The 55973-nt window shown below is 67.3% G+C and carries 49 protein-coding genes and 2 pseudogenes; 20 read left to right on the forward strand and 31 right to left on the reverse strand.

What is annotated here, in order from left to right:
• Window positions 1–80: 80 nt before the first annotated feature.
• From HMPREF2886_RS25590 to ptsP, 3 genes are read right to left on the reverse strand one after another with little or no spacing between them, the layout of a single operon-like run.
• Window positions 81–1838 (reverse strand): PTS fructose-like transporter subunit IIB, encoded by a 1758-nt coding sequence (locus HMPREF2886_RS25590; protein ID WP_070748625.1) that lies wholly within the window; start codon window positions 1836–1838, stop codon window positions 81–83.
• Between the two features lies 1 nt (window position 1839).
• Window positions 1840–2784: a 1-phosphofructokinase gene (gene pfkB, locus HMPREF2886_RS25595; RefSeq protein ID WP_033970107.1), complete on the reverse strand. Its 945-nt coding sequence runs from the start codon at window positions 2782–2784 to the stop codon at window positions 1840–1842.
• Entirely contained in the window at window positions 2784–5654 is a 2871-nt protein-coding gene (gene ptsP / locus HMPREF2886_RS25600; RefSeq protein WP_070748627.1) for a phosphoenolpyruvate--protein phosphotransferase, read from the reverse strand. Before ptsP ends, pfkB begins: the two co-directional genes overlap by 1 nt.
• Before the next feature lie 327 nt (window positions 5655–5981).
• Between ptsP and cra the strand changes: the two genes are divergently transcribed.
• Together cra and HMPREF2886_RS25610 are read left to right on the forward strand one after the other, a co-directional pair.
• Window positions 5982–6971: a catabolite repressor/activator gene (gene cra / locus HMPREF2886_RS25605; protein WP_033970103.1), complete on the forward strand. Its 990-nt coding sequence runs from the start codon at window positions 5982–5984 to the stop codon at window positions 6969–6971.
• Between the two features lie 10 nt (window positions 6972–6981).
• Complete coding sequence (locus tag HMPREF2886_RS25610) at window positions 6982–7761, forward strand: TatD family hydrolase (RefSeq protein ID WP_033970102.1); 780 nt, start codon at window positions 6982–6984, stop codon at window positions 7759–7761.
• Here the strand turns inward: HMPREF2886_RS25610 and HMPREF2886_RS25615 are convergent, their stop codons facing one another.
• Together HMPREF2886_RS25615 and HMPREF2886_RS25620 are read right to left on the reverse strand one after the other, a co-directional pair.
• On the reverse strand, window positions 7762–8064 hold the full coding sequence (locus HMPREF2886_RS25615; RefSeq protein ID WP_003092131.1) for a barstar family protein: 303 nt from the start codon (window positions 8062–8064) through the stop codon (window positions 7762–7764).
• Window positions 8049–8969: a LysR family transcriptional regulator gene (locus tag HMPREF2886_RS25620; protein ID WP_033970100.1), complete on the reverse strand. Its 921-nt coding sequence runs from the start codon at window positions 8967–8969 to the stop codon at window positions 8049–8051. The genes HMPREF2886_RS25615 and HMPREF2886_RS25620 overlap by 16 nt, the downstream gene beginning before the upstream one ends.
• Window positions 8970–9064: 95 nt before the next feature.
• Between HMPREF2886_RS25620 and HMPREF2886_RS25625 the strand changes: the two genes are divergently transcribed.
• Both HMPREF2886_RS25625 and HMPREF2886_RS25630 read left to right on the forward strand, forming a co-directional pair.
• Entirely contained in the window at window positions 9065–9358 is a 294-nt protein-coding gene (locus HMPREF2886_RS25625) for a putative quinol monooxygenase (RefSeq protein ID WP_003122161.1), read from the forward strand.
• A gap of 21 nt (window positions 9359–9379) precedes the next feature.
• A complete protein-coding gene (locus tag HMPREF2886_RS25630) occupies window positions 9380–10393 on the forward strand; it encodes a zinc-binding alcohol dehydrogenase family protein (protein ID WP_033975615.1) in 1014 nt (337 codons plus the stop codon).
• Window positions 10394–10762: 369 nt separating this feature from the next.
• On the opposite strand, the gene HMPREF2886_RS25635 is transcribed toward HMPREF2886_RS25630, so the two are convergent.
• The 6 genes from HMPREF2886_RS25635 to mmsA all read right to left on the reverse strand — a co-directional run bounded on the left by HMPREF2886_RS25635 (window position 10763) and on the right by mmsA (window position 18240).
• Window positions 10763–11848: a DUF3396 domain-containing protein gene (locus HMPREF2886_RS25635; protein WP_033970094.1), complete on the reverse strand. Its 1086-nt coding sequence runs from the start codon at window positions 11846–11848 to the stop codon at window positions 10763–10765.
• A 15-nt stretch (window positions 11849–11863) separates the two neighbouring features.
• The gene (locus HMPREF2886_RS25640) at window positions 11864–12571 is read right to left on the reverse strand and encodes a VRR-NUC domain-containing protein (protein WP_033970092.1); all 708 of its coding nucleotides are present in this window, start codon (window positions 12569–12571) and stop codon (window positions 11864–11866) included.
• Complete coding sequence (locus HMPREF2886_RS25645; protein WP_033970090.1) at window positions 12568–13086, reverse strand: PAAR domain-containing protein; 519 nt, start codon at window positions 13084–13086, stop codon at window positions 12568–12570. The genes HMPREF2886_RS25640 and HMPREF2886_RS25645 overlap by 4 nt, the downstream gene beginning before the upstream one ends.
• Window positions 13087–13845: 759 nt before the next feature.
• Complete coding sequence (locus HMPREF2886_RS25650; protein ID WP_033970089.1) at window positions 13846–15732, reverse strand: propionyl-CoA synthetase; 1887 nt, start codon at window positions 15730–15732, stop codon at window positions 13846–13848.
• A 102-nt stretch (window positions 15733–15834) separates the two neighbouring features.
• The gene (mmsB, locus tag HMPREF2886_RS25655) at window positions 15835–16731 is read right to left on the reverse strand and encodes a 3-hydroxyisobutyrate dehydrogenase (protein ID WP_003143309.1); all 897 of its coding nucleotides are present in this window, start codon (window positions 16729–16731) and stop codon (window positions 15835–15837) included.
• A 15-nt stretch (window positions 16732–16746) separates the two neighbouring features.
• Window positions 16747–18240: a CoA-acylating methylmalonate-semialdehyde dehydrogenase gene (gene mmsA, locus HMPREF2886_RS25660; protein ID WP_003104350.1), complete on the reverse strand. Its 1494-nt coding sequence runs from the start codon at window positions 18238–18240 to the stop codon at window positions 16747–16749.
• Window positions 18241–18371: 131 nt separating this feature from the next.
• Between mmsA and mmsR the strand changes: the two genes are divergently transcribed.
• Both mmsR and HMPREF2886_RS25670 read left to right on the forward strand, forming a co-directional pair.
• Window positions 18372–19295, forward strand: coding sequence for an MmsAB operon transcriptional regulator MmsR (mmsR, locus tag HMPREF2886_RS25665; protein WP_003122160.1), 924 nt, complete (start codon window positions 18372–18374; stop codon window positions 19293–19295).
• A 126-nt stretch (window positions 19296–19421) separates the two neighbouring features.
• Window positions 19422–19598, forward strand: a complete 177-nt coding sequence (locus tag HMPREF2886_RS25670; protein WP_003104346.1) for a hypothetical protein — start codon at window positions 19422–19424, stop codon at window positions 19596–19598.
• Between the two features lie 7 nt (window positions 19599–19605).
• On the opposite strand, the gene HMPREF2886_RS25675 is transcribed toward HMPREF2886_RS25670, so the two are convergent.
• Window positions 19606–20784 carry a multidrug effflux MFS transporter gene (locus HMPREF2886_RS25675; RefSeq protein ID WP_070748629.1) on the reverse strand — a complete coding sequence of 393 codons (1179 nt, stop codon included), beginning with the start codon at window positions 20782–20784 and terminating at the stop codon, window positions 19606–19608.
• A 364-nt stretch (window positions 20785–21148) separates the two neighbouring features.
• Between HMPREF2886_RS25675 and nalD the strand changes: the two genes are divergently transcribed.
• Window positions 21149–21787 (forward strand): efflux system transcriptional repressor NalD, encoded by a 639-nt coding sequence (gene nalD, locus HMPREF2886_RS25680; RefSeq protein ID WP_003092152.1) that lies wholly within the window; start codon window positions 21149–21151, stop codon window positions 21785–21787.
• Here the strand turns inward: nalD and HMPREF2886_RS25685 are convergent.
• Window positions 21766–21963, reverse strand: coding sequence for a heavy-metal-associated domain-containing protein (locus HMPREF2886_RS25685; RefSeq protein ID WP_003092153.1), 198 nt, complete (start codon window positions 21961–21963; stop codon window positions 21766–21768). The genes nalD and HMPREF2886_RS25685 overlap by 22 nt on opposite strands.
• Before the next feature lie 182 nt (window positions 21964–22145).
• On the opposite strand from HMPREF2886_RS25685, the gene HMPREF2886_RS25690 reads away from it, so the two are divergent.
• Both HMPREF2886_RS25690 and HMPREF2886_RS25695 read left to right on the forward strand, forming a co-directional pair.
• Entirely contained in the window at window positions 22146–22676 is a 531-nt protein-coding gene (locus HMPREF2886_RS25690; protein WP_070748631.1) for a cytochrome b, read from the forward strand.
• 97 nt (window positions 22677–22773) lie between these two features.
• The gene (locus tag HMPREF2886_RS25695; protein WP_003092157.1) at window positions 22774–23196 is read left to right on the forward strand and encodes a hypothetical protein; all 423 of its coding nucleotides are present in this window, start codon (window positions 22774–22776) and stop codon (window positions 23194–23196) included.
• Window positions 23197–23532: 336 nt separating this feature from the next.
• Here the strand turns inward: HMPREF2886_RS25695 and HMPREF2886_RS25700 are convergent, their stop codons facing one another.
• Window positions 23533–24759, reverse strand: coding sequence for an MFS transporter (locus HMPREF2886_RS25700; RefSeq protein ID WP_070748633.1), 1227 nt, complete (start codon window positions 24757–24759; stop codon window positions 23533–23535).
• Window positions 24760–25710: 951 nt separating this feature from the next.
• Here HMPREF2886_RS25700 and HMPREF2886_RS25705 point away from each other — a divergent pair.
• Together HMPREF2886_RS25705 and HMPREF2886_RS25710 are read left to right on the forward strand one after the other, a co-directional pair.
• The gene (locus tag HMPREF2886_RS25705; protein ID WP_039027311.1) at window positions 25711–26037 is read left to right on the forward strand and encodes a hypothetical protein; all 327 of its coding nucleotides are present in this window, start codon (window positions 25711–25713) and stop codon (window positions 26035–26037) included.
• 114 nt (window positions 26038–26151) lie between these two features.
• On the forward strand, window positions 26152–27696 hold the full coding sequence (locus HMPREF2886_RS25710) for a Fic family protein (protein WP_058179151.1): 1545 nt from the start codon (window positions 26152–26154) through the stop codon (window positions 27694–27696).
• A gap of 35 nt (window positions 27697–27731) precedes the next feature.
• Here the strand turns inward: HMPREF2886_RS25710 and HMPREF2886_RS33825 are convergent.
• The 5 genes and pseudogenes from HMPREF2886_RS33825 to ybaK form a co-directional block, all read right to left on the reverse strand.
• Window positions 27732–28446 (reverse strand): annotated as a pseudogene (locus tag HMPREF2886_RS33825) (integrating conjugative element protein); the annotation flags it as partial.
• 13 nt (window positions 28447–28459) lie between these two features.
• A pseudogene (locus HMPREF2886_RS25720) lies at window positions 28460–28963 on the reverse strand (TIGR03756 family integrating conjugative element protein); the annotation flags it as partial.
• Between the two features lie 365 nt (window positions 28964–29328).
• Window positions 29329–30114, reverse strand: coding sequence for a PhzF family phenazine biosynthesis protein (locus HMPREF2886_RS25725; protein ID WP_057388232.1), 786 nt, complete (start codon window positions 30112–30114; stop codon window positions 29329–29331).
• Window positions 30115–30308: 194 nt separating this feature from the next.
• The gene (gene glpK, locus HMPREF2886_RS25730; protein WP_033970082.1) at window positions 30309–31793 is read right to left on the reverse strand and encodes a glycerol kinase GlpK; all 1485 of its coding nucleotides are present in this window, start codon (window positions 31791–31793) and stop codon (window positions 30309–30311) included.
• A 63-nt stretch (window positions 31794–31856) separates the two neighbouring features.
• Window positions 31857–32327, reverse strand: a complete 471-nt coding sequence (ybaK, locus tag HMPREF2886_RS25735; RefSeq protein WP_003092163.1) for a Cys-tRNA(Pro) deacylase — start codon at window positions 32325–32327, stop codon at window positions 31857–31859.
• Window positions 32328–32591: 264 nt separating this feature from the next.
• On the opposite strand from ybaK, the gene glpF reads away from it, so the two are divergent.
• The 5 genes from glpF (at window position 32592) to HMPREF2886_RS25760 (ending at window position 38228) form a co-directional block, all read left to right on the forward strand.
• Entirely contained in the window at window positions 32592–33431 is an 840-nt protein-coding gene (glpF, locus tag HMPREF2886_RS25740) for a glycerol uptake facilitator protein GlpF (RefSeq protein ID WP_070748635.1), read from the forward strand.
• A gap of 39 nt (window positions 33432–33470) precedes the next feature.
• A complete protein-coding gene (gene glpK / locus HMPREF2886_RS25745; RefSeq protein ID WP_003092168.1) occupies window positions 33471–34988 on the forward strand; it encodes a glycerol kinase GlpK in 1518 nt (505 codons plus the stop codon).
• A 205-nt stretch (window positions 34989–35193) separates the two neighbouring features.
• Window positions 35194–35949, forward strand: a complete 756-nt coding sequence (locus HMPREF2886_RS25750) for a DeoR/GlpR family transcriptional regulator (protein ID WP_003092173.1) — start codon at window positions 35194–35196, stop codon at window positions 35947–35949.
• Between the two features lie 278 nt (window positions 35950–36227).
• Window positions 36228–37766, forward strand: a complete 1539-nt coding sequence (gene glpD / locus HMPREF2886_RS25755) for a glycerol-3-phosphate dehydrogenase (RefSeq protein ID WP_033970079.1) — start codon at window positions 36228–36230, stop codon at window positions 37764–37766.
• A gap of 132 nt (window positions 37767–37898) precedes the next feature.
• Window positions 37899–38228 (forward strand): GlpM family protein, encoded by a 330-nt coding sequence (locus tag HMPREF2886_RS25760; protein ID WP_003119370.1) that lies wholly within the window; start codon window positions 37899–37901, stop codon window positions 38226–38228.
• Window positions 38229–38244: 16 nt separating this feature from the next.
• Here the strand turns inward: HMPREF2886_RS25760 and HMPREF2886_RS25765 are convergent, their stop codons facing one another.
• Window positions 38245–39231 (reverse strand): alpha/beta fold hydrolase, encoded by a 987-nt coding sequence (locus HMPREF2886_RS25765; protein WP_033970078.1) that lies wholly within the window; start codon window positions 39229–39231, stop codon window positions 38245–38247.
• Window positions 39232–39529: 298 nt separating this feature from the next.
• Between HMPREF2886_RS25765 and metR the strand changes: the two genes are divergently transcribed.
• Window positions 39530–40450 carry a transcriptional regulator MetR gene (gene metR, locus HMPREF2886_RS25770; protein ID WP_003092181.1) on the forward strand — a complete coding sequence of 307 codons (921 nt, stop codon included), beginning with the start codon at window positions 39530–39532 and terminating at the stop codon, window positions 40448–40450.
• 5 nt (window positions 40451–40455) lie between these two features.
• Here metR and HMPREF2886_RS25775 read toward each other — a convergent pair whose 3' ends face one another.
• From HMPREF2886_RS25775 to HMPREF2886_RS25800, 6 genes are read right to left on the reverse strand one after another with little or no spacing between them, the layout of a single operon-like run.
• Window positions 40456–41706, reverse strand: coding sequence for an OprD family porin (locus HMPREF2886_RS25775; RefSeq protein ID WP_070748637.1), 1251 nt, complete (start codon window positions 41704–41706; stop codon window positions 40456–40458).
• 52 nt (window positions 41707–41758) lie between these two features.
• Window positions 41759–42964, reverse strand: coding sequence for a 3-oxoadipyl-CoA thiolase (locus HMPREF2886_RS25780; protein ID WP_070748639.1), 1206 nt, complete (start codon window positions 42962–42964; stop codon window positions 41759–41761).
• A 22-nt stretch (window positions 42965–42986) separates the two neighbouring features.
• Window positions 42987–44519: a 3-hydroxyacyl-CoA dehydrogenase gene (locus tag HMPREF2886_RS25785; protein ID WP_057388739.1), complete on the reverse strand. Its 1533-nt coding sequence runs from the start codon at window positions 44517–44519 to the stop codon at window positions 42987–42989.
• Complete coding sequence (locus HMPREF2886_RS25790) at window positions 44516–45313, reverse strand: enoyl-CoA hydratase (RefSeq protein ID WP_083318616.1); 798 nt, start codon at window positions 45311–45313, stop codon at window positions 44516–44518. Before HMPREF2886_RS25790 ends, HMPREF2886_RS25785 begins: the two co-directional genes overlap by 4 nt.
• 59 nt (window positions 45314–45372) lie before the next feature.
• The gene (locus tag HMPREF2886_RS25795; protein ID WP_070748643.1) at window positions 45373–46560 is read right to left on the reverse strand and encodes a CaiB/BaiF CoA transferase family protein; all 1188 of its coding nucleotides are present in this window, start codon (window positions 46558–46560) and stop codon (window positions 45373–45375) included.
• A gap of 38 nt (window positions 46561–46598) precedes the next feature.
• On the reverse strand, window positions 46599–48326 hold the full coding sequence (locus HMPREF2886_RS25800; protein WP_070748645.1) for an acyl-CoA dehydrogenase family protein: 1728 nt from the start codon (window positions 48324–48326) through the stop codon (window positions 46599–46601).
• A gap of 113 nt (window positions 48327–48439) precedes the next feature.
• Between HMPREF2886_RS25800 and HMPREF2886_RS25805 the strand changes: the two genes are divergently transcribed.
• Complete coding sequence (locus tag HMPREF2886_RS25805) at window positions 48440–49327, forward strand: LysR family transcriptional regulator (protein WP_033975640.1); 888 nt, start codon at window positions 48440–48442, stop codon at window positions 49325–49327.
• A gap of 218 nt (window positions 49328–49545) precedes the next feature.
• Window positions 49546–50955 (forward strand): MFS transporter, encoded by a 1410-nt coding sequence (locus HMPREF2886_RS25810; RefSeq protein WP_033975642.1) that lies wholly within the window; start codon window positions 49546–49548, stop codon window positions 50953–50955.
• Here HMPREF2886_RS25810 and HMPREF2886_RS25815 read toward each other — a convergent pair.
• The 3 genes from HMPREF2886_RS25815 to HMPREF2886_RS25825 all read right to left on the reverse strand — a co-directional run bounded on the left by HMPREF2886_RS25815 (window position 50952) and on the right by HMPREF2886_RS25825 (window position 54452).
• Window positions 50952–52025 (reverse strand): bifunctional transcriptional activator/DNA repair enzyme AdaA, encoded by a 1074-nt coding sequence (locus HMPREF2886_RS25815; protein ID WP_033975643.1) that lies wholly within the window; start codon window positions 52023–52025, stop codon window positions 50952–50954. The two genes, HMPREF2886_RS25810 and HMPREF2886_RS25815, sit on opposite strands and share 4 nt — an antisense overlap.
• Before the next feature lie 89 nt (window positions 52026–52114).
• On the reverse strand, window positions 52115–53437 hold the full coding sequence (locus HMPREF2886_RS25820) for an APC family permease (protein WP_033975644.1): 1323 nt from the start codon (window positions 53435–53437) through the stop codon (window positions 52115–52117).
• 199 nt (window positions 53438–53636) lie between these two features.
• The gene (locus HMPREF2886_RS25825) at window positions 53637–54452 is read right to left on the reverse strand and encodes a carbon-nitrogen hydrolase family protein (protein ID WP_070748647.1); all 816 of its coding nucleotides are present in this window, start codon (window positions 54450–54452) and stop codon (window positions 53637–53639) included.
• 128 nt (window positions 54453–54580) lie between these two features.
• On the opposite strand from HMPREF2886_RS25825, the gene HMPREF2886_RS25830 reads away from it, so the two are divergent.
• On the forward strand, window positions 54581–55366 hold the full coding sequence (locus HMPREF2886_RS25830) for a helix-turn-helix transcriptional regulator (protein ID WP_003092207.1): 786 nt from the start codon (window positions 54581–54583) through the stop codon (window positions 55364–55366).
• A 27-nt stretch (window positions 55367–55393) separates the two neighbouring features.
• Here the strand turns inward: HMPREF2886_RS25830 and ykgO are convergent, their stop codons facing one another.
• Window positions 55394–55546 (reverse strand): type B 50S ribosomal protein L36, encoded by a 153-nt coding sequence (gene ykgO, locus HMPREF2886_RS25835; RefSeq protein WP_003092209.1) that lies wholly within the window; start codon window positions 55544–55546, stop codon window positions 55394–55396.
• On the reverse strand, window positions 55546–55809 hold the full coding sequence (locus tag HMPREF2886_RS25840; protein ID WP_070748649.1) for a type B 50S ribosomal protein L31: 264 nt from the start codon (window positions 55807–55809) through the stop codon (window positions 55546–55548). The genes ykgO and HMPREF2886_RS25840 overlap by 1 nt, the downstream gene beginning before the upstream one ends.
• Window positions 55810–55973 lie beyond the last annotated feature (164 nt).

Consider the following 55973-nt stretch of genomic DNA (forward strand, 5'->3'; position numbering starts at 1 on the left):
GGCGGATAACGCCTGCGGCGTTATTCGCCCTACCCCTGCCACGTCGCTCAGGTGGCGTAGGGCGCATGACCGCCTCGCGGTTATCCGTCAGCCGCCGGTTCCCGCGAGGACGAGGTCCCCAGCGCCAGTCCCGGCTCGGCGCCGCGCTTGAGCACGGCGTAGAGCAGCCCGGTAAGCAGGCTGCCGGCGACGATCGCCAGCAGGTACGCCAGGGCGTGGTTGATCGCGTTGGGCACCAGCATCACGAACAGCCCGCCGTGAGGCGCCTGCAACTTGCAGCCGAAATACATCGACAGGGCGCCGGTCAGCGCGCCGCCGGCGATGCTCGCCGGGATCACCCGCAGCGGGTCCTTGGCGGCGAACGGGATGGCGCCTTCGGAGATAAAGCACAGCCCCAGCACCGAGGCTGCCTTGCCGGCCTGCCGCTCGCTCTCGGCGAACTTGCGCCGCGCCAGCAGGGTCGCCAGGCCCATGCCGATCGGCGGCACCATGCCCGCCGCCATCACCGCCGCCATCGGCGCGTAGCTGTGCGACGAGAGCAGGCCGACGGAAAAGGCGTAGGCGGCCTTGTTGACCGGTCCGCCGAGGTCGACGCACATCATCCCGCCGAGCAGCAGGCCGAGCAGGATAGCGTTGGAGGTGCCCATGCCGTCGAGGAACCCGGTCAGTGCCGCGAGCATCCCGGCCACCGGCTTGCCGACCACGTAGAGCATCAGCAGGCCGGTGAGCAGGCTGGCCAGCAGCGGGATGACCAGGATCGGCTTCAGCGCTTCCAGGCTCGCCGGCAGCCTCAGCCCGTGGCTGATGGCCCGCGCCGCATAGCCGGCGATGAAGCCGGCGACTATCCCGCCGATGAACCCGGCGCCGAGGGTCCCGGCGAGCAGACCGCCGAGCATGCCCGGCGCCAGGCCCGGGCGGTCGGCGATGGAATAGGCGATGTAGCCGGCGAGCATCGGCACCATCAGGACGAACGCCGTGTCGCCGACCGTCCTCAGCACCGCCGCCAGGCTGCCCGGCTGCTTGTAGGCGTCGATGCCGAAGGCCAGCGACAGGGCGATCAGCAGGCCGCCCGCGACCACCATCGGCAACATGAACGACACCCCGGTCAGCAGGTGCTTGTACACCCCGCGCTTCTCGTCCCCGGCGACCACCGCGCTGGCTACGCCCGCGCTCTCGACCCTACCTTCCGCCAGCGCCCGCTCGAGCGTCGCGCGGGCCTGCTTGAGTGCCACGCCGGTGCCGCAACGGTAGATCTTCTTGCCGGCGAAACGGGCCGTGTCCACGTCGATGTCGGCGGCCAGCAGGACCACGTCGGCGGCGGCGATGTCCGCCGGGTCGAGCGGGTTGCGCGCGCCGACCGAGCCCTGCGTCTCGACCTGCAACGCGAAGCCCAGTTGCCCCGCCGCGAGCTGCAACGCCTCGGCGGCCATGAAGGTGTGCGCCACGCCGGTCGGACAGGCGGTCACCGCGACGATCCGCGGTGCCGCTCCGGCCTCCGGCGCAACCAGGCCGGCCTCGTCCCCGGCGACCTCCACGCTCGCCAGGGCGGCGGCCCGCTGGAGGAAGGCGCGCGGATCGGCCAGCACCTCGGCGGGACGCGCGCGATACACCGGCTTGCCGACGAAACGCGCCGCCGCCAGCGGCTCGACGCCGACCAGCAGGACCCAGTCGGCTTCGGCGATCTGTTCGGCGCTCAGTTCGCCCTCGGGCCTCGACCCGCCATTCGCCTCGACGCAGGTTTCCCAGCCCAGGCGCTCGGCGGCGCCCCGCAGCAGGCGCGCGGCGAGCACGCTGGTAACCTGTCCGCCAGGGCAGGCGGTGACGATCGCTAGTTTCATCTCAGGCCTCCTCGACCAATGGCTGCACCACGACACCCGCTTCGATCCGCGCCAGGCGCTGCGGATCGCCGATGCCGAACTCGAACTGGGTCACCGCCAGGCTGGCGATGGCGGTGGCCTGACGCAGCACCCGCTCGGCCGGCCAGCCGCTGGCCAGGCCGTGCAGCATGCCGGCCAGCAGGGAATCGCCGGCGCCCACCGTGCTGGCCACTTCCACCGCCGGCGGCCGCGCCTGCCAGGCGCCCTCGGCGGCGAACCAGTTGACCCCCGCGGCACCCTGGGAAATCACCACCTGGCCTACCCCGTCATGGCGCAGGCGTTCGGCTGCCTGGCGCTGTGCGACCAGGTCATCCATCGGCGCCGAGCAGAGGTCGGCCAGCTCCTCGACGTTCGGCTTGATCATCCACGGCCCAGCCTTCACACCTTCGCGCAGAGCCGCGCCGCTGCTGTCGAAGGCGACCTTCAGGCCGAGCCGCCGCAAGCGCCGCAGCAGCTCGCCCAGCCATTCCGGCTCGACCCCGCGCGGCAGGCTGCCGGCGACCACCGCCAGCTCGTGCTCCCCGGCAAGCCGGTCGAGGCGTTCGAGCAACGCCGCCTGGGCTCGCTCGTCGGCCTCCGGGCCCGGCCCGTTGAGGTCGCTGACGCGCCCGCCGCGCTCGGCCAGCTTGATGTTGCTGCGGGTTTCGCCCGGCACCCGGACGAACGCATCGGCGAAGCCACGGCGCTGGAACATGGCGGTGAACGGCGGCTGGTTGTCTTCGCCGAGGAAGCCGCTGACCGTCAACCGATGTCCGAGGTCGGCGAGCACCTGGGCGACGTTCAGGCCCTTGCCGGCGGCCTGGGTCAGCACCGCCTCGCTGCGGTTAACCGCCCCCAGTTCCAGTTGGCGCAGGCGCACGGTGAGGTCCAGCGCAGGGTTCAGGGTAATCGTCAGGATCCGCGCCATTACTGCACCTCCGCTTCCACCAGGGCCCGGACCTCGGCGGCGCTCGCCAGGCCCAGGGCTTTGCGGGCCAGGCCGCGCGCGGCGACCAGCTCCAGTTCGCGCACGCCGGCCTTGACCAGGGCGATGCTGCGCGCCGAGACGCTCAGCTCGTCCACGCCCAGGCCGACCAGCAGCGGCAACGCCAGCGGGTCGGCCGCCAGTTCGCCGCAGACGCCGACCCACTTGCCCTCGGCGTGGGCGGCGCGGACGGTCATGTCGATCAGTTGCAGCACCGCCGGATGCAGGCCGTCGGCCTGGGCCGAAAGACTCGGGTGACCGCGATCGATGGCCAGGGTGTACTGGGTCAGGTCGTTGGTGCCGACGCTGAAGAAATCCACCTCGCGGGCCAGCACCGGCGCGAGCAACGCCGCCGAAGGCACCTCGACCATGATCCCCAGTTGCAGGTCGGCCAGCGGGATTTCCTCGCGCAGGCGCAGCGCCAGGTCACGCGCCTGGCGCCATTCGTCGAGGCTGCCGACCATCGGGAACATCACCCGCAGCGGTCGCTCCCCGGCGGCGCGGAACAGCGCGCGCAACTGGGTCTCGAGGATCTGCGGTCGCTGCAGGGTCAGGCGGATACCGCGCAGGCCCAGATAGGGATTCTCTTCGTGGGGGATCGGCCAGTACGGCAGCGGCTTGTCCCCGCCGACATCCAGGGTCCGCGCCACCAGCGGACGTCCGTCGAGGGCGTCGAGCACCCGGCGGTATTCCGCTTCCTGGGTCGCCAGGTCCGGCGCGCGGGCGTTGTTCATGAAGACGAACTCGGTGCGCAGCAGGCCGACGCCCTCGGCGCCCAGCTCCACCGCGCGCGCGGCGCCGGCGGTGTCGCCCAGGTTGGCGCAGACTTCCACCGCGTGGCCGTCGCGGGTCCGCGCAGGCTCCAGGCGCTGCGCGTCGGCGCGGGCCTGGCGCTGCTGGCGGGCGTCGCGCTGGGCGGCAGCCTGCTGCAACTGTTCGGCGCTCGGCGCCACCTGCAGCCAGCCGTGCTCGCCATCCAGCAGCAGCGCCGTGCCCGGCTCCAGGCCGAGCACCGCCGCGCCGGCGCCGACCAATGCCGGAATGCCGAGGGCGCGGGCGATGATCGCGCTGTGCGAGGTGGCGCCGCCGCGCGCCGTGAGGATGCCGGCGACCCGCAGGGCGTCGAGGCGGGCGACATCGGAGGGGCCGACCTCGTCCATCACCAGGATGTACGGCTGCTCCGGCTCGCGCGGCGCCTCTACCCCGCAGAGCCTGGCCAGCACCCGCCGGCCGAGGTCGCGGAGGTCGGCGGCGCGCTCGGCGAGCAGCGCGTCGTGCAGCGCCTCCTGCTGCGCCGCGCTGTCTTCCACCACCCGACTCCAGGCCGCTTCGGCGCTTTCGCCGCGATTCAGGCGCAATTGCACCTGCTCGGCCAGTTCCGGATCGTCGAGCATCTCGCGGTGGGTGACGAAAATCTCGCGGATCGCCTTCACCGTGCTGCGTTCGACCAGGCCGACGATCTCCTCGTCCACCGCCCGCTTGGCCCGCAGCAGGCGCTCGCGTTCATGGACCGGCGACTCGCCGCGCGGCTGGAATTCGAAGCGCTGCGCCACCTGGACATGCGCCGGACCAATGGCGATGCCCGGCGACGCGGCGATCGCCTGCAGGCGCTCGCCGGCGCGCAGCGGCGCCGGCCGGGCATCCTCTTCCGCCTCGCCGACGGCATCGGGCAAGGCCTCCTCCGCCAGCGCTTCGACCTCCTCGCCGAGCCCCTCGCGCACCGCGGCCAGCAAGGCTGGCAGCGCGGCCTCGGCGATCGCCGGCTCGGCGCTGAACTCCAGCGTCTGACCGCGTCGCGCGCCGAGGGCGAGCAGCTTGCTCAGGCTCTTCGCCGAGACGGGGGCCGCGTCGCTGTCGGCCAGGCGTACCCGGATCTCGCCGGCGAAGCCCTTGGCCAGCTGCACCAGCGCCTGCGCCGGGCGGGCATGCAGGCCATGCGGGTTGGCCAGGACCACGCGCGCGCTGGGCCAGTCCGGCGGCAGTTCGCCGCCGAGCGCCGCGAGTACGCTGCGGCTGCTGGTGGCACGCACCAGTTCGGCGCCACGCCCTTCCAGCAACAGCTCGCACAGGCGTTCGAGCAGCGCCTGGTGCGCTTCGCCCAGGCTGGCCAGGCAGAACAGCCCGGTGACCGGTTGCCCCTGGTGCTGCAACGGTTGCGCCGGAGTGACGAAGGCCAGCCCGGGGCGCTTCACCCATTGTTCGCTGTGCAGCCAGCACAGCCCGTCGCCCAGCGGCAACGGTTCGGTCTGCTGGAGCACGGCGGCGAAGCCGTTCTCCACGCAGCCGGCCTTCTTCAACAGGCGCGCGCCGAGCCAGGCCAGTTCGTCGAGGTCCTCGGCGTTCTGGCCGAGGCCGACCAGTTGCGCGTCCAGCGCCAGTTCCTGCGGCGCGCCCTGCAACAGGCGGAGGACTTCCTCGGCGCTGGCGGCCGCGCTCAGCGCTGGTCCCAGGTCGGCCTCGCCGAGGGCGCGGGTGAGCAGTTGCAGGAGCTGCAGGTGTTCGTCGGACTTCGCCGCGATGCCGATGGCCAGGTAGACCTGCTGGCCATCGCCCCAGTCCACTCCCTCGGGGAATTGCAGCAGGCGCACGCCGGTGCTGAAGACCAGCTTGCGGGTATCCGGGGTCCCGTGGGGTATGGCGATGCCCTGGCCGAGGTAGGTGGAGCCTTGTGCCTCGCGCGCCTTCAGGCCCTCGGCGTAGCCGGGCGCGGCCAGGCCGTCGGCGACCAGCGTCGCGCCGAGCAGGCGCAGGGCCTCGGCCTTGTCCGCGGCGCGCTGGCCCATGCGGATCTGCCGGGTATCGAGTTCGAGCATGGAAACCTCCTCAGGAGCGAACGGCTCCCCGTCTCACGTCCGGATCGTCCCGCCGCGCCGAGGCGCGGGCGCGGGATGTGCCGGCGGTAGCGGAAAGCGGCTCGCGGGAGCCTTCCGTACAGCCTGGGGCGGTGATCCGCTTGTTGTCATTGACCTGCCATAGCGTAGGCGGCGCCGCGTTCGGGCTGCGCGAGGCAGCCTGGGGCAGAGGGCGCCGGCTTCGCCGGAATCTTTTGCTGAATCGATTCACTTAATTAAATTGGCACGTTACCCGATAATGATTGATCCTTGAAGCCCAACTTGTCGTCGCCTCCAGTAGAGATCGGTTTGAAACTCAGTGATATCGCCCGCCTGGCCGGGGTCTCGGTGACCACCGCCAGCTACGTCATCAATGGCAAGGCCGCCCAGCGGCGCATCAGCGCCGCCACCGTCGAGCGCGTGCTTGCCGTGGTCGAGGAACACGGCTACCAGCCGGACCAGCAGGCCGCCGGCCTGCGCCGCGGGCAGACCCGCACCCTCGGCTTCATTCTCCCGGACCTGGAAAACCCCAGCTACGCCCGCCTCGCCAAGCAACTCGAACAAGGCGCCCGGGCGCGCGGCTACCAGTTGCTGATCGCCTGCTCCGACGACGAGCCGGAGACCGAGCGCCAGGTGGTCAACCTGTTCCGCGCGCGCCGCTGCGACGCGCTGATCGTCGCCAGTTGCCTGCCGGCCGGGGATGATACCCATGCCCGGCTGGTCGCCGAAGGCCTGCCGGTGGTGGCCATCGACCGCCAGCTCGACCCGCAGCGCTTCGCCTCGGTGATCAGCGACGACCAGGACGCCGCGCGCCGCCTCACCGAAACCCTGTTGCAACCGGCGCCGCGCCATATCGCCCTGCTCGGCGCGCGGGCGGACCTGATCATCAGCCACGACCGCGCCGCCGGCTTCCGCCAGGCGCTGAAGGACTTCCGCGGCGAGGTCATCGTCGAGCATGCCGAGGTGTTCAGCCGCGAGTGCGGACGCCGCCTGATGGAGCAATTGCTCGAGCGCCTGGGCTACCTGCCCGACGCCCTGGTGACCACCGCCTATGTGCTCCTCGAAGGCGTCTTCGACGTGTTCCAGGCGCGCGCCGACGGTTGGCCCGAGGGCTTGCGGGTGGCGACCTTCGGCGACACCCAGTTGCTCGACTTCGTGCCGCTGAAGGTCAACTCGATCTACCAGCAGCACGCGCTGATCGCCGCCAACGCCCTCGAACTGGCGCTCCGCGCGGTCGAGGAGAACGACTACCGGCCGGGCCTGCACGCCATCCCCCGGCAACTCAAGCTGCGCGACTGAGCCGGCCGCCATGCGCCTGGTCGACACCCACAACCACCTCGACTTCCCGGACTTCGACGCCGACCGCGCCGCGCTGCTGCAACGCAGCCGCGCGCTGGGGGTCGAGCGCCAGGTGGTGCTCGGCGTCTACCGCGAGAACTGGCAACGGGTCTGGGACCTGGCGCAGGCCGAGGATGGCCTGTACGCGGCGCTCGGCCTGCACCCCGTCTACCTGGCGCGGCACCGCCCGCAGCACCTGGACGACCTGCGCCAGTGGCTGCAACGCCTGCGCGGCGAGACGAAGCTCTGCGCGGTCGGCGAGATCGGCCTGGACTACTACCTGGAACACCTCGACCGCGACGCCCAGCAGGCGCTGTTCGAGGCCCAACTGCGGCTGGCCGCGGAGTTCCGCCTGCCGGCGCTGATCCACGTGCGCCGCGCCCACGCGGCGACCATCGCCACCCTCAAGCGCATCCGCCTGGAGCGCCACGGCATCATCCATGCCTTCGCCGGCAGCCGCGAGGAAGCCCGCGAGTACCTCAAGCTCGGCTTCCGCCTCGGCCTCGGCGGCGCGCCGACCTGGCCGCAGGCCAACCGCCTGCGCAAGGTGGCGGCGGAGCTGCCGGCCGACGCCATCGTGCTGGAAACCGATGCGCCGGACATGGCGCCATCGATGCATCCCGGCCAGCGCAACAGTCCGGAGCACCTGCCGGACATCTGCCGCGCCCTCGCCGAACTGCGCGGGGTCGACGCCGAGGAACTGGCGGCGAGCAGCAGCCGCAACGCCGCCGAGCTGTTCGGCTGGGACTGATCAAGCGTCGCGCAGGACTTCCGGCGCCAGTTGCGGGTACGTCTCGCGCAACGCCTCCAGGCAGGCCGACAGCTGCGCCGCTTCCTCCGGCAGGCGCCGGGCGAAGTCGCTCCAGCCTTGCAGACGCAATCGCCGGGGCATCGGCACCAGGCCGCTGATGGCGTCCCAGAAGGCATCCCAGTTGCATCCGTACCACTGCGGCAACGCCAGGGCCTCGCGCAGGCGTTCGTGCAAGCGCGCGGCGCTGTCCACGTCCGCCAGCTCGATGGCCAGGCTCGCCGCCCGGTTCAGTTCCTCGTCCATGGAGCCTCCGCCAGCAATGCGTCGCAACGCTCGCGCACGAACGCGCGCAAGAGGGTCACCGGGCGGGTCAACTGGGCGCGGTGGGTACACAAGAGGTTCATCGGCGTCGCCTCGCCCTGCCACTCCGGCAGCAGCAGGCGCAGGCGCCCGGCGCGCACGTCCTCGGCCACGTCCAGCCAGGACTTGTAGACCAGTCCCTTGCCGGCCAGGGCCCAGCGCCGCACCACATCGGCGTCGTCGCAGACCCGGTCGCCGGCGACCGTCAGGGTCAGGCTGCGGCGGCCCCGCTGGAACGCCCAGCGGTCGTGCACCCGGCCGCCGAGTTGGTAGAGCAGGCAATTGTGCTCGCGCAGGTCGTCCGGCTGGCGCGGCTCGCCGTGCTCCGCCAGGTAGCCCGGCGCGGCGCAGAGCACTCGCCGATTGTCCGGCGCCAGCGGCAGGGCGACCAGACTGGAGTCGGCCGGTGCGCCGTAGCGGATCGCCACGTCCACCGGCTGCCGGTAGAGATCCGTCACCCGGTCGCCGAGCAGCAGGCGCAGGTTCAGTTGCGGATAGCGCGCCTGGAACTCGTCGAGCCAGGGCAGCAGCAGGTTGCGGCCGAAGTCGGAGGGCGCGGAAAGCTGCAGCACCCCGGCGATCTGGTCCTTGCCGCCCTGCAGCAACCGGCGCCCCTCCTCCAGGCTGCGCAACGAGGCGCGGGCATGCAGGAGGAACGCGTCGCCCTCGGGAGTCAGGCGCAGGCTGCGGGTGGAACGGGCGAACAGGCGTACCTCCAGCTCGCTTTCCAGGCGCTTCAGCGCCGCGCTGGCCACCGCCGGGGAAATCTCCAACTGGCGCGCGGCGGCGGACAACGAGCCGCTGTCGCTGGTGTGGACGAACACCTGGAGGTCGTCGTAACGCAGCATTTTCAAGATTCCTTTGAAAGAGTCTTCCCTGATAGCCTGTTTTTCAGCGATTTGAAATAGCCCATCCTGACTCCACCTCATCGAAGGACTCCACCATGAGCACACCCCTCACCCTGATCGCCACCATCGCCGCCGCCCCCGGCCACGCCGAGGCCCTGGAGCGCGAATTGCGCGCCCTGGTCGCCCCGTCGCGCGCCGAGGCCGGCTGCCTGCAATACGACCTGCACCAGGACCGCCACGACTCCCACCTGTTCTACATGATCGAGCAGTGGCGCGACGACGCCGCCCTGGAGCGCCACCAGAACACCGAGCACTTCCTGCGCTTCAGCCGCGGCAACGAAGCCCTGCTGCAGAACGTGAAGATCGACCAACTCTATCGCCTCGCCTGAGGCCCGTTTCCCGGAGCCCCCATGAAAGCTGTCGGTTACTACCAGTCCCTGCCCATCGACCATCCCGATGCCCTGCTCGATCTCGAACTACCCGAGCCCACGCCGGGCCCGCGCGACCTGCTGGTGGAGGTCCGCGCCATCTCGGTCAACCCGGTGGATACCAAGGTCCGCCAGCGCGCCCAGCCGGAAGCCGGCAAGGCCAAGGTGCTGGGCTGGGACGCGGCGGGCGTGGTGCGCGCGGTCGGCAGCGAGGTCAGCCTGTTCCGTCCTGGCGATCGGGTCTGGTACGCCGGGGACATCACCCGCCCCGGTAGCAACAGCGAGCTGCATCGGGTCGACGAGCGCATTGCCGGGCACCTGCCGAAAAGCCTCGACTTCGCCCAGGCCGCGGCCCTGCCGCTGACCACCATCACTGGCTGGGAACTGCTCTTCGAGCGCTTGCAGATCGCCGAAGGCAAGGCCGACCAGGGCCAGAGCCTGCTGGTGGTCGGTGCCGCCGGCGGGGTCGGTTCGATCCTCGTGCAACTGGCGCGGCAATTGACCGGGCTGACCGTGATCGGCACCGCCTCGCGCGCCGAGACCCAGGCCTGGGTCCGCGACCTCGGCGCGCATCATGTGATCGACCACGGCAAGCCGCTGGCCGAGGAGCTGAAGCGGATCGGTCTCGACGAGGTCAGCCACGTCGCCAGCCTGACCCACACCGACCAGCACCTCGAACAGATCGTCGCCGCGCTGCGCCCGCAAGGCCGCCTGGCGCTGATCGACGACCCGGCGGCGCTGGACATCGGCAAGCTGAAGCAGAAGAGCCTGTCGCTGCACTGGGAGTTCATGTACACCCGCTCGATGTTCCAGACCGACGACATGGTCGAGCAGCACCGCTTGCTGGAACGGGTCGCCGGGCTGATCGACGAAGGCGTGCTGAAGACCACCGTGGGCGAGCACTTCGGCCGCATCGACGCGGCCAACCTGCGCCGCGCCCATGCGCTGCTGGAGAGCGGCAAGGCCAAGGGCAAGATCGTTCTCGAAGGGTTCTGAGCGGGCAAGGGCTCGGAGCGTGGCGGATAACGCTTTCAGCGTTATCCGCCCGGAATGAAGAGCGGCTCCCGCCGGGGGCTCAGGAAAACATCAGAAGTAGCCGACGCACCGGACCGCTTCCTCTCCCTTCGGGGAGGGGCGCCTGGTCAGAGGGTTGGGGAGAGGGCCACCAGTCCCATCGGCAGATAACCGTAAGACGGTTATTCATATATGGACGCCTCCCGGTTCGCCAGCGTTTGGTGGCGGATTTCGCCATTTCTTAGCTGCCTACACAGGTGCTTGGCCAATTCCTCGATCAGATCGAATTCAGGGCTCATGAAGTTTTCTTCGAATCGACTCCAGGGACGGCAGCCTATCCAGGCGACTGTTCTACAGGCGTTCCGGCAGGGTATTCGTCGCGTCCAGATATGCTTCGTCGCTGAGCAGCCTGGCCCGCCAGGCGGGGATGTCGCTCTCATCCACATCCAGGCGCTTGAGCCACTGGTCGGCGGACCAGCCGACCAGGCGCAGTTCGCCGTCGTGCGAACCACCGTGCAGCGAACCGACGGTTTCGTAGCGGATGCCCTTGAGCACTTGGTTGAGCAATACGTAGGTGGCCGGTCTCGGGTCCTCACCGTCGCCCCCTGACGGATAGGCGCCGGCCTGGATCACCACGCCGGCGCCGTAGTCGTAGAAGGCGAAATGGCTGGATGGCAGTTGGCTGCGCAGGGCATCCAGGCCGCCGACCAGCTCCAGACGCTGCTGATCGAGTACGGTCAGCCAACTGACGGTCTTGATCCTGGTCGGTTTGAACGTCGGGCGATGAGCAAGCAGTCCAGCGGTACCAACATCCAGCCCAGGCATACGTGCTGCCATAAAGGCTTCGGTAGGCTGGTTGTCATCCCTGTTCGTCACGGACAGATTGAAGGCATGTCCGGCATAGCCTTGCTCGGGAACCAATCGACGTGCGAAGTCGAGAAGTAGGTGTAGGAAACTCAATGGGTTCTGCTCCTGATACAGCAGCGGCACGGAGAACTCCAGAACGCTTAGGTCGTCTCCCATCTTTGCTTCCCAAGCCGCCTGGCCAAAAATCTCGAAGTACCAAGCGCCGGCGTCGTTAGACTGCCTGCCACTGGTGTAGTAAAAGCTCAGAGGGTAATCCTCATCCATGCTGGCCAGCATTTCGCGCAGTGGCTTTGCATCACTGTATGCAGTCAGCGGCTTTCCTTCTGCTGGCTCCTCGCGCCATAGCCAAGTCAGGTACGGCTCGGCCAAGTGCTTGAACTCGTCGAAACACTGACACAACGCCTCGCGCACCAGAGGGGTATGGGCCTCCTTGAAATAGAGCGTGCCGCGCAGGCAGAGCACGGCGCCGATATAGTCCTCGGGGCCGCCTTTCATCAGCAGGTTGCCGGGCATCTCCAGCAGGTGTGGCTGCTTGGCCAACTCTTCGGCCAAGTTGAATTCCTTCTCCATGAAATTTCCTCCAGATCAATAGGCTGGGACTGGGATGGACGGTCGCGGAGATCGACCACGTGTCACGATAAACATCACCGCCCCTGCGATAGTTGCAGCCCATCCGAGCTGTTCTACCGGTACCTTGGATTGCTGGTTTTCCTGGCTACAGTCGCATTCGGTGGATTTCATTTCGACGATTTTACGCTCATCGCCAGCGATCTTTTCGTACGCTTTTACCTGCTTACTATCCGGTGGGTCAGGCGGAAACTTCATCTCCACCACCTGCTTGATATTGTCCTGGGTCGGCGGTTTGATCGGGTCTTTGACAATCACCACGTCAGGCCGACGAATCATGCCTCGACCCGGCTTAAATGGCGGATGCTCCGGGTCTTCATCCCAGTATTTGCTGATCCAGCCCGGTATCCAGCCATGCGCGCTGCTGCCGGTCTGGCTGTCGAGGATCGGCTGCGGCGGGCTCTTGGTCATGTCGTAACTGACTTCGGGCTTGTACGGGCTGCGCCCCCGGAGAATCTCGTCCAGTTCGCCGAGGCGCTGGGCCACGCAGGCCTGCTTGAGGTTCCTGCCATCCTGGCTGACGTTGGGCGTGCTGCTGCAATGGCAGATCGCCGAGCACAGCACTTGCTTGTCCTGCGGATCGAGCTTGGGCTCCAGGATGCCGACGGGGTTGGTCTTGCCTTCGGGGCTCATGCCGCCCTGAGCGAGGCTGGGCTGATCGCTCATGCTTCACCTCCCTGCACCAGATCGATCTGGATCGACTCCGATGCCTCGTGGTTGATCCACGAGGTCAGGCCTTCGGCATCTGTGGTATCGAGCGCGCTCCAACCGCCACTCGACCAGACCTTCACCCTGCGCCCGGCAACGGGCTTGCCGGTTTCCTGGTCAATGAGCTGGAAGCGTCCGGAGAATGGGGCGGTGTCGCGGTTCGAAGGGACGACGGGAGAGAACGGGGCGGGGCTGAAGACGTCACCGATGAGCACTGTCCCCGAGCCGCCGATGATCACGTTGCCGTGGGCACCCACACTGCCCAGGGTGGCGGCGGGCTGGCCGTTGATGAAGACCGTCGATGAAACGGCCGAGGCGATCGGGCTTCCGCATGCCGAGGCGTCGCCTTGTCGTGCGGCGGGCAGGCCATCGAAAATGACATCGGGAGAGCCTTGAACGATGGGGCTGGTGCCGTGACCCGGCAGAGGGCAGGCCGTGGGATCGGTGGCGCGGGCGGCGGGTTTTCCACTCATGTGCGAATCCTTGCATTCGTTCATGCGCGATAGATCGCGCGTGAAAGTAATGGAGATGAAAGGCGCAACTTCCTGTGCACTTCGACTACCGCTGTCGTAGATACGAGGCCGCACGATTCTTTAACTTTTATTGATGATGGGGCGAGCGGAGTAGCCGCTCCTTGCCGCTGCCGGGGGCAAAATCATCGGCACGCTGGGGCGCAATCCATGGCGTCGGCGAGGCGGAACCTCCAGCGTGGGGACTCTGGAACCCCACCACTACTGGGATACGCAGCCGGCTTTCCTGGCCGCTTATACGGCAGTGAACAATGGGGGTTCTCTTACAGGCTGTATTTAACTTTTCTTAGCTGTCTGCACGGCAGTGAACTAGCCCCGAAAACCTATATTTGAAGGAAAAAGAAATACGGGGTTTTCCCTGGCGGAAACCCTCTTTTTCGAAGATTTATAAGTTGCTGATTGGCAAGGACGTCCCCCAACCCTCTGACTAGGCGTCCCTCCAAGGTAGCCCGGTGTGCAGGCTATCTCCGGTGTTCTCCTGACTTTTCGGAGGACGCAGCCCTACAGACGCAGCGTTCCGGCATGCGGACGGCGATGCCGTGAGGGCACCCCAGCCGCAAAGCGGCTGGGGCCGGAAGCGGGGGCGAGACTTTTGCTCCCTTTTGGACGCTTGCAAAAGCGACTCGCCCGGCTAGGCGCAACCAGAAGCCGGAGCAGCCACGAAAAGCCGCTCGGCCGCCAGGCTCGATGCTCGCGCTGCCCCTACCCCACCTTGCGTACCCTCAACGCCGCCTCGATCTCATCGAGAATCGCCGGATCGTCGATGGTCGATGGCGCCGCGTAGTCCTCGCCATCGGCGATCTTGCGCAGCACCGCGCGGAGGATCTTCCCGGAGCGGGTCTTCGGCAGCCGCTTGACCACCGCCACCCGCTGGAAGCAGGCCAGCGCGCCGATCTGTTCGCGGACCAGCGCCACCAGCTCGCGCTGCAGTTGCTCGGCGGCGATCCCGGCATCGTCCTTGAGCACCACCAGGCCCAGCGGCACGTGGCCCTTGAGTTCGTCCCGCACGCCGATCACCGCGCACTCGGCGACCGCCTGGTGCTGCGCCACGCGCTCCTCCATCTCGCCGGTGGACAGGCGATGCCCGGAAACGTTTATCACGTCGTCGGTGCGCCCCATGATGTAGACGAAGCCGTCCTCGTCGAGATAGCCGCCGTCGCCGGTGTGGTAGTAGCCGGGATAGTTGCCCAGGTAGGCCTGCAGGTAGCGCGGGTGGTCGCCCCAGAGGGTCTGCGCGCAGCCCGGCGGCAACGGCAGGGCGATGACGATCGCGCCCTGGCGGTTCGCTCCCAGCGGCCGGCCTTCGTCGTCCAGCACCTGCACGTGGTAGCCGGGCACCGCACGGTTGGTCGAGCCGGCCCGCAGGTCGTGGCCGGCGATCCCGGTGCAGGGCGCGGTCACCGGCCAGCCGGTCTCGGTCTGCCACCAATGGTCGTGGACCGGCCGCCCGGTGTGCTCCTCCAGCCAGTGCTGGGTGCTGCTGTCGAGCTTCTCGCCGGCCAGGAACAGGTGGCGCAGCGAACCCAGGTCGTAGCGCTTCACCCGTTCGCCATGCGGGTCTTCCTTGCGGATCGCCCGGATCGCCGTCGGCGCGCAGAACAGGCTGTTCACCTTGTGCTCTTCGATCACCCGCCAGTAGGCGCCGGCATCCGGCGTGCGCACCGGCTTGCCTTCGTAGAACACCGTGGTACAGCCGCACATCAGCGGACCGTAGACGATCAGCGAGTGGCCGACCACCCAGCCGACGTCGGAGATCCCCCACCAGACGTCGCCGGCCCGCATGCCGTAGATAGTGCGGACCGCGTAGCGTACCGCCACCGCGTGGCCGCCGTTGTCGCGGACGATGCCCTTGGGCTTACCGGTGGTGCCCGAGGTGTACATGATGTACAGCGGATCGCCGCTGGCCACCGGCACCGGATCGGCCGGCCCGGCGGCGGCGAGGCAGTCCTGCCAGTCCAGGTCGCGGCCCGGGTGCAGGCGCGCGCGCGCCTGCGGGCGTTGCCAGACCATGACGTGGGCAGGCTGGTGGATCGCCAGTTCGAGGGCCTTGTCCACCAGCGGCTTGTATTCGATCACCCGGTCGAACTCCAGCCCGCAGGAAGCGGTGAGCACCAGCTTCGGCGTGGCGTCGTCGATGCGCAGGGCCAGCTCGTAGGGAGCGAATCCGCCGAACACCACCGAGTGCACCGCGCCCAGGCGCGCGCAGGCGAGCATGGCCATGGCCGCCTGCGGCACCATCGGCATGTAGATGATCACCCGGTCGCCCTTGCCGACCCCGAGGGCGCGCAGGGCGCCGGCCAGGCACGCCACTTCGTCGCGCAGCCGCAGGTAGCTGTAGCGGTCCTGGGTGCCGGTCACCGGCGAGTCGTAGATCAGCGCGGTCTGTTCGCCGCGCCCCTCCTCGATCTGCCGGTCGAGGGCCAGGTAGGCGCTGTTCAGGCGGCCGTCGGCGAACCAGCGGTGGGTGCCGTCGGGCAGGCTTTCGAGGATGTTCGCGGGCGCCTGGTACCAGGCCAGGGAGCGGGCCTGTTCGGCCCAGAACGCGGCCGGCTCGGCGATCGAGCGGGCGTGCTGCTGCAGGTACGTCATGTTCCAGCCCTCTGATTGTTCTTATTAGGGATGAAGCAGTGAGTGAGCCTTGGAGTATGGGCGGGCACCGGGCACCCGCCATCAACCTTTGGTCGTAGGGTGTCAGTCCTTGCCGCGGTAGAGCTTCTGGATGCTGGAGAAATCCAGCCCCTCGTGCTCGGCATCGGCCTGGGCGTGCAGGCTGAACAGGTTTCGCGCCAGCGCGCCGAGCGGCGTCGAGGCCTGCACCGCCTGGGCGTTGGCCAGCGCCAGGCCGAGGTCCTTGTTCATCAGGCGCACCTGGAAACCACCGGCATAGCCGTTGCTCGCCGGCGCCTGCGGCATCACCCCGGGCCAGGGGTTGTAGAGGTTCAGCGCCCAGTTGCCGCCGGAACTCTGCTTCATCACCTCGGACAGCACCGCCGGGTCGAGGCCGTTCTTCACTCCCAGCGCCAGGGCCTCGGCGGTGCCGGCCATGAGGATGCCGAGGAGCATGTTGTTGCAGATCTTCGCCACCTGGCCGGCGCCGTGGTCGCCGGCGTGGAAGATGTTCCGGCCCATGTTCTCGAGGATCGGCCGGGCCCGCGCGAAGCCTTCGGCGGGGCCGCCGACGATGAAGCTCAGGGTGCCGGCGCGGGCGCCGCCGACGCCGCCGGAAACCGGCGCATCGAGCAGGGTCAGGCCCTTCGCAGCGGCGGCCTCGGCGACCTTGCGCGCGGTCTCCGGGGCGATGGTCGAGCAGTCGATCAGCAGAGGCTTGCCGGCGACCCGCGCGAGCAGGCCGTCGTCGCCGAGATACAGGCTTTCCACGTGTTGCCCGGCCGGCAGCATGCTGATCACCACTTCGGCGCCTTCGCAGCACTGCAAGGCGCTATCGGCGCCCTGCGCGCCCTGCTCGACCAGGCCCAGCACGGCCTTTGGCTGCAAGTCGAAGACATTCACCCGGTGGCCGGCCTTGAGCAGGTTGGCGGCCATCGGCCCGCCCATGTTGCCCAGGCCGAGAAATGCGATGTCGGTCATCGGTCCGTCTCCCTTTCAGCGCATCTGGATCGAGAAGTTGGTCCCGGCCACGCTGTCGCTGTCGAACCAGCGCGCGGTCACGGTCTTGGTCTCGGTGTAGAAGCGCACGCCCTGCTTGCCGTAGGCGTGCAGGTCGCCGTAGAACGAGCCCTTCCAACCGGTGAAGGAGAAGAACGGCAGCGGTACCGGAATCGGGATGTTGATGCCGACCTGGCCGACCTCGATGTGGTGCTGGAAGGTCCGCGCCGCAGCGCCGGAACTGGTGAAGATCGAGGTGCCGTTGCCGTAGGGGCTTTCGTTGATCAGGCGGATCGCCTGCTCCAGGCTGTCGACCTCGGCCAGGCAGAGCACCGGGCCGAACACCTCTTCGCGGTAGATCGCCATGTCCGGACGCACCCCGGCGAACAGCGTCGGACCGACCCAGTTGCCGTCCGGGTATCCCTCGACCTTGTAGCCGCGGCCATCCAGCAGCAGTTGCGCGCCCTCCTCCACGCCCTGGCCGATCAGGCGCTCGATGCGCGCCTTGGCCTGCGGGTTGATCACCGGGCCGTAGCTGGCGCCGCTGTCGTCCCATGGGCCGGGGCGGACCTTGGCCAGCGCGTCGCGGATTTCCGGAATCCACTCGCGTGCGGCCCCCACCAGCACCGCCACCGAGATCGCCATGCAGCGCTGCCCGGCCGCGCCCACCGAGGCACCGACCAGGTTGCTGATGACCTGCGCCTTGTCCGCGTCGGGCATGATCACCATGTGGTTCTTCGCCCCGGCGAAGCTCTGCACGCGCTTATTGTGCGCGGTGCCGGTGTGGTAGACGTACTGGCCGACGGCGACCGAGCCGACGAAGGACACCGCCTTCACCTGCGGGTGCTTGAGCAACTGGTCGACCTGTTCCTTGCCGCCATGCACCACCTGCAGCACGCCCTTCGGCGCACCGGCCTCGAGGAACAGCTCGGCGAGCCGCACGCTGGTCAGCGGCACCTGCTCGGAAGGCTTGAGGATGAAGGCGTTGCCGCAGGCGATGGCCAGCGGGAACATCCACAGCGGGATCATCGCCGGGAAGTTGAACGGGGTGATACCGACGCACACGCCCAGCGGCTGGGTGATGCTGTAGGTGTCGATGTTGCGGGCGACGTTCTCCACCGTCTCGCCCATCAGCAGCGAGGGCACGTTGCAGGCGTGCTCGACCACCTCGATACCGCGCCAGACGTCACCCTTGGCGTCCTCGAAAGTCTTGCCCAGCTCGCTGGAAACGATCTTCGCCAGTTCGTCGTGGTGTTCCTTGAGCAGCGCCTGGTAACGCAACATCACCCGCGCGCGCTCGGAAACCGGGGTTTCCTTCCAGCTGGCGAAGGTTTCGCGGGCACTGGCCACCGCCTGCTCGACCTGCTCCGCGCTGGCGCAGGCGATCTCCGCCAGGGTGCTGTTGTCGAGGGGATTGCTGACCGGGATGCGCTGGGCGCCGAGACCTTCGACGAAGGCTCCCGCGATGAGGTGGCGGACTGGGACTGACATGAACCCTCCTGCACCGGCCAGGCCGGCTTTTATTGTTGTGGCGGACTGGTACGAGGTCGATTCGGACCCCGCTTTGGCCAAGAAGCTATCACTGGGCGGAAGGTCGCGAGATCGACTAAATTGTGTTGTTCATGGACTATATTGCGGAGCCGGCTACCGACATGTCGCACACCTCCGACTGGCCCCTGCCGGCCGACAGCCTGCGCTTGCCGATCCCGGCGGCGTTGCTGGAGAAACTGGCGGTCCACCCGCTCAGCCGCGACCTCTATCCCACCTCCCTGGGCCATTACCGGCGCGCCCGCGACCACCGCATGAGCCGCGAGCGCCACGACGAGCACCTGCTGATCTATTGCAGCGAAGGCCAGGGCCTGTTGCGCGTGCGCGAGGGCGAGGCCTGGCGCGAATACCGGGTCGGCAGCGGCGACCTGCTCTGGCTGCCGCCGGGCATGGCCCACGACTACGCCGCCGACGACCGCCAACCCTGGACCATCTTTTGGACCCACCTGCGCGGCGACAGCGCCACCTGGCTGCAACACAGCGCCGGCTACCGCGACACCCCGCTGCGCCATTGGGGCCTGCAACACGCCCTGCTCGGCGGCTTCGAGCAATTGCTGGAAGTACGCCATAGCGGCTACCGCTTCCAGCACTTCCTGCTCGCCGCCAGCCGGCTGCGCAGCCTGCTCTGCCAGCTACCGCTGCTGCGCCCGCTGCGCGAGGGCAGCCTGGACCTCGACGGGCTGCACGCCTACATGCGCGAACACCTGCATGCGCGCCTCGAACTGGAACGCCTGGCGGCCTTCTGCAACCTGTCGAAGTTCCATTTCGTTAGTCGCTACAAGGCGATCACCGGCCGTACGCCGATCCAGCACTTCCTGCACCTGAAGATCGAGTACGCCTGCCAGTTGCTGGACAGCAGCGACCAGAGCGTGGCCCGGGTCGGCCAGGCGGTCGGCTACGACGACAGCTACTACTTCTCGCGCCTGTTCAGCAAGGTCATGGGTTTGTCGCCGAGCGCCTACCGGCAGCGGGTGAGGCAGGGCGAGGGAGGAGCCTGAAACGCTCTGCGGCGGGGCTGTAAACGAAGCGGCGACCAGTTGTCGGCAAACTGATCCCGGTCAGTGTTTTCCGGGCCGACAGGACTAGACTGAAGCTCCCTTTCCAGCCCCGATGGATGAATCGCCATGAACATCCTCGTCCGCCCGTCGCAAACCCCGAAAGGCCAATGCTGGCAAGTCTGCCTCGACCAGCAGGCCGTCAACTTCCGTAGCGAAAGCGAGGCCCGGCGTTTCGTCGACCGCCTCGAGGCGCGCCTGCGCGCGCCCCATGTGCTGCCCGAACTGAAACAGCGAACGGCCTGATCCGCGCTCAGGCGGCCTGGCGCTCCAGGCGCCCGCTCTGCCAGGCGAGCAGGGTCGCGAGCGCGCCGCAGACGGCGATCACCAGGGTCATGGGGATCGCCGTGCCATCGTGGAGCACGCCGACCAGCGCCGAAGCGCCCGCCGCCACGCTGAACTGCAGGCTGCCCATCAGCGCCGAGGCGCTGCCGGCGTGCTGTCCCTGTCCGGCCATGGCGCAGGCGGAAGCGTTGGGAATGATGCAGCCGAGGCTGGCCACGCATCCGAACAGCGGAACCAGCAGCGGCCACAGCGTGGCCGGTTGCAGCGAAGCGATGCCCAGCAGGGCCAGGCCGCACGCCAGGTAGCCCCAGATGATCCGCCGCAGCCAGAACGCCGGCCCGCGATAGCGCAGCAGTCGCGCGTTGACCTGTGCCATGACGATGAAGCCCGCGGCATTGCTGCCGAACAGCCAGCCGTAGTGCTCGGCGGGAATCCCGTAGAGCTGGATGAACACGTAGGGCGAACCGGCGATGTAGGCGAACATCCCGGCCATCGCCACCCCGCCGGAAAGACCATAGGCGAGGAACAGGCGGTCGGCGAACAGCCGCCGGTACTGCCCCAGCGCGCCGGACAGCGGCGGTCGCTCGCCGTCGGCCGGGATGGTTTCCGGCAGCCACAACGCCACGCCGAGGCCGGCCAGGGCGGCGAACAGGGTCAGGCAGACGAAGATCGATTGCCAGCCCTGCCAGTCCAGCAGCAGGCCGCCAGCCACGGGGGCGAGGATCGGCGCCAGGCCCATCACCAGCATCAACTGGGAAAACGCCTTGGCGGCGCCGATCGGATCGCACAGGTCGCGCACCACTGCCCGCGAGATGACCATCCCGGCGCAGCCGCCGAGGGCCTGGACGAAGCGCGCGGCGATCAGCCACTCCAGGCTCGGCGCCAGGGCGCAGGCGGCCGAGGCCAGGGTGAAGATACTCACCCCCACCAGCAGCGGCAGGCGCCGGCCATAGCGGTCGGCCACCGGGCCGTAGAGCAGTTGGCCGATGGACAGCCCGGCGAAGTAGGCGGCCAGGCTCAGCTGGACGTGCTCGACGTCGGTGGCGAAGGCCTTGGCCAGGGTCGGGAAGCTCGGCAGGTAGAAGTCGATGGCCAGTGGCCCGAAGGCGCTCAGGGCTCCCAGTATCAGCAGGATGCGCAGGTTCATGGATCGCTCGGCACGGGGCGCGTCGGTGGCAGGCAAGGCACTTCCCTGCGCGGCTCCCGGCAAGCGGGACGACGACGCCTATCATTGAATCGTCTGTGAGGGCGGGCGGCTCCAGGCCTGAAGGCCGGTACTGGCGGGAAGATGCTACGGACAGCCGGGGAGTCGCCGAAAAGCAGCGCGCAGCATAACACCGAAGACGCCCGCCGATCATGGCCGGCGACCATGGATCCGCGGAAGCCACGGCTCATGAATGAGCCGCATTAGACAAAGGTGGTGTCGAAATACTTCGAGTCCGCCCGAGCGCGGCTAAAATCGGTACACTCCCCGCCCCGTTGCCGAGACCGATTCGACTACCCAGCACAGCATGCGACGCACAAAGGAAGATTCTGAAAAAACCCGCACGGCCATCCTCCTGGCCGCCGAGGAACTGTTCCTGGAAAAGGGCGTGTCCCACACCAGCCTGGAACAGATCGCCAGGGCCGCCGGGGTGACCCGTGGCGCCGTCTACTGGCACTTCCAGAACAAGGCCCACCTGTTCAACGAGATGCTCAACCAGGTACGCCTGCCGCCGGAGCAACTCACCGAGCGCCTTTCCGGCTGCGATGGCAGCGACCCGCTGCGCTCGCTCTACGACCTCTGCCTGGAAGCCGTGCAATCGCTGCTGACGCAGGAGAAGAAGCGCCGCATCCTGACCATCCTGATGCAACGTTGCGAATTCACCGAGGAACTGCGCGAGGCGCAGGAACGCAACAACGCCTTCGTGCAGATGTTCATCGAACTCTGCGAGCAGTTGTTCGCCCGCGACGAATGCCGTGTGCGGCTGCATCCGGGCATGACCCCGAGGATCGCCTCGCGCGCCTTGCACGCGCTGATCCTGGGCCTGTTCAACGACTGGTTGCGCGATCCGCGCCTGTTCGATCCGGATACGGACGCGGAACACCTGCTGGAGCCGATGTTCCGTGGCCTGGTGCGCGACTGGGGTCAGGCCAGCTCGGCGCCGTAGCCCTCCTCGCGGATCGCCTCGAGTACCTGGGTGCTGTCGAGCCGGCTGGCGACCCGGACTTCGCCGGCGCCCAGATCCACCTGGACGTCCGCCGCCGAGTCCTTCGCCTGCACCGCATGGGTGATCGCCCGTACGCAGTGGCCGCAGGTCATGCCCTGAACCTTGAAGACTTGCATGGTATTGCCTCCTGTTGGTCATCGATGGGGCGATTTTCGACCTTGACATGGTGTCAAGGTCAATCCTCGAAATATCCGGTAACCGACAAAGCGTCAAGAACGGGTAAAGGCGGAGTAAAGAGGCTTAAACCCTACAAAGCACATGGTTAACATGTTCACCTTGTTCTTCACGAGGTAGAACCATGTCCATCCGCCGCTATTCCCCGTCACAGATCGCCCTGCACTGGCTCAGCGCCGTCGCGGTCCTGCTGATCATCGCCCTGCCCTACGGCGCCGACTTCTTCGCCGGCCTGCTCGGCGGCAAGGGCAACGTCTTCACCCTGCACAAGTCGCTGGGCGTGGCGGTACTCCTGCTAACCCTGACACGCCTGGTGCTGCGCCGCGTCCAGGGTGTCCCGGATACCCTGGAGGGGAACCCGGACTGGCAGCGCGCGGCCGCCAAGGCCGGGCATTTCCTGCTGTACGCGGTGCTGATCGTCATGCCGCTCTCCGGCATGCTCGCCGGCAAGCGTCCGCTGGACCTGTTCTGGCTGGTACAGGTCGGCCCGTTCGACCTGCCGGAAGCCTTCAAGGCGTTCGCCGGCGGCACCCACGTCACCGTCCAGTACCTGCTTTTCGCGCTGATCCTCGGCCACGCCGCCGCGGCCATCTGGCACCACCGCGTGCAGAAGGACGACGTACTGCGCGCCATGCTGCCGCAACGCGGCGCCTGACCCCAGCGACGGACGGGCGCGGACGCCCGTCCCGACTTGTCCCGGGCCCCGGCTTCAGCCAAGCTTTTCCCTACGCCCCCCGCCGCCGAGGCCCGCCATGTTCCCCATCCTTCGCCCGCTGCTCCATACCGCTGCCCTGGCCTGCGCCCTCCCGGCGCTCGCCGCGGACCCGCAACCGGCCAGCGGTGGCTGGGCGCAACCCGACCCGGCGCCGATCGGCTATGCGGTGCTGAACGTTTCCCGCGAGCGGGTCGAGTCCGGCACTGCCTGCGATGTCGGCCTGTATGTCCACGACGAACTGGTCGGCAACCTGCAACCGGGCGCCAGCCTGGCCCTGAACCTGCAACCCGGTGCGGTGGACGTGCGTCTTGCGCCGAACGGTCCTGGCGACGCCTGCCGGAACGGCATGACCATCCTCGCCGGACAGACCCTGACCCTGCGCGCCGGGGAGATCCGCAACCTGCGCATTGCCCTAGGTGCGGGCGGGCTCTACCTGGCACCGGTGGCGGATGGGTACTGAGGGGTAGCGACTTGCCGTGGGGCATTCGCCTTGATTCAGGGCACGAAGGTGGCGTTTCGGCACCGGGAGCGAGGGAACTTGCCTGGAGGGCCATGAATGTGTGCATCAGCCCCCAACTCCCTTCGCCGCCTGCACGGCAATAAGGGGGAAGCTGTTGCTTGGCGCTTGAGCGGGCTTCATGTTCGCTGGTCAAGATGCTTTTCGTGCCGGGCTCTATCCCATTTCCACGGACGGTTTGAAAAGGGCCGAAAACTTCAAATCTTGCCGGGCGACTCTACGACGCATTCTCGGGTTATGAAATCGCTCGATGTAATCGAATAGATCCCCCGTGCTTCATCACGCGGAGCGCGCCGCCAGGACAATGCCCACCGCCGACAGCAAGGCTGAAGTGCCCGCCAGGGCAATGGACAGCGTATAGCTCTGGTAGAGGTCGTAAAGGAGCCCGGCGACGCTTCCGCCGGCCACGGCCGCGATACCCACGGCGATGTACAGGGCGCCCAGGACCGCACCCAGGTTGGCCGTGCCGAACCAGGTGCTGGCGACTGCCGGATACAACGCAATGCAGCCGCCATTGGCCGCGCCGAACAGCAGCGCAAAAATGGCCAGCGCAGCGAAACCGTGGGCCATGCTCCACCCGCCGCACAGGACGACCAGACTGAGGGTGACCACGATCAGGAAACGCTGCGCGCCCATGCGGTCGCCGATGCGCCCGAGCACAAGCCTCCCGCCGATGTTGCCCACGCCGATCAGACCGATGAGCAGGTTTGCCTGCCTGGCATCCAGCCCCTGCTGCTGCGCGTAGGGGTTGATGTGGACAAGCGCGAGGAACAGGCCGATAGAGCCGAAGAAGATCGCCACGAAGAACCACCAGAACCGGGGCCGCCGCGCCGCCTCGCGCAGGCTGATGCTGTGGTGCTGCGCCGCCGGCTTGCAGGGCGTGGTATCGACAGTGTCGGTGGACAAGAGGCCGTCGGGGTGCTGTCCCAGGTCTTCGGGCTTCCCCCGCAGGTAGGCTGCGGCGGCCAGTCCCAGCACCGCGATGGCGGCGGCGTAGATCTGCATGGTGCTCTGCCAGGGCAGGTGCTGCATCAACAAGCCCGCGGCCATCGGGCCGACGAGCGTACCCAGCCCCGTCCCCGCCAGCGCAAGGCCCGATGCCGAGCTGCGATGGACGACGAACCAGCGCTGGATGGTCGAGACCGCCGGCACGTAGACCAGCCCCACTCCCAGCCCGACCAGGCTGCAGAAGGTTCCCAGGAACAGGGCCAGCGAGGACGACAGCAAGCTGCTGGCCAGGAAGCCCAGCGAGAGCAACACGATGCCGATACTGGCCCCGGTGCGCACCGAGGTCCTATCGCTCCAGGCGCCGGAGAAGCCCCCCACCACGTAGTAGATCAACGCCGTCAGCGAGAAGATCGACGCGGTCGAAAAGCGGCCGGCGTCGAAGTTCGCCTGCAGGCTGGTGAAGAACGCGCCGAAGGAGTAGGCAGCGCCGAAGGTCAGTGCCAGCAGAAGATGCACGGCGCCCACCATGTACCAGCCGTGGAATTTCGTCCTGTTCATCGAAGCCTCTCTCAGTAGTTGATGCCCGAGACGATCGAGCGCTCACCCGAGACGTCCACCTGAACAAGCGACTGGACGGTAATCCCGGTGGCCTGCCGAGCCGCTCTGCGCCGCCGTAGTTGATCTTCTCCGCCACGCAGACAATGCCGAGCACACTCGCACCCGCCCGCCGTATGGCGTCCACCAGGCCGACCAGGGTTCCGCCCGTACTGATCAGGTCATCGACGACATGCGCGTTGTCGCCAGGCTCCACACCATTCAGATAGAGGGATCCGCCGGTGTATTCGCAGTCGAAATCCACCCGTACCTGCCCCTCCAGCCCCAAGGGGTACCAACGGGCGATGCCGTACGGCAGACTGGAGAGCAGGGAGACCGCTGCCAGTAGGCCGCCGCCCTTGTCCTCTTCACCGACCAGCTTGGCGCCGGGGGGGAAGCACACAGCGTCGCAGACTCGCTGCGCGCAATAGCTCGGCCGGATGATGAAACGGCAGCATGAACGCCCCTGGCGCCAACCGGATATGCATGGTCGTCAGGAATGCCTGGGCCAGAAGCAGGTCCGGCGAGAGGCATGGTTCCCCCTGGCATCATGTAGTGCTCACCGACCCAGGCTTCGGCAAAGCCAGTCCGATCGAAGAACTGGAGCGTGTCCAGGTCATGGAAGTGTCCGTCTGCAGGCGAGCGATACCGCGGATGCGCGGGCATCATGAATGCCAAGCTTCATGTCATCTCCATTCGAAATGAGGCGGCAGCCTTGCGCCGGCCTTATTGTCTTTACTTGTATAGACAATAAAACTTGATGTGTCTGTCCTTAGTCAATGGAAACCATTCTTGAACAACATGGGAACTTTCTGAGTTTCAGCAATCTCCAGGGGAAATCTCTCGCCTGGGGGGGAACGGGTTGGGCCTGCCGTCCTGCGGCATCTGCGCCATCACCTGACCGAGCGCAGCGATGTGGCCAACGGGCATAAGGCTGCCGGCGCCTTGCGCAAAGAAGCCCGACTGCACGGCGAACAGCACCTGGAAGAAGCCTGTGCGTATGCCCTAGCTATCAGGACGTTCGCGCTCAAGAGCCTGCAATCGATCCTGCGCGAGCAGCCCGACAAACGTCCGGTCCTGAGCGCACAGCCCATCCCACTCCCACTCACGAAAACCTGCGGGGTGCCCACTGGCGACTGCGGGCCGCTTCAGATGCTCATCGAGCTCTACCAGGAGCCGTTCGTTGCCGGCAAAAGCGAGGCTGTAGGAAGGAGAAATTATCGTTTTTACATGAAACCGTGATTTCAGTAGTGATTTGGAGTCAAGATTAACGCTTTGGAACACCTTGATTTTATCGTTTTGGGATATCATTGGCTCAAAATTAACGTTTTGGTGCGCCCGTTAAAGGATTTCCACATGCAGGTTGGATTCAAGGCTCTCGCCGCACAGTACGGCATCGCGCTGGCGCAACCCCTGCGCGTCGACTCCACGCTCGGCACAAGTCGCATGAGCCGCGACACCGGGGACCTGGTTGAGAACCGGTATCCGGCGCACTACCGTCCTAACGACGACTTCGCCGGCCATTTCGAGTTCGGCCTCAAGTATGAAGAGATCCATCTGGAGTTCTTCGCACGCTTGTTCGCCGTGGTCGGTCCACAGCCGATCGAGGCTTGGTGCAGGCGCGAGCCGTTCGGACAGTACGCTCGCCGCACGGGTTTCTTCTACGAGTGGTTGACCGGGCAGCAGTTGGACGTGCCAGACGTCACCAACGGCGGCTATGTCGATGCCATTGCAGCAGACAAATACCTCACCCGGACGGAGTCGACGCGAGCGCGCCGCTGGCGCATCAACAACAACCTGCCGGGAACAGTCGAATTTTGCCCTATGGTTCGCCGTACGCCGGCAGTTCAGGAGGTGCTTCAATTCGACCTCGGCGCCGCGCTCGACGAGCTGGACCGCACTTATGGCGCCGACATTCTCCAACGCACAGCCAGTTGGTTGACCTTCAAGGAATCACGCGCGAGCTTCCTGATCGAAAAAGAGGCAGACCAGACTGGTCGCATCCAACGGTTCGCCCACGTCATCGCCCAGCACTGCGGCCATATTCAGGACCCGCTGAGCGACCAGAGTCTGCACACCCTGCAGGCCGAGATCCTGGGCCATGATGCGTTCGGGCTCGGACTGCGACGCTCGCCCGTCTTCGTCGGCCAGGCCACGATGCGGGAGAACATCGTGCACTACATTGCCCCGCATTTCGATGACCTGGCGCCGATGCTCGCAGGTCTGAATGACTTCGAGCAGGCGACTCGAGGCGCAGAGCCCCTTGCGCGCGCCGCGGTGCTGGCGTTCGGTTTCGTCTACATCCACCCGATGCGCGACGGCAACGGCCGCATCCACCGGTTCCTGATCAACGACACACTCGTACGGGACAAGGCCGTGCCGGAAGGCGTGATCTTGCCCGTGTCGGCTACCATTACGAGTTCGGCCGAGTTCCGCTCGGGCTACGACCGAGCACTGGAGGTGTTCTCCCGTCCGTTCATGCGCAGGTATGCGACCTCCTACCGCTTTGGCGAACTGGTGACCTATGAGGACGGTACGCCAAGCAATCTCGTCTTCGACGACTACGTCGATGCGCGATTCGCCTGGCGTTACCCGGACCTCACCGAGCACGTGCTGTATACCGCTCGCGTCGTCGCACACACGGTCCGGGAGGAGATGGCTGAAGAAGCCAAGGTCCTGATGGTCTTCCAGCTTGCGCTGGAGCGACTCAAGGAAGTCGTCGAGATGCCGGATCCGGACGCGAATCGCATCATCCGCTCCGTCAAGGAGAACGGCTGGAAAATCTCCGGAAAGCTCAAGAAGCAGTACCCGCAGCTCGAAGACGAACACCGGGCGGCCCGTATCCTGGAAGCCGTCCAATCCGCATTTGATGACGGCGAAACCAGCGGTGCCGAAGAGTGACGTCTCGCACCCAGTTGGATGCGAGGGTGGTTGAGCGTCATTGACCAGGTTGCAGCCGGCGCGGGTCACGTCGCCCACAACCTTGACCGGCGCCTGGCCGGCGCCGCCGGCATTGCCACCGCCGACCCAGGGCACGCCCTGGTTGCCATGGCTCTTCTCGGCTTGCTCCACGGCCCACGCCGCATCCGAGCTGGCCACCGCAGTGCGCAGGGCCATGCCTTCGGCCAGTTGGCTCCACCCCAGTTGATCGCCCGCCACGTCAGCCATCCTTTCCGCCATCGCGCGACAAGTCAGCTTGGAGCGGTCGAAATCCAGTCGCGCTTGCAGCACACCATTGGTCAACAGGTTGTACAAGCCCGGATCGGCGCGCCGGATCAACAGTGCCGGCAACGAGGCCACCGCCCCCGTCGCGCTCTGTATCACCGATGACATGATGTTCTGGAAGCCGCTGGTAACACCATTGAGTTGGTTCTGGATGGCCGTGCTGAGGCTCATGTCGCCACAGATCAGGTTGCTGTTCCATCCTGCTCCGACGCCGATGGAGCGCATGCCCGCCGCCCCGCTCATTGACACAGCATTGCCACCGCCGACTGAGTACATGACTTCGTCGCCGATGACACTACCGGTGTACTGGAATCCGCCGTTCTGCGCCAATGCCAGCGTGGTGGCCAGAGCGAGCAGGCCGGCGAGCGGCGCGATACCGCGGCGGCGCGACGAACGTACGGAAGCCTTCATATGCCAGGAAATCATCATGGTGTCCCCGCTACTGGAAAGCCGTCGAGCCCAGGAACACCTGGCCGCGGCGCTTGCAGCAGCTGTAGGGACGCCACAGCGCCCACGCGTAGTCGCCCCGCTGAGCCTGGCGGAGGAAGCGGTTGTTCGGGAATACCTCGCAACTGGTGGACAGTTGAGGAGCCAACTCCTGCCACTTACCGGTCGAGCCACGTCCCTCCAGCAGCGCCCCGGCTGGCCAGTAGCCGGGTTGGGAGTTGGCGAGTAGGGGTTGATAGACATGCAGTTGGCCGCGACGGGTGACAATATCCCCGGCACGTTGGGCCACCACGGCAGCGGCTTTGTGGTCGTCGCTCTGGTGCAACAGGCCACCGCGCGGGTACACGTTACCCCATAGGTTCATGGTGGTACGGGCACCGATCTCGCGCATGCCCGGCACGAGGGCTTCAGGAAACACCGCTTCGGGAACGTTATATCTCCACGCCACGGTGTCCAGTGTGCTCAGCAGATAGGGCATGGACGGCGTGCCCGCGCCGGTCCACCCAGTGTCCACCATGTCTCCGATCCGTACAGGCGCTTGCAAAAGGAACTCGCCAGGGAAAGCAAAACAAGCAGTCGAGGCAGGCACGGGAAACAGCCTACCCAGCAAACTTGAAGCCCGCTCAGGCTCTAAACGACGCCCCCGTGCCGTGCACTGCTGTCTAGGCAGCCAAGCGTCGGCGCACGAGTGCTATCCCGCATCCTCTGCGGCCTTTAGGGCGAATACCACCACAGGCGTCATCCGCCGTTACTCCCGGGGCACCTGCGGATAATCGCGAGCGGTTATCTGCTCTACGAGACCAGGCATCAGCTTGTGAAGGTCTGGCATGCACGAGGACATCCCCCCTCCTGAAACGCCCCTCAGCCCAATCGAATCCTTCCGCTCGCCACCAGCACCGCCTGCCCGGCGATACTCACCCGCTCGCCCTCCAGCCGGCACCACAGCTCGCCGCCGCGCGCCGAGCACTGCTGGGCGGTCAGCGACAGTTTGTTCAAGCGCTGGGCCCAGTAGGGAATCAGGCTGCAATGCGCGGAGCCGGTGACCGGGTCTTCGTCGACGCCCATCGCCGGGGCGAAGAAACGCGAGACGAAATCCTTCTGCTGGCCCCGCGCGGTAACGATCACTCCACGCCAGGGCAGCCGCGCAAGGGCTGCGAAGTCGGGGCGACAGGCGCGCACCGCCTCTTCGGACTCGAGCAACACCAGAAGCTTGTCGGTGGAGCCCAGCACGTCCACCGGCGGCAGGCCGAGAGCCTGCTCCAGTTCGACGGTGCTACCGACCTCGCTCGGATACTGCGCGGGGAAATCCAGGAGCAGCCGCACGTCCTCGCGGCTGACCCGCAGCGCACCGGAGCGCGAGATGAATTCCAGGCGCTCGCCCGGCTCGTCGTAGACCTCGAACAGTACGTGGGCCGCAGCCAGTGTGGCGTGGCCGCAGAGCGCCACCTCGACGCTCGGGGTGAACCAGCGGATCCGCCAGGCCTCTCCTTCGCGAACGACGAAGGCGGTCTCGGAGAGGTTGTGCTCGGTCGCGATCATCTGCATCAGTTCGTCCGCCAGCCAGGCATCGAGGCGATAGACCACGGCGGGATTGCCGCTGAACGGGCGGGAAGAAAACGCGTCGACCTGGTGGTATTCGAGCTGCATGGCAGACCTCCTGGGAACGATCGCCCCAGCATGCCGCCGCAGGCTCCGGGATGGGCGATACAGTGCGATCTTTTCCGATCGTAACAGTGGGACTTCACCCTGCCTTCGACCCATTGCCCGAGCGGGCGTTTGCGACGACCTGCCGGCGTTGTGAAGCCGCCGGCAAAATCGCCGCCTTTTTCCGCGAACGCCGCTCAGGCCTCGCTGCGCACCCGTCGCACCGCATTCTGCCAGCCGGCGTAGAGTTCGCCGCGGCGCTCCTCGGCCATATGCGCGGCGAAGCGGCGCTGCAGGTGCCAGTGGCTGGCAATGTCGTCCAGGTCGCGATAGAAGCCGGCCTTCAGCCCGGCCATGTAGGCCACGCCGAGGGCGGTGGTCTCGGTGACTTCCGGGCGCTCCACGGTGACACCGAGGATGTCGGTGAGGAATTGCATCACCCAGTTGTTCACCACCATCCCGCCGTCCACCCGCAGCGCGCTGGGCGGCGTGCCGTCCTGGCGCATCGCTTCGAGCAGGTCGCGGGTCTGGTAGCAGACCGATTGCAGGCCGGCGGTGACGATCTCCTTGATCCCGGTGTCGCGGGTCAGGCCGAAGATCGCGCCGCGCGCCTTCGGGTCCCAGTAGGGCGCGCCGAGGCCGGTGAAGGCCGGCACCAGGTAGACGCCGTTGGAGTCGCCGGCCTGGATCGCCAGGGCTTCGCTCTCGTGGGCGTGGTCGATCAGCTTGATGCCGTCGCGCAGCCATTGCACCGCGGCGCCGGCGACGAAGATGCTGCCCTCCACCGCGTAGCTGACCTTGCCGTCAAGGCGGTAGCCGACCGTGGTGAGCAGGCGGTTCTGCGAGGTCACCGGGTGTTCGCCGGTGTTCTGGATCATGAAGCAACCGGTGCCGTAGGTGCTCTTCACCATGCCCGGCTGGAAGCAGGCCTGGCCGATCAGCGCGGCCTGCTGGTCGCCGGCCATGCCCAGCACCGGGATCGCCGCGCCAAGCAGCGACGGCTCGCTGACGCCGAACTCGGCCGCGCAGTCGAGCACTTCCGGCAGCAGGCTGCGCGGGATCTCGAACAGCGCCAGCAATTCCTCGTCCCAGTCCTGGCTGTGGATGTTGAACAGCAGGGTACGCGAAGCGTTGGTCGCGTCGGTGCGGTGGGAGCGGCCGCCGGTCAGGCGCCAGAGCAGGAAGCAGTCGACGGTGCCGAAGCGCAGCTCGCCGCGTTCGGCGCGCTGGCGGGCGCCGGGCACGTTGTCGAGGATCCAGCGCAGCTTGGTAGCGGAGAAATACGGATCGATCAGCAGCCCGGTACGCGCGCTGACGTTCGCCTCGTGGCCGGCGGCCTTGAGTTCGGCACAGTAGTCGGCGGTACGGCGATCCTGCCAGACGATGGCCGGGTGGATCAGGTCGCCGCTGGCGGCGTCCCAGACCAGCGTGGTCTCGCGCTGGTTGGTGATGCCGATGGCGGCGATGTCGGCCGCGCGCAAGCCCTTGCGGGCGAGCGCGTCGCGACAGACCTGGAGGGTGGTCAACCAGATTTCCTCGCCGTCGTGCTCCACCCAGCCGTCCTTCGGGAAGTACTGCTTGAATTCCTGCTGGCAGCTCGCCACCGGCAAGCCCTGGGCACTGAACACGATGGCGCGGGAGCTGGTGGTGCCCTGGTCGATGGCGAGGAGATAGTGGGACATGGAAAACCTGACAGATTGAAAAGTAAGACGAATGCCGATCGCTAGGCCGGCGGGATTAGCGGCTCATTCGCGGCCGATGGCGGCGAACGAACCCTGGGTCAGCTGGGCCAGCACCTCGGCCGCCAACTCCACTTCCAGCCCGCGCCGTCCTGCGCTGACATGGATGCTCGGGTACTGCCGCGCACTTTCATCGATGAAGGTACGCAGGCGCTTCTTCTGCCCCAGCGGGCTGATCCCGCCCACCAGGTAGCCGGTGGCCCGCTGCGCCGCCTGCGGATCGGCCATGTCGGCCTTCTTCGCCCCCGCCGCATGGGCCAGGGCCTTCAGGTCGAGACTGCCGATCACCGGCACCACCGCCACCAGCAGCTCGCCCTTCTCCGTGGCGGCGAGCAGCGTCTTGAACACCCGCTGCGGGTCCAGGCCGAGCTTTTCCGCGGCCTCCAGGCCATAGGAAGGTGCCTTGGGGTCGTGGCTGTAGCTGAGCACCTTGTGCTCGGCGCGGGCCTTTTTCAGCAGGTCGATGGCAGGGGTCATAGTCACTCCCGGAGAAGAACGTTGGCTGAAAACCGGCGCCTACCTTAAGCCATCGGCGCCCCTGCTGCACGGGCGCCGATGCCGCGGCCCGCTTGCCTCGGTAGCGATATTCGATTGGCCGCGAAAACGAAACCGGAGGGTCGTTTTTCGGACAAACGTTCATCTTCGCGCTTTGACAGCATTCCTTTGTGAATATATTTTTTCGAAACTGAACAATTTTCACGGCTGCCCGCCATAATTACAAGAACAGACAAGAGAGACCCCATGACCACCGCCGCCCCGACCCCGTCCCTGTTCGGCCAATGCCTGGCCGAGTTCCTCGGCACCGCCCTCCTCATCTTCTTCGGCACCGGTTGCGTCGCGGCCCTGAAGGTCGCCGGCGCCAGCTTCGGCCTGTGGGAAATCAGCATCATCTGGGGGGGCGGCGTCAGCCTGGGCATCTACCTCAGCGCCGGCGTCTCCGGCGCCCACCTGAACCCGGCGGTGAGCATCGCGCTATGGCTGTTCGCCGGCTTCGAGGGGCGCAAGCTGCCGTTCTACATGGCCGCCCAGGTGGCCGGCGCGTTCTGTGCGGCGGCGCTGGTCTACACCCTCTACAGCAGCCTGTTCATCGAGTTCGAACAGGCGCAGCACATCATCCGCGGCAGCCAGGACAGCCTGGCCCTGGCCTCGGTGTTCTCCACCTATCCGCACCCGGCGCTGTCGGTCGGCCAGGCGTTCCTCGTCGAGATGGTGATCACCGCGATCCTGATGGCGGTGATCATGGCCCTCACCGACGACGGCAACGGCCTGCCGCGCGGTCCGTTGGCGCCGCTGCTGATCGGCCTGCTGATCGCCGTGATCGGCAGCGCCATGGGCCCGCTGACCGGTTTCGCGATGAACCCGGCGCGCGACTTCGGCCCCAAGCTGATGACCTACCTGGCCGGCTGGGGGCCCATCGCCTTCACCGGCGGCCGCGAGATTCCCTATTTCCTGGTGCCGATCTTCGCCCCGGTCCTCGGTGCCTGCCTCGGCGCCGGCGGCTATCGTGTACTGATCGCGCGCCATCTGCCGAGCGCCGCGGCGCCGTCCGAAGCCGAGCCGGAGAAGGTTCGCGCTTCCTGACCGCCCGCTCTTTCCTGCCATAGCCACAAGGCCACAGCCATGACCGACAAGCACAACAAGAAATACGTCGTCGCCCTGGACCAGGGCACCACCAGCTCCCGCGCCATCGTCTTCGACCGCGATGCCAACGTGGTCAGCCAGGCCCAGCGCGAGTTCGCCCAGTTCTATCCGCAGGCCGGCTGGGTCGAGCACGATCCGATGGAAATCTGGGCAACGCAGAGCTCGACCCTGGTCGAGGCCCTCGCCCAGGCCAGCATCGAGCACGACCAGGTGGCCGCCATCGGCATCACCAACCAGCGCGAGACTACGGTGGTCTGGGACCGTCACAGCGGTCGGCCGATCCACAACGCCATCGTCTGGCAGTGCCGGCGCAGCGCCGCGATCTGCGCGCAGCTCAAGCGCGATGGGCTGGAAGACTACATTCGCGAAACCACCGGGCTGGTCACCGACCCGTACTTTTCCGGAACCAAGCTGAAGTGGATCCTCGACAACGTCGAAGGCGCCCGCGAACGCGCGCGCAACGGCGACCTGCTGTTCGGCACCATCGACACCTGGCTGATCTGGAAGCTCACCGAAGGCAAGGTCCACGTCACCGATTACACCAATGCCTCTCGGACCATGCTGTTCAACATCCACAGCCTCGACTGGGACGCGCGGATGCTCGAGGTGCTCGACATTCCCCGCTCGATGCTGCCCGAGGTGCGCAACTCTTCCGAGGTCTACGGCAACGCCCGGATCGGCGGGGTCGGCGGCGGCGAGCTGCCGATCGCCGGGATCGCCGGCGACCAGCAGGCCGCCCTGTTCGGCCAGATGTGCGTGGAACCGGGCCAGGCGAAGAACACCTACGGCACCGGCTGCTTCCTGCTGATGCACACCGGCGACAAGGCGGTGAAGTCCACCCATGGCCTGCTCACCACCATCGCCTGCGGTCCGCGCGGCGAGGTCGGCTACGCCCTGGAGGGCGCGGTGTTCAACGGCGGTTCCACGGTGCAGTGGTTGCGCGACGAACTGAAGGTGATCAACGACTCCTTCGATTCCGAATACTTCGCCACCAAGGTCAAGGACAGCAACGGCGTCTACCTGGTACCGGCCTTCACCGGACTCGGCGCGCCCTATTGGGACCCCTATGCGCGCGGCGCAGTGTTCGGCCTGACCCGTGGAGTCAAGGCCGACCACCTGATCCGCGCCACCCTGGAATCCATCGCCTACCAGACCCGCGACGTGCTCGACGCCATGCAGCGCGATGCCGGCGAACGCCTGCGCGCCCTGCGCGTCGACGGCGGGGCGGTGGCCAACAACTTCCTCATGCAGTTCCAGGCCGACATCCTCGGCACCCGCGTGGAACGTCCGGTGATGCGCGAGACCACCGCCCTCGGCGCCGCCTACCTGGCCGGCCTGGCCTGCGGCTTCTGGAGCAGCCTGGACGAGCTGAAGAGCAAGGCGGTGATCGAGCGAGTGTTCGAGCCGGAGTGCGACGAGCCCCGGCGCGAAAAGCTCTATGCCGGCTGGAAGAAAGCGGTGGAGCGCACTCGCGGCTGGGACGACGGCGAACTGTGACGAGCTGGCGCCATTCGTCCGCCGCGATGCGGCGAATGGCGTGTTCCCGCGCGCCGCTCTGGCATGCCCTGGGTAACGTTTGCGCGCGGCGGCCGGGTGCCGCCGCGGCGCCCTCTACGACTCATGCACGGCTGACAACGGCCCCCCTCGTGCGGCATTCTTGGCGACTTTCCAGGGTCCCGGCCCGGCAGCACGAGAACAACCAATGAACCTGCCCCCCCGACAGCAAAGCATCATCGAGGAGGTCCGCGAGCGCGGTTACCTGAGCATCGAGGAGATGGCGCAGATGTTCGCGGTCACCCCGCAGACCATCCGCCGCGACATCAACCAGCTCGCCGAACAGGGACTGCTGCGCCGCTACCACGGCGGTGCGGCCTACGATTCGAGCATCGAGAACACCGCCTACACCATGCGCGCCGACCAGATGCGCGACGAGAAGCAGCGCATCGCCGAAGCCGTGGCCAGCCTGGTGCCGGACAACGCCTCGCTGTTCATCAACATCGGCACCACCACCGAGGCCATCGCCCGCGCCCTGCTCAACCACCGCAACCTGAAGATCATCACCAACAACCTGCACGTGGCCGCCACCCTCAGCGCCAAGGAAGACTTCGAAGTGCTGGTCGCCGGCGGCACCGTACGCAGCGACGGCGGCATCGTCGGCCAGGCCGCGGTGGACTTCATCCAGCAGTTCCGCGTCGACTTCGCCCTGGTCGGCATCAGCGGCATCGACGAGGATGGCAGCCTGCTCGACTTCGACTACCAGGAAGTGCGCGTATCCCAGGCGATCATCGACAACGCGCGGCAAGTGTTCCTGGCCGCCGACTCGAGCAAGTTCGGACGCAACGCAGTGGTCCGCCTGGGACCGATCTCGCTGGTCAACCGGGTCATCAGCGACAGCCCGCCGCCCGCCGCCATCGCCCGCCTGATGGCACAGCACAAGGTTCACCTGGACCTGGTCTGAGGGATCTCCCCTGCCACGGCGCCATTCGGCGCCGTGAATGTTCGTTTCAGAAAAACCACCTGCCGACGCCTGTCCATGCGCCGCGATCCTCGGCGGCCGCTTTCCCGCATGCGGAATTGGGGCTGTTCGCGCGCGGACGGGCAAACCGGTAGCGCCCGGGCAACCCTTCGAAATTGAAAAAGCCTGGTGAATCGGGCTGGTCAATAACTGCGCAATCGACTAAGCTATTTTCGAATTCGAACAAAACTACGTTCACTTTCGACTTCAGGGCCTTTCACATGAGTCAAGCGCACACCCCCTCCGCTCCACTCGCCGAAGTCTACGATGTCGCCGTGGTCGGCGGTGGCATCAACGGTGTAGGGATCGCCGCCGACGCAGCCGGGCGCGGCCTGTCCGTGTTCCTTTGCGAACAGCACGACCTGGCCCAGCACACCTCCTCGGCCAGCAGCAAGCTGATCCACGGAGGCCTGCGCTACCTCGAACACTACGAATTCCGCCTGGTCCGCGAAGCCCTGGCCGAGCGCGAGGTCCTGCTGGCCAAGGCGCCGCACATCGTCAAGCCGCTGCGCTTCGTCCTGCCGCACCGTCCGCACCTGCGCCCGGCCTGGATGATCCGCGCCGGCCTGTTCCTCTACGATCACCTCGGCAAGCGCGAGAAGCTGCCCGCCTCGCGCGGCCTGCGCTTCACCGGCAGCAGCCCGCTGAAGTCCGAGATCCGCCGTGGCTTCGAGTACTCCGACTGCGCGGTGGACGATGCGCGCCTGGTGGTGCTCAACGCGATCTCCGCCCGCGAGCACGGCGCCCACGTCCATACCCGCACCCGCTGCGTCAGCGCCCGTCGCAGCAAGGGACTCTGGCACCTGCACCTGGAGCGCAGCGACGGCAGCCTGTATTCGATCCGCGCCCGCGCCCTGGTGAACGCCGCCGGTCCCTGGGTAGCGCGCTTCATCCAGGACGACCTGAAACAGAAGTCGCCCTACGGTATCCGCCTGATCCAGGGCAGCCACATCATCGTGCCGAAGCTGTACGAAGGCGAGCACGCCTATATCCTGCAGAACGAAGACCGCCGCATCGTCTTCGCCATCCCCTATCTGGACCGCTTCACCATGATCGGCACCACCGATCGCGAGTATCAGGGCGACCCGGCCAAGGTGGCGATCAGCGAAGAGGAAACCGCCTACCTGCTGCAAGTGGTGAACGCCCATTTCAAGCAGCAGCTCGTGGCCGCCGACATCCTGCACAGCTTCGCCGGCGTGCGTCCGCTGTGCGACGACGAGTCCGACGAGCCTTCGGCGATCACCCGCGACTACACCCTGTCGCTCTCCGCCGGCAACGGCGAGCCGCCGCTGCTCTCGGTGTTCGGCGGCAAGCTGACCACCTACCGCAAGCTGGCCGAATCGGCGCTGGCGCAGCTCCAGCCGTTCTTCGCCAATCTCGGCCCGGCCTGGACCGCCAAGGCACCGCTGCCGGGCGGCGAGCAGATGCAGAGCGTCGAGGCGCTCACCGAGCAACTGGCCAACCGCTACGCCTGGCTCGACCGCGAACTGGCGCTGCGCTGGGCGCGCACCTATGGCACCCGGGTATGGCGCCTGCTGGACGGGGTCAATGGCGAAGCCGATCTCGGCGAGCACCTGGGCGGCGGCCTGTATGCCCGCGAAGTGGACTACCTGTGCAAGCACGAGTGGGCCCAGGACGCCGAGGACATCCTCTGGCGCCGCAGCAAGCTCGGCCTGTTCCTCTCGCCGAGCCAGCAGGTACGTCTCGGCCAGTACCTGCAGAGCGAGCATCCGCATCGCCCGCGGGTGCATGCGGCCTGAGCGCCAGCCAGAAACGTCGAGGCCCGCATTGGCGGGCCTCGTTCGTTATGGAAGGGTACGGGACGATCCGGGCATAATGCGCGACGCCACCAAGCCGGTGGCGCCGCCGCAGTCGAGAATCCCGTGGACCTGATGTTCAAGGCGCTGATCGGCGCCGCCGTGGTCGTGCTCCTCGCCGTCCTGTCGAAGACCCGCAACTACTACATCGCCGGCCTGGTGCCGCTGTTTCCCACCTTCGCCCTGATTGCCCACTACATCGTCGGCAAGGGCCGTTCGCTGGACGACCTGAAGACCACCATCGTCTTCGGCATGTGGTCGATCATCCCCTACTTCGTCTATCTCGCCGCGCTCTACCTGCTGGTCGAGCGCTTCCGCCTGGAGACCTCGCTGGCCCTGGCGGCGCTGGCCTGGCTGGTGGCGGCAAGCGTGCTGGTGGGCCTCTGGGTACGCCTGCACGCCTGAGACCACGAGGGCGGCTTCAGAGCTGGACGATGCTGGCCTGCCGATGGGCCTTCAGGTAAGGCACCACCGCCGCCAGCAACGGCTCCTTGAAGGCTTCCTGGAAGCGATGGGCGAGACCGGGGATCAGCTTCAGCTCCGAGCCCCGGATATGCGCCGCCACGTGCACGCCGTGCATCACCGGCAGCAGCGGATCGGCGGTGCCATGGATCACCAGGGTCGGCACCTGCAGACGGTTCAGCAGCGGCACCCGGCTGGGTTCGGCGAGGATCGCCAGCAGTTGCCGCTGCACGCCTTCCGGGTTGAACGCGCGGTCGTAGGAACGTGCGGCCTGCAACAGGAGTTGCTGGCGATCGTCGCGCACTTCCGGGCTGCCCAGCGCCGCCAGCAGGTCGGCCTGCTGCTCGACCGCCTGCTCGCGGCTGGCCGCCTCGCGCCGCGCCAGCAGGCGCAGCAGCGACTCGCTGGGCGCCGGCAGGCCTTCGGCGCCGGAGCTGGTCATCACCAGGGTCAGGCTGAGCAGGCGCTGCGGCGCCATGTCGGCGATGTGCTGGGCGATCATCCCGCCCATGCTGGCGCCGAGCACATGGGCCTGGGGGATATCCAGCGCGTCGAGCAGATGCAGCGCATCGCCGGCCATGTCGGTGAGGGTATAGGGCGCGCTGACCGGCAGGCCGAGGCGATAACGCACCACTTCGTAGGTCAGCCGCGAGCTGGGCACCGGCACGTTCCAGGCCGACAGGCCGACGTCGCGGTTGTCGTAGCGGATCACCCGGAAGCCTTGCTCGCACAGGGCGCTGACCACCTCGTCCGGCCAGTGGATCAGTTGCCCGCCCAGGCCCATCACCAGCAGCAGGGCCGGATCGCTGTCGCGGCCGATGCTCTGGTAGGCCAGGCGCACGTCCCCCAGTTCGACCGTCTCGGTGGGTACGCGTGCGTCGCAACGCGCCGCCGCAAAGGTGGAGAGGCTGCACAACAAGGCGGCCAGGAAGATGAAAGCACGCATGAAGAAAACCCAGAACGCAAAACCCCAGTGGAACGCGATTCTGATTAAATTTCGTCCAGCGCGCTGCCACAGTAGCGTGACAGTTTGATGAATGCCGCCAGGCGGTCGTGGCGTTGTGGCTCTGCGGCGTTGCGCCGCTGCTCAGGGCCGCCGTCCCGTGTGCCGGGCTATTCTCCCCGTCGCTTCCCGATCGCGCGCTCTGCGGGATCGAGGCCATCGCTTGTCGACAGCCCCTGGCGTATGAGACAAACTCAACGAATCCGCATCGCTATCAAGTTTTGCTCATACAGAGGCCGTCATGCTCGAACTTCGCCACCTCAAGACCCTACACGCGCTGCGCGAAGCCGACAGCCTGGTGGAGGCCGCCGAGCGCCTGCACCTTACCCAGTCGGCACTGTCGCACCAGTTCAAGGAACTGGAAGAACGCCTGGGCATGCAACTGTTCGTGCGCAAGACCAAGCCGGTACGCTTCACCAGCGCCGGGCTGCGCCTGCTGCAACTGGCCGACTCGCTGCTGCCCCAGCTACGCACCGCCGAGCGCGACCTGGCGCGGCTCGCCGGCGGTACCGCCGGACGCCTGCACATGGCCATCGAATGCCACAGTTGCTTCCAGTGGCTGATGCCGACCATCGACCAGTTCCGCGACGCCTGGCCGGAAGTCGAACTGGACCTGGCCTCGGGCTTCTCCTTCGCGCCGCTGCCGGCGCTGGCCCGCGGCGACCTCGACCTGGTGGTGACCGCCGACCCGGTGGAGTTGCCCGGCATCACCTACGTGCCACTGTTCACCTACGAAGCGCTGCTGGCGGTGGCCAACCAGCATGCCCTGGCTGGTCGACCGTACGTCGTTCCGGAGGACCTGGAGCGGGAAACCCTGATCACCTATCCGGTGGAACGCGACCGTCTCGACGTCTTCACCCGCTTCCTCGACCCCGCCGACGTGGAGCCGGCGCAGGTGCGCATAGCCGAGCTGACCGTGATGATGATGCAACTGGTGGCCTCCGGTCGCGGCGTCTGCTGCCTGCCCAACTGGGCCCTGCACGAGTACAGCTCGCGCGGCTACGTGACGGCCCGGCGCCTCGGTGAAAAGGGCCTGTACTGCACGCTCTTCGCCGCCATCCGCACGGACATGTTCGATGCGCCATTCATGCGCGACTTCCTGCTCACCGCCAAGGACACCTCCTTCGCCACCCTCGAAGGGGTCAGCGCCGCCAAGGGCTGAGCGGCTCAGAACAGCGGCAGCTCATAGGTCAGGTACAGGCGGTTCTCGTCGATGTCGCGGCTGAAGGCCGAACGGTAGGTAGCGTTGCGCCAGACCAGCCCCAGTCCCTGCAGCGGACCGCCCTGCAACACGTAGCGCAGGTCGCTGTCGCGTTCCCACTCGCGACTGCCGTCGGCGCCCTTCGGCTTCGCACCGTGGCCGCTGAAATAGCGCGTCATCAGGCTCAGGCCGGGCACCCCGAGCGGCGCGAAGTCGCAGTCGTAGCGCAGTTGCCAGGAGGACTCGCCGGCCTCGGCGAAGTCGTTGTACTGGCCGAAATTGACCAGGTACGGATCGGTCCCCTCCAGGTAGGGGAAACCGTGCTCGCCGCTCATCCGCTGGTAGCCCAGGCCGAAGGCCTGGCCGTTGCGCAGGCGGTAGGTGAGCAACCCGCTGAAGGAACGGTTGTCGATGCGCCCACCGCGAGCGCCGCCGGTATCCCGGCTGAGCGCCAGGCGCAAGTCGCTCTCCAGGCTGTCCGCGGCGACGCCGATGCGCCCCTTGAGACCGAGGAAATGCTGGGCGTAGACCTGCTCCAGTTCGCCATAGTGGTAGCTGCCGGTCCAGTCCGGGGCGATACGGTAATCCAGCCCGGCCAGGTCGAAACGGTGCGCCTGCGCCGCGCCGGCGAAACGCCGGTTGCGGTTGAACAGCGCCAGGTCGCTGGTGCCCGCCTCGTTGCGCTGGCTGACCTCGGTCAGCCGTCCCAGGTTCAGGCTCAGTCCGCTCAGTTCGCCGGAAGTCAGCAGCGCGCCCTGGAACACCTGGGGGAATAGCCGCCCGTAGTTGGGCTGAATGGTCGGTAGCTTCGGCACCAGGCCGCCGACCTTCAGTTCGCTGCGCGACAGGCGCAGCTTGGCGGTCGCGTCCAGCCGCGCGTAGTCGCCCGCCGCGCTGCCATCGTCGCGAAGCGGAAGCAGGCCGGTGCCGCTACGCCCCGCGCCGGAATCGAGTCGTACGCCAAACTTGCCCAGCAGGTCGAGACCGACGCCGAGGGTGCCCTCGGTATAGCCCGAGCGGTAGTCGAAGAGAAAGCCCTGGGCCCACTCCTCGCTTTTCGCACGCCCCGCGCCATCGCGGAAGTCGCGGTTCATGTAGAAGTTGCGCAAGGCCAGGCTGGCCCGCGAGTCTTCGAGGAAGCCCTCGGCCAGGGCGGGAACGCTATCGCCGGCAAGGATCGGCAGCAGGAAAAACGCGCATTTCTTGTTGTTGTTCATACGCACTCCGAACGGGCGCCTGGGCGCCTCTTTTTCTAGGGGGAACGGTGTCTCATCGGCAGCGCTCGATCACCATCGCCACGCCCTGGCCGAGCCCGACGCACAGGCTGACCACCGCGTAGCGCCGCTCGATGCGTTGCAGCCCGCGGGCGGCGGTGAGCACCAGGCGCGCACCGGAGGCGCCGAGCGGATGACCGAGGGCGATGGCGCCGCCATGGGGATTGACCCGCGGGTCCTCGTAGTCCAGGCCGAGCAACTTCAGGCAGGCCAGGACCTGCGGCGCGAAGGCTTCGTTGATCTCGATCAGGCCGACCTCGTCCAGGCCGATGCCGGCGCGTTGCAGCGCGCGGAGGATCGCCTGCTGCGGACCGATGCCCATCAACCGCGGCTCGACGCCGACGCTGGCGCTGGCGAGGATCCGCGCCAGCGGCCGGATGCCCTCGCGCTCGCCGATCGCGCGGTCGCCCAGCAGCACTACCGCCGCCCCGTCGTTGATCCCCGACGCATTACCGGCGGTCACTACCCCACCGGCGAACAACGCCGGCAAGCGCGCCAGGGCCGCCAGGTCGGCCTGCGGCCGCGGATGCTCGTCGCGCTCCACCAGCCGCGTCTCGCCCTTGCGTCCGACGTGCACCTCCACCGGAAGGATCTCGCCGAGGAAAAAGCCCTCCTCCAGCGCAGCCTGGTAGCGTGCCTGGGAAGAAGCGGCGAAACGGTCGGCGTCCTCGCGAGCGATGCCGAAGGCGCGGGCCACGTTGTCGCCGGTCTCCGGCATGCTGTCGTTGCCATAGCGCTCGACCAGCCTGGGGTTGGCGAAGCGCGCGCCGATGGTGCTGTCGAAGACCTCCAGCGTGCGGCTGAAGGCGCTCTCCGCCTTGGCCATGACGAACGGCGCCCGGGACATGCTTTCGGCGCCGCCGGCCAGGTACAGCCGACCCTCGCCGCAACTGATCGCGCGCGCCGCGTCGATCACCGCCGACAGTCCGCTGGCACACAAGCGGTTGACCGTCTGCCCGGGCAGCCGCGCCGGCAGGCCGGCTGCGAGCAGCGCGTTGCGCGCCAGGTTGCGACTGTCTTCGCCGGCCTGGTTGGTGCAACCGAGGATCACATCCTCCAGGTCGTCGACGGCGAACCCGGAGGTTTCCGCGATGCGCGCCAGCAGCAGGCCGGCCAGGTCGTCCGGACGCACCGTCGAGAGTGCACCGGCATGTCGGCCGAAAGGCGTACGCAAGCCGGCGTAGATATAGGCATCGAGCATGGCGTGTTTCTCCGCGAAGGGATCAGGAGGCCAACGGGCTGTCCGGCTGGCGCAGGGAAAGGCCCAGTTGGGCGCGCCGGCGCAGCCAGGGGCTGGGGCGATAGCGCGGGTCGCCGCTGAGCGCATGCAGGCGTTCGAGGATGCGCAGCACGCGCCCGGCGCCCAGGCGGTCGCCCCACTCCAGCGGCCCCAGCGGATAGCCGAGACCGAGGCGCACCGCCAGGTCGATGTGCTCCACCGAGGCGATACCCTGCTGGGCGATGTCGCAGGCGAGATTGACGATCGAGGCGAGGGTGCGCTGGACGATGAACCCGGCACTGTCGCGGATCAGCGTGACGCTCGCGCCGTCCCGAGCGAACAGGGTGCGAGCGGCCTGCCGCAGCTCCGCTCGGGTCGCCGGGCAGGACATCAGGCAGCGGTGTCGCTCCAGGTCCGACAACACGTCGATGGCCAGGCTCCGCGTCGGATCGACGGCGAACCGCCGCGCTGCGGCGCTGACGTCGGCGCCCAGCGGCGCAAGCAGGCACAACGCCGCGCCGGAAGGACGCTCGCCGCTCTCCACCTCGGCGCCCAGACGTTGTAGCAACGCCAGCAACGGCGCGCGGTCGTGTTCGTCGTCGACGCCCAGCCACACCGGCGGCAACGCCGCGCCTGGCGCAACCACCGGGGCGGCGACGGGCACCTGCCCGGCGCCGTCGTAGCGGTAGAAGCCCTGGCCGCTCTTGCGCCCCAGGCGGCCGGCGGCAAGCATCTGGCGCAGCAAGGGATGCGGACGATAACGCGGTTCCTCGTAGTACTGCCGGTAGATCGACTCCATCACCGGCAGGCTGACATCCAGCCCGACCAGGTCGAACAGCTCGAACGGGCCCATGCGGAAGCCGGCGCCCTCGCGCAGGACCTCGTCGATCGCCGCCACCGAAGCCACACCCTCGCCGAGGATACGCAGCGCCTCGGTGCCGAAGGCCCGTCCGGCATGGTTGACGATGAAGCCGGGGCTGTCCGTGGCACGCACCGCCTGGTGGCCGAAGGTCGCCACCAGGGCGCACAGTCGCTCGGCGATGCCGGTGCGGGTGGCGAGACCCTCGATCACCTCCACCAGACGCATCAGCGGCACCGGATTGAAGAAGTGCAGACCGGCGACCCGGCCGGGATCGCGACAGACCGAGGCGATCGCGGTAACCGACAGCGAGGAGGTATTGCTGGCGAGGATCGCTTCGTCGCCGACCACCTCTTCCAGTTGGCGGAACAACGCCTGCTTGGCCTCCAGGTTCTCGACGATCGCCTCGATCACCAACTGGCAGCCGCCTAGGATCCGCAAATCATCGACCACCCGCAGATTGCCCATCGCGCGTTCGACAGCCTCCGCCTCCAGCCGGCCCCGCTCCACCTGCCGGGCAAGGACCGTGGCGATCTGCTCGCGCGCTTGCAGCGCCCCACCCTGGCGGCTGTCGTAGAGCAGCACCGACAGCCCGGCACAGACAGCGAGCTGGGCGATGCCCTGGCCCATGGCGCCGGTACCGACGATACCGATGAGAACGATCGGTGGTTCGCTCATTTTCCCAGGTACTCCGCTGTGCGTTTTTCCAGGAAGGCACGCATGCCCTCCTTCTGGTCGTGGCTGTCGAACAGCAACTGGAAGGCCTTGCGCTCCAGCGCCAGCGCCTGGTCCAGCGGCAGGTCGGCGCCGGCCAGGACCACTTCCTTGATCTGCGCCAGCGCCAGCGGCGGCAGGCCGGCGATCTGGCGAGCCAGTTCGAGGGCGCGATCCAATGCCTGGCCATCCGCCACCACCTCGCTGACCAACCCTATGGCCAGGGCCTCCGGCGCGCGTACCGTGCAACCGGTAAACAGCATGCGCAGCGCCTGGAACTTGCCCACCGCTCGCACCAGGCGCTGGGTGCCGCCGGCGCCGGGCATCACGCCGACACGGATTTCCGGCTGGGCGAAGCGCGCCGAGGCGCCGGCGACGATCAGGTCGCAGTGCATCGCCAACTCGCAGCCTCCGCCGAGGGCATGGCCCTCCACGGCGGCGATCAGCGGCTTGCGGCAGGCAGCGAGCGCCTGCCAGTGGCGCTCCACCCCGCGTTGCTGGATCTCCAGCGCGGACGCCTCCGCCAGTTCGTTGAGATCGGCGCCGGCGGCGAACGCCGCGCCATTTCCGGTGAGGACGATGACCCGGGTATCGGCGCACTCGTCGAGGCGCCGTACATGCTCCGCCAGAGCCTCACGCAGGCGCATGTTCAGGGCGTTGAGCACTGCCGGGCGGTTCAGTCGCAACAGGGCCACGCCCTGCTCCGGCCGCTCCAGCAGCACGAGTTCGGGGCTCACCGCCCCAGGGGAGGAATCCATGGCCATCTCCAACTGCTCGGGGATTGAATTGCACGGCGCAGGCCGTGTCGTGCGGGGTTTCAGACGCGGACGATGCCGCGCCGGACCAGCGCGTCGATCGCCTCGGTGCCCAGCCCCAGTCCGGCAAGGACTTCCCGGGTGTCCTCGCCGAGGGCCGGCGGAGCGCTGCGGTAGCTGGCCGGAGTACGCGAGAGCTTCACCGGCGAGGCGATACCGCGGTAGCCGTCGAGATCCACCAGCAGCCCACGGTGACGGGTATGCGGGTGCTCCACCACCCGATCCACCGTGGCGATGGCTCCGCAGGGTACGCCGAGACGGATCAGCCGCTCGGCCAGCTCGCGGCCGTCGTGGGCCGCCAGGTAGCCCTCCAGGGCGCGCTTCAGCGCCTCGCGGTTGACCGAGCGCTTGCCGTTGTCGGCGAAGCGCGGGTCCCCCGGCAGTTCATCGGCTCCCAGGTACTCGCACAGGCGGGCGAACTGGCGGTCGTTGCCGACGGCGAGGAAGATCGGCTCGCTACCGGTGCGGTAGCTGTCGTAGGGCGCGATGTTCGGATGGGCGTTACCGCTACGCCGGGGCGTACGCCCGGAAGCGAAGTAGTTCGGCAGGTGCGGGTGCAGCAGGGAAATACCGCAGTCGTACAGGGCGATGTCCACCGACTGCCCGCACCCGCTGACCTGGCGCTCGTGGAGGGCGAGGAGGATGCCGGCCACGGCGTTCAGCCCGGTGACCATGTCGACGATCGGCAGGCCGATGCGCAACGCATCGCCGCCGGCCTCGCCGTTCACGCTCATCAGTCCGGCCATCGCCTGGATCGCCGCGTCGTAGCCGGGCAGGCCGCCGAGCGGGCCGTCGGCGCCGAAGCCCGATACCGTGCAGTGGACCAGCCGCGGGAAGCGCTGGCGAAGCACCTCCTCGTAGCCGATCCCCCAGCGCGCCAGGGTGCCGGGCTTGAAGTTCTCCAGCAGTACGTCGGCGTCCTCCAGCAAGCGCAGCAGCAGCTCGATGCCCTCCGCCGTCGCCAGGTCGACGGCGATGCCCTTCTTGTTGCGGTTCACGCCCTTGAAGTAGGACGCCGTGTCGCCTTCGAAGGGCGGCCCCCAGCCACGGGTCTCGTCGCCGCCGAGGGGTTCCAGCTTGATCACCTCGGCGCCGTGGTCGGCCAGCGCCTGGGAGCAGTAGGGTCCGCCGAGGACCCGGCTGAGATCGATGATTTTCAGGCCACGTAGGGCGCCCGTCTGATTGGTCATGGCGACTCTCTGGTTGTAGTGAGCGGGAATGCGGGCAGTCAGGCCGGCAGCAATTGCATGGCTTCGGCCTGGCTCAGCGGCACCTCGCCGACCACCCTGGCCAGCAGTTCGGCCTGGTCGGCCCAGCCCTCCAGGCGCAGCGGGTCGCGCGGCAGCAGCTTGTGCCGGGCGACCAGGAAGGCCAGGGCCAGGCGGCGCTGGTCGGGTGCCTGGCGGCTGGCTTCCCAGGCCATGAAGATCGCCGTGCACAGGTGGTAGAGGGCGCTGCCGGCCTGGCGCACCTGCTCGTCCTGGCGGCGCTCGGCAACGTCGGCCATGGTCGCGACCACGCGCGCCAGCAGTTCGTCGAAGAGGTCGCGGGCGTCCCCTGGCAGGTCGCTGTCATCCAGCAGCCGGCGCAGGTGGCGCTGCAAGGGTTCGAGCGCCTGTTCGCGGCTCACCGCACGGGCGACGTCCAGCGCCACGATGTTGCTGGTGCCCTCCCAGATCGACCCCAGGTGGGCGTCGCGCACCAGCCGCGGGTCGCTCCATTCCTCGATGTAGCCGACCCCGCCGCGCACCTCCATGGCGTCGCCGGTGACCCGTCGCGCATCGCGGCAGGCGCGGAACTTGATCAGCGGGGTAAGGATCCGCACGCATTTCTGCGCCTCGACCTCGCCGCCATCGGCGTGCGGCAGCAGCGTGGCGATCTGCATGAACATCGAGCGCGCCTGTTCGGTGGGCAGCATCATCTTCAGCAACTGCTTCTGCATCAGCGGCATGTCGATCAGGTGCTTGCCGAAGGCGCGCCGATGGCGGGCGACGAACAGCGCCTCGCTCAGCGCCCGGCGCATCAGCCCGGCGGCGCGCACGCCGTTGGACAGGCGCGACATGTTGACCATGTCGGCCATCTGCTGGAAGCCGCGGCCGATCTCGCCGATCAGGTAGGCGCTGGCGCCTTCCAGGCGGACTTCGCCGCTGGCCATGGAGCGGCTACCCAGCTTGTCCTTCAGGCGGACGATGCGATAGGCGTTGCGCGTGCCGTCCTCGCGGACCTTCGGCAACAGGAACAGGGTCACGCCCTTCATCCCTTCCGGCGCGCCTTCGGGGCGGGCCAGGAGCATCGCCAGGTCGGCGTCCGGGTTGGAGCAGAACCACTTGTCGCCGTACAGCTTCCACTCGCCCCCCTCCTCCCGCGCCACGGTACGGGTCCGTGCCACGTCGGAGCCGGCGGCCTGCTCGGTCATGAACATGGCGCCCTGGAACAGCTCGTCGAAATCCCGCGAGGCGAGGGACGGCAGGTAGCGCTCGACCAGTTCCGGCGCGCCGAACCTGCGCAGGGTGCGGGTCAGCGAGTCGGTCATGCTGACCGGGCAGCAGAGACCGAACTCGGCCTGCACGAACAGCTGGGTGAGCGCGTACTTCACCAGCGGCGGCGGGCCGTCCGGGCGATGGCTCATGGAAGCCAGGCCGAGTTCGGCATAGGCCACCCGTTCGAGGGCGACGTAGTCCGGATGCTTGCGAATGCTCTGCAAATCCTCGCCGCGGCGGGTACGCGGCGCCAGTACCGGCGGGTTCTTGTCCGCCGCCAGCGCCAGCACGTCCAGCTCGCCGCCGACACGGGCGCCGAGCCGTTCGAGGAGTGGCCGCCATTCGGCGAGCAACGCCGGCGGCAGGTATACCTCCAGCAGCCGCTCCAGGGCCGGATCGCAAGTGTAGAGATTCAGCCCACGGCTGTCGGGAATGTTCAGCGTATCTTCGCGAAGTACTTCGGGCATGGCGGTCATGGCGCGGCTCCTGCTTGTCTTGCGCCGAGACTAGGCGAGTGCTTCGATAAGCATCCAATACAAAAAAAATCATCGACGATAAGAAAAACAGATCGTAGAACCAGGTGCCTGCCATGGATCTCAGACAGCTTCGCTACTTCATCGCGGTCGCCGAGGAACTGCATTTCGGTCGCGCCGCGGCTCGCCTGTTCATCTCCCAGCCGGCGCTGAGCTTCGACATCAAGAAGCTGGAGGAACAGCTCGGAACCCAATTGCTGCTACGCAACAACAAGTCGGTGAAGCTCACTGGCGCCGGCCAGGTCCTGCTGGTGGAAGCGCGCAATCTGCTGCTGCAGGCAGAGAAGGTGAAACGCCTGACCCAGCTATCCGCCGAGGGCGACGTCGGCCAGCTGCGCGTCGGCTTCGTCAACTCCATGCTCTACCGCGGCCTGCCCAGGGCCATGTCCCGCTTCGAACGGGAGCACCCGAACATGGAGGTGGTGCTCGGCGAAATGAACAGCGCGGAGCAGGCCCAGGCGTTGCAGCGCGGGCAGATCGACCTGGGCTTCGTGCACTGGGGCAGGCTGCCGGCGGAAATCGTCTCCGAACCCTTGATCAGCGACCCGTTCCTCTGCTGCCTGCCCGCCGGGCATCGCCTGGCAGGCCAGGCGCGCCTGGACCTCGCCGAGCTGCGCGACGAAGACTTCATCCTCTTCCCGCGCCATGTCTCGCCGCACTACCACGACCTGATCATCGCCCGTTGCGTGGATGCTGGCTTCAGCCCGCGCATCCGCCACGAGGCTCGCCTGTGGCAGACCGTCGCCGCCATGGTCGGTCTCGGCATGGGCGTCGCGCTGATCCCGGAGACCCTCTGCCTGGCCTGGCGGAACGAGGTGCGCTACCTGGAGATCGAGCCGGCCGGCGCACGCTCGGAAATCCACGCGATCCTTCCGGCCAGCGAACCTTCCCGGGCGGCGCAGGCGTTCCTGGCAACGCTGAAGAGCGGCCTGGAGGACGCCTGAGCGAGCGCTGAGGGAAAACGTCGATATGGAATCCCTTATCGAGCCATAAGATTAAAAGACTATTGATTTGCGGGGGTGCCACCTAGACTCCGAGGCACCCGGGTCAACACCGACACACTCTCCCCCTCCACGGAAACCAGCGTTTCCGCCCCGCCTTTCAGCGAAAGGCGGTAGGGAGCGGCGTGTCGGCGAGAACAACAATAAACAGGACTCGACCCATGCCGCGCACGCCCTCTCCCGAAGACGCCGACCTGCACAAGAAGGCCCGCAGGGCCGGTATCGCCTCCTTCATCGGCACCACTATCGAGTGGTACGACTTCTACATCTACGGCCTGGCCGCCGCCCTGGTGTTCGGCAAGGTATTCTTCCCCGCCGACATGGATCCGGGCCTGGCCACCCTGCTGTCCTTCGTCACCCTCTGGTCGGGTTTCATCGCCCGCCCGCTGGGCGGGATCATCTTCGGCCATCTCGGCGACCGCATCGGCCGCAAGACCACCCTGGTGATCACCCTGATGATGATGGGCATCGCCACGACCTGCATCGGCCTGCTGCCGGTCCATACGCAGATCGGCATCTGGGCACCGATCTCCCTGGTGGCGCTGCGTATCGTCCAGGGCATCGCGGTCGGCGGCGAGTGGGGCGGCGCGATCCTGATCGCCAGCGAAAGCGCGCCCAAGGGCAAGGGCATCCTGTACGCCGCCTTCGCCCAGCAGGGCTCGCCCACCGGCAACCTGCTGGCGACCCTGGCGTTCTTCGCCCTCAGCGCCCTGCCCGCCTCGGACTTCATTCTCTGGGGCTGGCGCGCGCCGTTCCTGCTCTCCGCGGTGCTGGTCATCGTCGGCATGGTGATCCGCCTGAAGCTGGAGGAGTCGGAAGACATGAAGCGCGTGCTGGCGCAGAAGCGCACGGTGAAACTGCCGCTCGCCGAGGTGCTGGGCAAGCACTGGAAGATCGTCCTGCTCGGCGCCGGCGTGCTGCCGATCATCCACGTCACCTACTTCAAGAGCACCTTCGCCCTCTCCTGGGCGACCAAGACCCTCGGCTACAGCCAGGGCACCTTCCTCAGCATCATCGTGGTCGCGCTGGTGGTGCAGTTCCTCAGCCAGCCGCTGGGGGCGCTGCTCACTTCGCGCATCGACATGCGCAAGGCGGCATGCCTGATGGTGCTGCCGGAGTTCATCCTGATGCCGGCGATGTTCTTCGCCGTGGAAACCAAGGTCTACTGGATCGCCGCGGTCGGCATGTGCCTGGCCACGGTGCCGCACGCGATGTTCTACGGCGCGGTGGGCGGTATCCTCGCCCGAGCCTTCCCGGCGCGGGTGCGCTACACCGGCCTGTCGCTGGCCTACCAGCTCTGCTCGCTGCTGGTCGGCGGCGGTACGCCGGTACTGGCCCAGTGGATCCTCAACAGTACCGGCAGCATCGTCGGCGTGGCCCTGGCCTCGGCCTGCTACGCGCTGGTCTCGCTGGCCTGTACCCTGGCCCTGTTGCGGATCACCGGGTTCCACGCCAGCGACCTGTCGACCGCCGAGCGCGCCGACGCCGAGGACTTGCAGCGGCCCGTAGCGGTCGAGCGGAAAGCGGTGTTGCGCGCCCCCGCCCGGCTACTGGGCGGCGATCCCGGCTAGCCGGCAGCGCCCATGCGCCGCTCGTGCTCCAGCAACCAGCGCTTGCGCCACAGGCCACCGCCATAGCCGGTCAGGGAACCGTCCGAACCGATGACGCGGTGGCAGGGAATCACGATGGCGATCTGGTTGGCTCCGTTGGCGCGGGCCACGGCGCGCACCGACGACGGCGAGCCGATGGACCTGGCCAGCCCGGCGTAGCTCTGCGTGCTGCCGCACGGTACCTCGCGCAGCGCCTGCCAGACCGTGCGGGTGAAGGCCGAGGCGTTCAGCGCCAACGGGGTCTGGAAGCGCACTGGAGTACCGCCGAAGTAGCCGGCGAGTTCCGCCTCGATCCTGTCGATGGGGGCGAAACGGCCGAAACCGATGCTCGATCCGCTGCTCTTCTGCAGGCGTTTCAGCTCCCCGCTCAACGCCGGGCGGTCGAAGAACTCCAGCAGGTGCAGGGCCTGCGCATCGGCCACCGCGAGCATGGCGCCGAGCGGGGTCAGCAGCCAGTCCGCCTTGAGCAGCTCACGCCCGCGCAACTGCGACGGCGGCTCGCCCAGCAGGCGCGCGAAGGCGCTACGGAAGCCGCTGTCGGAGTCGAAGCTGGCATCCAGTTGCGCGTCGATCACCCGCGCGCCCGAGGACAGCCGCTCGGCGACCTGGCCAAGACGGCGCAGGCGAGCCATTTCCAGGAAGGTCACGCCGAACTCGCGCTTGAAGGCACGGCGCACGGTGGATGGGTCGTAACCCAGCGCCGCCAGGTCGTCTTCGAACCAGCGCCGCTGCGGTTGCCGACCGAGGCGCTGGAGCAGGTCGCTGACCAGCGGCCCCTGCGTGCCGAGCCGTTCCAGCGGCCGGCAGCGCAGGCAGGGACGAAAGCCGGCCTCGACGCAGCCCCTGATCGAATCGAAGAACTGGGTGTTCTCGCGCTTCGGCTTGCGCGCCGGGCAGGTCAGGCGGCAGAACACCCCGGTGCTCTTCACCCCGACGAAGGCGAAGCCGTCGTAGGCGGGGTCGCGCGCCAACAGCGCGGCATACAGGGTGTCGTCATCGGGAAGGGGAAGGAACAACGCTGCGTCGGACATGGCCGGCTCCGGAACCAGGGAGGCGATGGATAGCCACTCTAGGCCAGGAGCCTGCGCCTTGCCGCCGCGAAACGGGCGTCGATTCTTTTTCAGCCCTCCTCGAAACGCATCTCCGGCGGCTGCTCGCGGAAACCGTGGGTGATCGCCGCCAGGTACACCGCGCCCAGCGCCAGCCAGCAGAGGCCGAGGATGATCGCCAGGTGATCGAGGCTGGCCATCAGCCACAGGTCGGCGACCAGGCCGATGCCAGGGAATACCAGGAACAACAGGGTTTCCCGTGGACCGCGGCGCTCGGCGCCAAGGTAGTAGTGGAAGACCACCGACAGGTTGACCAGGCTGAAGGCGAGGAAGGCGCCGAAGTTGATGAACGAGGTGGAGGTGGTCACGTCCATCTGTAGCGCCAGCAGGGCCACCACGCCGCACAGGACGATGCTGTTCACCGGCGTCTCGAAGCGCTTGCCGAGACGACCGAAGAACGGCCGCGGAAGGACGCCGTCGCGGCCCATGGCGAAGAGCAGGCGCGAGGCGCTGGCCTGGGCCGAGAGGCCGGAGGTGAACTGGCCGACGATCAGGCCGACCAGGAAGAAGGTCACGAACAGGTCGCCACCGATGTTGCGGGCGATCTCGTAGGCCGCCGAGTCCGCACTGTCGAAGGCGAACGACGGGTGCGCCAGTTGCACGAAGTACGAGGTGACGATGAAGATCAGCCCGCCCACCAGGGTGATCAGCAGGATCGCCCGCGGGATGTTGCGCCGCGGGTCGCGGGTTTCCTCGGTCAGGGTGCTGACCGCGTCGAAACCGAGGAACGAGTAGCAGGCGATCGCCGCACCGCTCATCACCAGCGGCACCTGCAGGTCGCCGCCGAGCAACGGTTGCAGCGACCATAGCGGCTTGCCCGGATCGCCCAGCACGTAGTGCACGCAGAGCGCGACGAAGGCGCCGAGGACCAGGAACTGCACCAGCATCAGCAGGCCATTGACGTTCTTCGCCAGGCGCAGGCCGACGATGTTGATCGTCGTGGTCACGCCGATGAACGCCAGCACCCAGATCGCGTTGGGTACCGCGGGAAAGGCCGAGTGCAGGTAGGCGGCGCCGATCAGCCAGATCGCCATCGGCAGGAACAGGTAGTCGAGCAGCACCGCCCAGCCGGCGATGAAGCCGAGCCGGGAATCGATGGCCTTGCGCACGTAGGTATAGGCCGAGCCGGCCACCGGGAAGGCCGCGGCCATGCGCCCGTAGCTGAGGGCGGTGAAGAGCATCGCCAGGGAAGCGGCGATGTAGGCGGCGGGGACGTGTCCCTGGGTGGTCTCGGCGAGGATGCCGAAAGTCCCGAGGACGATGATGGGGGTCATGTAGGCGATGCCGAACAGCACCACGGAACCCAGCGACAGGGTGCGCTTGAGTCTGGCCATTACTGCTTACTCCGGAATTATCGTTTGTTATGGCAGTGGCCCGCAGCCGGCCGGGCCGCGGGACGCAGGGGCCTCCCCTCACCCGGGAGACCGGCGGACGCTCGGGCGCCCATCGTTGTGCTACGGCTTTCCGGGCCGATCCTCGCCCGCTCGCTGGCGGGCGGAGGACGACGCGACGCTCCTGTCGCGCCGCGGTGGATCAGGGAATCAGCAGTTCGCGCAGGCCGTCCGGGTGCTCGCGGCGCTCGCCGGGCAGGACCAGGCGACGCTCTTCGAGGTAACGGTAATCCCGACGCGCAACCTGCAACCGGCCGAGGTCCAGTTCGACGATCTGCCGGCATTCTTCGCGCCCGGCCTCGCAGAGCAACTGGCCGTAGGGATCGACCACCGCGCTGCCGCCGGCGAAGACCAGCCCGCCGTCGCCATGCCCGACGCGGTTGACCATCACCGCGTAGGCCTGGTTTTCCATGGCGCGGGCCATGATCGCGGTGCGATGGGTCGGGCCATAGGGGTCCATGTTGCCATTGGTCACGATGATCAGTTCCGCACCCAGTTGGCCGAGGGCCCGCGCGCTTTCCGGGAACTCGATGTCGAAGCACACCAGCAGGCCGACCCGGATGCCGTTCCACAGGGCGGTGGCGTAGCGGTCGCCAGGCGTGAAGATGCCGCGGTCGGAGGCCCACAGGTGGGTCTTGCGGTATTTCAGGGCGATGCCGTCGGGAGCGATCAGCAGGGTGGTGTTGTAATAGCGGCCGGCGTCCGCCTCGGCGATGCCGATCGCCACCGAGACGTTACGTTCACGGGCGACGCGCTGCACCGCGCTGACCGTCGGGCCGTCGAGCGGCTCGGCGAGGGCGGCTATGTTGTCTTCGCTGGGGAAGCCGGTCAGGTGGGTTTCCGGGAACACCACCAGTTCGGTGTCCGCCGCGCAGTCGGCTATGGCCGCCAGGGCGCGTTCCAGGTTGTGCGCGGTGTCGCCATCGCGACCGGCGATCTGGACGAGTTCGACTTTCATCGGAATTCCTTGTTGTTCTCGGGCGCTGTTCGGCACGCGCGCTGTTCGTATGCAGGGGTCTGCACAGTATGCTTGGCGTTCCCCGCGCCGATAATTACGTCCGAGGGTTAACCCAACAGGGGTAGAAGATGAGTTTCACCTTGCAGGACATCGCCTGGCACCGCTCCGTCGGGCAACTGGTCGAGGCGCTGGATGCGCCGGACTTCTGGATTCGCCTGGTACGCCTGCTCGAACAGTACGTTCCGTTCGACAGTTGGGTAGCCCTGCTGTTCAGCCAGGGCCGGCCACAGGTGTTCGCCGAATGCCCGGGCGCCGACGGCGGGCCGGACCCGCTGTTCCAGGACTACCTGCGAGGCCTCTACCTGCTCGACCCGTTCTACATCGCCAGCCGCGAGAACCCGTGCAGCGGCCTGTTTCGTCTGGCCGACGTGGCACCGGAATGCTTCGAGCAGACCGATTACTACCAGCGTTACTTCCGCCTCAACGTGGTGGCCGATGAAATCCAGATCAACGTCCAGCTCTCCGGCGAACGCACCCTCTGCCTGTCACTGGGCTCGCGGCGCCGCTTCACCCCCGAGCAACTCGCCGTGCTCGGCCTGGTGCGGCCCTGGGTGGCCGGGCTGATGCGCCAGCGCCTGGCCTTCGAGGACGAAGTGTTGAACAGCCCCGCGGCGCCGGAGCCGGGCTGGCAGGGTTCGCTGGAGAAGGTCGCGGAGCAGATGGGCACGCCGCTGACGGCGCGCGAACTGGAGGTCGGCAGGCTGATGCTCAGCGGCTGTTCGAGCAAGGAGATCGCCCGCAAGCTGGCGATCTCGGCGGAAACCGTGAAGGTCCACCGCAAGCACATGTACGGCAAGCTCGGCATCAAGTCGCAGTCCGAGCTGTTCGGCCTGTTCCTCCAGGCCCAGGGCTGACGGGACGGGCGACCGCCCCGTCGCCGCTCAGCGGCGCTTGATCTTCGGCTTCGGCCGGCCCTGCACGCACTTGAAGCGCGGATTCGACTTGCAGATCACGTAGAGCCGGCCACGGCGCTTCACCACCTGGCAATCGCGATGGCGCAGCTTGGCCTGTTTCAGCGAGGCGAGGACTTTCATCAGGCCCCCTTGCCGCCGACGAAGCCGGCGAAACGCTTGTTGAACCCGGCCACGCGGCCTTCGCTCTTGGTCTTGCGCTGTTCGCCGGTGTAGACCGGGTGCGAGGCGCTGGAAACGTCCAGGGTCACGTAGGGATAGGTCTTGCCGTCGATATGGGTATGGGTCTTGTTGGTCTCCGCGGTGGAGCCGATCAGGAAGTACACGTCGGCCGAGGTGTCGTGGAACAGGACGGGACGGTATTCGGGATGGATGCCGGGTTTCATGGGAATGCCTCCTACATAATGTTATATAGTTACATATTACTCCGATAAGAATAATTCGCAACTAGGGAAAGATTTGCCGGCGACCATTCGGCTGCTCGACTATCCAGACACAATTATTAGCTTGCTTTCTATCCCCGTTTGTTTCCCATAATCAGCGCTTGGTT

This window comes from Pseudomonas sp. HMSC066A08, assembly GCF_001813025.1.
GTDB classification, from domain to species: domain Bacteria; phylum Pseudomonadota; class Gammaproteobacteria; order Pseudomonadales; family Pseudomonadaceae; genus Pseudomonas; species Pseudomonas aeruginosa.

Excerpts from the sequence above, each read along its gene's own strand:
- glpF (WP_070748635.1), top strand. The coding sequence starts at position 32,592 with ATGACCACCGCCGCCCCGACCCCGTCCCTGTTCGGCCAATGCCTGGCC.
- HMPREF2886_RS25725 (WP_057388232.1), bottom strand. The coding sequence starts at position 30,114 with ATGCAGCTCGAATACCACCAGGTCGACGCGTTTTCTTCCCGCCCGTTC.
- HMPREF2886_RS25675 (WP_070748629.1), bottom strand. The coding sequence starts at position 20,784 with ATGAACCTGCGCATCCTGCTGATACTGGGAGCCCTGAGCGCCTTCGGG.
- HMPREF2886_RS25795 (WP_070748643.1), bottom strand. The coding sequence starts at position 46,560 with ATGACCAATCAGACGGGCGCCCTACGTGGCCTGAAAATCATCGATCTC.
- HMPREF2886_RS25785 (WP_057388739.1), bottom strand. The coding sequence starts at position 44,519 with ATGAGCGAACCACCGATCGTTCTCATCGGTATCGTCGGTACCGGCGCC.
- HMPREF2886_RS25780 (WP_070748639.1), bottom strand. The coding sequence starts at position 42,964 with ATGCTCGATGCCTATATCTACGCCGGCTTGCGTACGCCTTTCGGCCGA.
- HMPREF2886_RS25750 (WP_003092173.1), top strand. The coding sequence starts at position 35,194 with ATGAACCTGCCCCCCCGACAGCAAAGCATCATCGAGGAGGTCCGCGAG.
- HMPREF2886_RS25625 (WP_003122161.1), top strand. The coding sequence starts at position 9,065 with ATGAGCACACCCCTCACCCTGATCGCCACCATCGCCGCCGCCCCCGGC.
- ybaK (WP_003092163.1), bottom strand. The coding sequence starts at position 32,327 with ATGACCCCTGCCATCGACCTGCTGAAAAAGGCCCGCGCCGAGCACAAG.
- HMPREF2886_RS25695 (WP_003092157.1), top strand. The coding sequence starts at position 22,774 with ATGTTCCCCATCCTTCGCCCGCTGCTCCATACCGCTGCCCTGGCCTGC.
- glpD (WP_033970079.1), top strand. The coding sequence starts at position 36,228 with ATGAGTCAAGCGCACACCCCCTCCGCTCCACTCGCCGAAGTCTACGAT.
- HMPREF2886_RS25630 (WP_033975615.1), top strand. The coding sequence starts at position 9,380 with ATGAAAGCTGTCGGTTACTACCAGTCCCTGCCCATCGACCATCCCGAT.
- HMPREF2886_RS25810 (WP_033975642.1), top strand. The coding sequence starts at position 49,546 with ATGCCGCGCACGCCCTCTCCCGAAGACGCCGACCTGCACAAGAAGGCC.
- HMPREF2886_RS25670 (WP_003104346.1), top strand. The coding sequence starts at position 19,422 with ATGAACATCCTCGTCCGCCCGTCGCAAACCCCGAAAGGCCAATGCTGG.
- glpK (WP_033970082.1), bottom strand. The coding sequence starts at position 31,793 with ATGTCCCACTATCTCCTCGCCATCGACCAGGGCACCACCAGCTCCCGC.
- nalD (WP_003092152.1), top strand. The coding sequence starts at position 21,149 with ATGCGACGCACAAAGGAAGATTCTGAAAAAACCCGCACGGCCATCCTC.
- HMPREF2886_RS25610 (WP_033970102.1), top strand. The coding sequence starts at position 6,982 with ATGCGCCTGGTCGACACCCACAACCACCTCGACTTCCCGGACTTCGAC.
- metR (WP_003092181.1), top strand. The coding sequence starts at position 39,530 with ATGCTCGAACTTCGCCACCTCAAGACCCTACACGCGCTGCGCGAAGCC.
- HMPREF2886_RS25635 (WP_033970094.1), bottom strand. The coding sequence starts at position 11,848 with ATGGAGAAGGAATTCAACTTGGCCGAAGAGTTGGCCAAGCAGCCACAC.
- HMPREF2886_RS25710 (WP_058179151.1), top strand. The coding sequence starts at position 26,152 with ATGCAGGTTGGATTCAAGGCTCTCGCCGCACAGTACGGCATCGCGCTG.
- mmsB (WP_003143309.1), bottom strand. The coding sequence starts at position 16,731 with ATGACCGACATCGCATTTCTCGGCCTGGGCAACATGGGCGGGCCGATG.
- HMPREF2886_RS25815 (WP_033975643.1), bottom strand. The coding sequence starts at position 52,025 with ATGTCCGACGCAGCGTTGTTCCTTCCCCTTCCCGATGACGACACCCTG.
- HMPREF2886_RS25800 (WP_070748645.1), bottom strand. The coding sequence starts at position 48,326 with ATGACCGCCATGCCCGAAGTACTTCGCGAAGATACGCTGAACATTCCC.
- mmsR (WP_003122160.1), top strand. The coding sequence starts at position 18,372 with ATGGACTATATTGCGGAGCCGGCTACCGACATGTCGCACACCTCCGAC.
- HMPREF2886_RS25700 (WP_070748633.1), bottom strand. The coding sequence starts at position 24,759 with ATGAACAGGACGAAATTCCACGGCTGGTACATGGTGGGCGCCGTGCAT.
- HMPREF2886_RS25760 (WP_003119370.1), top strand. The coding sequence starts at position 37,899 with ATGTTCAAGGCGCTGATCGGCGCCGCCGTGGTCGTGCTCCTCGCCGTC.
- pfkB (WP_033970107.1), bottom strand. The coding sequence starts at position 2,784 with ATGGCGCGGATCCTGACGATTACCCTGAACCCTGCGCTGGACCTCACC.
- HMPREF2886_RS25830 (WP_003092207.1), top strand. The coding sequence starts at position 54,581 with ATGAGTTTCACCTTGCAGGACATCGCCTGGCACCGCTCCGTCGGGCAA.
- mmsA (WP_003104350.1), bottom strand. The coding sequence starts at position 18,240 with ATGTCAGTCCCAGTCCGCCACCTCATCGCGGGAGCCTTCGTCGAAGGT.
- HMPREF2886_RS25690 (WP_070748631.1), top strand. The coding sequence starts at position 22,146 with ATGTCCATCCGCCGCTATTCCCCGTCACAGATCGCCCTGCACTGGCTC.
- HMPREF2886_RS25650 (WP_033970089.1), bottom strand. The coding sequence starts at position 15,732 with ATGACGTACCTGCAGCAGCACGCCCGCTCGATCGCCGAGCCGGCCGCG.
- HMPREF2886_RS25620 (WP_033970100.1), bottom strand. The coding sequence starts at position 8,969 with ATGCTGCGTTACGACGACCTCCAGGTGTTCGTCCACACCAGCGACAGC.
- HMPREF2886_RS25590 (WP_070748625.1), bottom strand. The coding sequence starts at position 1,838 with ATGAAACTAGCGATCGTCACCGCCTGCCCTGGCGGACAGGTTACCAGC.
- HMPREF2886_RS25640 (WP_033970092.1), bottom strand. The coding sequence starts at position 12,571 with ATGAGCGATCAGCCCAGCCTCGCTCAGGGCGGCATGAGCCCCGAAGGC.
- glpK (WP_003092168.1), top strand. The coding sequence starts at position 33,471 with ATGACCGACAAGCACAACAAGAAATACGTCGTCGCCCTGGACCAGGGC.
- HMPREF2886_RS25765 (WP_033970078.1), bottom strand. The coding sequence starts at position 39,231 with ATGCGTGCTTTCATCTTCCTGGCCGCCTTGTTGTGCAGCCTCTCCACC.
- HMPREF2886_RS25825 (WP_070748647.1), bottom strand. The coding sequence starts at position 54,452 with ATGAAAGTCGAACTCGTCCAGATCGCCGGTCGCGATGGCGACACCGCG.
- ptsP (WP_070748627.1), bottom strand. The coding sequence starts at position 5,654 with ATGCTCGAACTCGATACCCGGCAGATCCGCATGGGCCAGCGCGCCGCG.
- HMPREF2886_RS25775 (WP_070748637.1), bottom strand. The coding sequence starts at position 41,706 with ATGAACAACAACAAGAAATGCGCGTTTTTCCTGCTGCCGATCCTTGCC.
- HMPREF2886_RS25840 (WP_070748649.1), bottom strand. The coding sequence starts at position 55,809 with ATGAAACCCGGCATCCATCCCGAATACCGTCCCGTCCTGTTCCACGAC.
- HMPREF2886_RS25685 (WP_003092153.1), bottom strand. The coding sequence starts at position 21,963 with ATGCAAGTCTTCAAGGTTCAGGGCATGACCTGCGGCCACTGCGTACGG.
- HMPREF2886_RS25820 (WP_033975644.1), bottom strand. The coding sequence starts at position 53,437 with ATGGCCAGACTCAAGCGCACCCTGTCGCTGGGTTCCGTGGTGCTGTTC.
- HMPREF2886_RS25645 (WP_033970090.1), bottom strand. The coding sequence starts at position 13,086 with ATGAGTGGAAAACCCGCCGCCCGCGCCACCGATCCCACGGCCTGCCCT.
- HMPREF2886_RS25615 (WP_003092131.1), bottom strand. The coding sequence starts at position 8,064 with ATGGACGAGGAACTGAACCGGGCGGCGAGCCTGGCCATCGAGCTGGCG.
- ykgO (WP_003092209.1), bottom strand. The coding sequence starts at position 55,546 with ATGAAAGTCCTCGCCTCGCTGAAACAGGCCAAGCTGCGCCATCGCGAT.
- HMPREF2886_RS25790 (WP_083318616.1), bottom strand. The coding sequence starts at position 45,313 with ATGGATTCCTCCCCTGGGGCGGTGAGCCCCGAACTCGTGCTGCTGGAG.
- HMPREF2886_RS25805 (WP_033975640.1), top strand. The coding sequence starts at position 48,440 with ATGGATCTCAGACAGCTTCGCTACTTCATCGCGGTCGCCGAGGAACTG.